The sequence below is a fragment of the Geodermatophilus sp. SYSU D00663 genome (assembly GCF_054050655.1).
The window spans coordinates 114,257-170,463 of the sequence record NZ_JBJGZT010000009.1; the positions used below are offsets into that span (position 1 = coordinate 114,257).

At 76.5% G+C, this 56,207-nt stretch carries 57 protein-coding genes (1 of these 57 cut by a window edge); 33 read left to right on the plus strand and 24 right to left on the minus strand.

The window, feature by feature from the left end:
• The 8 genes from ACI79Z_RS09255 to ACI79Z_RS09290 all read left to right on the plus strand — a co-directional run.
• Positions 1 to 446, plus strand: partial view of a substrate-binding domain-containing protein gene (locus ACI79Z_RS09255; RefSeq protein ID WP_456902433.1) — the end only. It extends 529 nt beyond the left edge of the window; 446 of the gene's 975 nt are visible here — the last part of the coding sequence; its start codon lies off the left edge, out of view; its stop codon occupies positions 444 to 446.
• Between the two features lie 60 nt (positions 447 to 506).
• Positions 507 to 1,568 carry an ABC transporter permease gene (locus ACI79Z_RS09260; protein ID WP_456902434.1) on the plus strand — a complete coding sequence of 354 codons (1,062 nt, stop codon included), beginning with the start codon at positions 507 to 509 and terminating at the stop codon, positions 1,566 to 1,568.
• A gap of 5 nt (positions 1,569 to 1,573) precedes the next feature.
• Entirely contained in the window at positions 1,574 to 2,389 is an 816-nt protein-coding gene (locus ACI79Z_RS09265; RefSeq protein WP_456902435.1) for an ATP-binding cassette domain-containing protein, read from the plus strand.
• Positions 2,390 to 2,540: 151 nt separating this feature from the next.
• Positions 2,541 to 4,814: a cytochrome P450/oxidoreductase gene (locus ACI79Z_RS09270; protein ID WP_456902436.1), complete on the plus strand. Its 2,274-nt coding sequence runs from the start codon at positions 2,541 to 2,543 to the stop codon at positions 4,812 to 4,814.
• Positions 4,811 to 5,830: a Gfo/Idh/MocA family oxidoreductase gene (locus tag ACI79Z_RS09275; RefSeq protein WP_387988138.1), complete on the plus strand. Its 1,020-nt coding sequence runs from the start codon at positions 4,811 to 4,813 to the stop codon at positions 5,828 to 5,830. The genes ACI79Z_RS09270 and ACI79Z_RS09275 overlap by 4 nt, the downstream gene beginning before the upstream one ends.
• Entirely contained in the window at positions 5,827 to 6,603 is a 777-nt protein-coding gene (locus ACI79Z_RS09280; RefSeq protein WP_456902437.1) for a TIM barrel protein, read from the plus strand. Before ACI79Z_RS09275 ends, ACI79Z_RS09280 begins: the two co-directional genes overlap by 4 nt.
• A gap of 138 nt (positions 6,604 to 6,741) precedes the next feature.
• Positions 6,742 to 7,470 (plus strand): GntR family transcriptional regulator, encoded by a 729-nt coding sequence (locus tag ACI79Z_RS09285; RefSeq protein WP_387988140.1) that lies wholly within the window; start codon positions 6,742 to 6,744, stop codon positions 7,468 to 7,470.
• Positions 7,471 to 7,595: 125 nt separating this feature from the next.
• Positions 7,596 to 7,799 (plus strand): hypothetical protein, encoded by a 204-nt coding sequence (locus ACI79Z_RS09290; RefSeq protein ID WP_387988141.1) that lies wholly within the window; start codon positions 7,596 to 7,598, stop codon positions 7,797 to 7,799.
• A gap of 17 nt (positions 7,800 to 7,816) precedes the next feature.
• On the opposite strand, the gene ACI79Z_RS09295 is transcribed toward ACI79Z_RS09290, so the two are convergent.
• On the minus strand, positions 7,817 to 8,407 hold the full coding sequence (locus ACI79Z_RS09295; RefSeq protein ID WP_456902438.1) for a hypothetical protein: 591 nt from the start codon (positions 8,405 to 8,407) through the stop codon (positions 7,817 to 7,819).
• Between the two features lie 73 nt (positions 8,408 to 8,480).
• Positions 8,481 to 8,741 (minus strand): hypothetical protein, encoded by a 261-nt coding sequence (locus ACI79Z_RS09300; protein WP_387988143.1) that lies wholly within the window; start codon positions 8,739 to 8,741, stop codon positions 8,481 to 8,483.
• Positions 8,742 to 8,837: 96 nt separating this feature from the next.
• Here ACI79Z_RS09300 and ACI79Z_RS09305 point away from each other — a divergent pair, with 96 nt between their 5' ends.
• Both ACI79Z_RS09305 and ACI79Z_RS09310 read left to right on the plus strand, forming a co-directional pair.
• Positions 8,838 to 9,569, plus strand: coding sequence for an MBL fold metallo-hydrolase (locus tag ACI79Z_RS09305; protein WP_456902439.1), 732 nt, complete (start codon positions 8,838 to 8,840; stop codon positions 9,567 to 9,569).
• 85 nt (positions 9,570 to 9,654) lie between these two features.
• Positions 9,655 to 10,470, plus strand: a complete 816-nt coding sequence (locus ACI79Z_RS09310) for a DUF899 family protein (RefSeq protein ID WP_456902440.1) — start codon at positions 9,655 to 9,657, stop codon at positions 10,468 to 10,470.
• A 10-nt stretch (positions 10,471 to 10,480) separates the two neighbouring features.
• Here the strand turns inward: ACI79Z_RS09310 and ACI79Z_RS09315 are convergent, their stop codons facing one another.
• The 12 genes from ACI79Z_RS09315 to ACI79Z_RS09370 form a co-directional block, all read right to left on the minus strand.
• On the minus strand, positions 10,481 to 11,974 hold the full coding sequence (locus ACI79Z_RS09315; RefSeq protein WP_456902441.1) for a CoA-acylating methylmalonate-semialdehyde dehydrogenase: 1,494 nt from the start codon (positions 11,972 to 11,974) through the stop codon (positions 10,481 to 10,483).
• A 23-nt stretch (positions 11,975 to 11,997) separates the two neighbouring features.
• Entirely contained in the window at positions 11,998 to 12,951 is a 954-nt protein-coding gene (locus tag ACI79Z_RS09320) for a sugar phosphate isomerase/epimerase family protein (RefSeq protein ID WP_387988147.1), read from the minus strand.
• Entirely contained in the window at positions 12,948 to 14,021 is a 1,074-nt protein-coding gene (locus tag ACI79Z_RS09325) for a Gfo/Idh/MocA family protein (RefSeq protein ID WP_456902442.1), read from the minus strand. Before ACI79Z_RS09325 ends, ACI79Z_RS09320 begins: the two co-directional genes overlap by 4 nt.
• Positions 14,018 to 14,980: a TIM barrel protein gene (locus tag ACI79Z_RS09330; protein WP_387988149.1), complete on the minus strand. Its 963-nt coding sequence runs from the start codon at positions 14,978 to 14,980 to the stop codon at positions 14,018 to 14,020. Before ACI79Z_RS09330 ends, ACI79Z_RS09325 begins: the two co-directional genes overlap by 4 nt.
• Before the next feature lie 21 nt (positions 14,981 to 15,001).
• Positions 15,002 to 16,927 (minus strand): 3D-(3,5/4)-trihydroxycyclohexane-1,2-dione acylhydrolase (decyclizing), encoded by a 1,926-nt coding sequence (gene iolD, locus ACI79Z_RS09335; RefSeq protein WP_387988150.1) that lies wholly within the window; start codon positions 16,925 to 16,927, stop codon positions 15,002 to 15,004.
• A complete protein-coding gene (gene iolB, locus ACI79Z_RS09340) occupies positions 16,924 to 17,871 on the minus strand; it encodes a 5-deoxy-glucuronate isomerase (RefSeq protein WP_456902443.1) in 948 nt (315 codons plus the stop codon). Before iolB ends, iolD begins: the two co-directional genes overlap by 4 nt.
• A complete protein-coding gene (locus tag ACI79Z_RS09345) occupies positions 17,868 to 18,803 on the minus strand; it encodes a class I fructose-bisphosphate aldolase (protein ID WP_387988152.1) in 936 nt (311 codons plus the stop codon). Before ACI79Z_RS09345 ends, iolB begins: the two co-directional genes overlap by 4 nt.
• Complete coding sequence (iolC, locus tag ACI79Z_RS09350) at positions 18,796 to 19,797, minus strand: 5-dehydro-2-deoxygluconokinase (RefSeq protein WP_456902444.1); 1,002 nt, start codon at positions 19,795 to 19,797, stop codon at positions 18,796 to 18,798. The genes ACI79Z_RS09345 and iolC overlap by 8 nt, the downstream gene beginning before the upstream one ends.
• A gap of 129 nt (positions 19,798 to 19,926) precedes the next feature.
• On the minus strand, positions 19,927 to 20,307 hold the full coding sequence (locus ACI79Z_RS09355; protein WP_387988154.1) for a hypothetical protein: 381 nt from the start codon (positions 20,305 to 20,307) through the stop codon (positions 19,927 to 19,929).
• A 191-nt stretch (positions 20,308 to 20,498) separates the two neighbouring features.
• Positions 20,499 to 21,698, minus strand: coding sequence for an MFS transporter (locus tag ACI79Z_RS09360; RefSeq protein ID WP_456902445.1), 1,200 nt, complete (start codon positions 21,696 to 21,698; stop codon positions 20,499 to 20,501).
• Positions 21,699 to 21,756: 58 nt separating this feature from the next.
• The gene (locus tag ACI79Z_RS09365; protein WP_387988156.1) at positions 21,757 to 22,311 is read right to left on the minus strand and encodes a TetR/AcrR family transcriptional regulator; all 555 of its coding nucleotides are present in this window, start codon (positions 22,309 to 22,311) and stop codon (positions 21,757 to 21,759) included.
• Complete coding sequence (locus ACI79Z_RS09370) at positions 22,308 to 22,898, minus strand: sugar O-acetyltransferase (RefSeq protein ID WP_456902446.1); 591 nt, start codon at positions 22,896 to 22,898, stop codon at positions 22,308 to 22,310. The genes ACI79Z_RS09365 and ACI79Z_RS09370 overlap by 4 nt, the downstream gene beginning before the upstream one ends.
• Positions 22,899 to 23,018: 120 nt before the next feature.
• Here ACI79Z_RS09370 and ACI79Z_RS09375 point away from each other — a divergent pair, with 120 nt between their 5' ends.
• Together ACI79Z_RS09375 and ACI79Z_RS09380 are read left to right on the plus strand one after the other, a co-directional pair.
• A complete protein-coding gene (locus ACI79Z_RS09375) occupies positions 23,019 to 23,897 on the plus strand; it encodes an alpha/beta fold hydrolase (RefSeq protein ID WP_456902447.1) in 879 nt (292 codons plus the stop codon).
• Between the two features lie 86 nt (positions 23,898 to 23,983).
• A complete protein-coding gene (locus ACI79Z_RS09380) occupies positions 23,984 to 24,181 on the plus strand; it encodes a DUF1918 domain-containing protein (RefSeq protein WP_387988159.1) in 198 nt (65 codons plus the stop codon).
• 410 nt (positions 24,182 to 24,591) lie between these two features.
• On the opposite strand, the gene ACI79Z_RS09385 is transcribed toward ACI79Z_RS09380, so the two are convergent.
• From ACI79Z_RS09385 to ACI79Z_RS09395, 3 genes are all read right to left on the minus strand, one after another.
• Entirely contained in the window at positions 24,592 to 25,371 is a 780-nt protein-coding gene (locus tag ACI79Z_RS09385; RefSeq protein ID WP_456902448.1) for a PadR family transcriptional regulator, read from the minus strand.
• 59 nt (positions 25,372 to 25,430) lie between these two features.
• Positions 25,431 to 25,886 (minus strand): hypothetical protein, encoded by a 456-nt coding sequence (locus ACI79Z_RS09390; protein ID WP_387988161.1) that lies wholly within the window; start codon positions 25,884 to 25,886, stop codon positions 25,431 to 25,433.
• 64 nt (positions 25,887 to 25,950) lie between these two features.
• Positions 25,951 to 26,940 (minus strand): serine hydrolase, encoded by a 990-nt coding sequence (locus ACI79Z_RS09395; RefSeq protein WP_456902449.1) that lies wholly within the window; start codon positions 26,938 to 26,940, stop codon positions 25,951 to 25,953.
• Positions 26,941 to 27,189: 249 nt separating this feature from the next.
• Between ACI79Z_RS09395 and ACI79Z_RS09400 the strand changes: the two genes are divergently transcribed.
• A complete protein-coding gene (locus ACI79Z_RS09400; protein WP_456902450.1) occupies positions 27,190 to 27,777 on the plus strand; it encodes a hypothetical protein in 588 nt (195 codons plus the stop codon).
• 180 nt (positions 27,778 to 27,957) lie between these two features.
• Positions 27,958 to 28,542 carry an AAA family ATPase gene (locus tag ACI79Z_RS09405; protein ID WP_456902451.1) on the plus strand — a complete coding sequence of 195 codons (585 nt, stop codon included), beginning with the start codon at positions 27,958 to 27,960 and terminating at the stop codon, positions 28,540 to 28,542.
• Here the strand turns inward: ACI79Z_RS09405 and ACI79Z_RS09410 are convergent.
• The gene (locus ACI79Z_RS09410; RefSeq protein WP_456902452.1) at positions 28,490 to 31,048 is read right to left on the minus strand and encodes an HAD-IC family P-type ATPase; all 2,559 of its coding nucleotides are present in this window, start codon (positions 31,046 to 31,048) and stop codon (positions 28,490 to 28,492) included. The genes ACI79Z_RS09405 and ACI79Z_RS09410 overlap by 53 nt on opposite strands.
• Positions 31,049 to 31,162: 114 nt before the next feature.
• On the opposite strand from ACI79Z_RS09410, the gene ACI79Z_RS09415 reads away from it, so the two are divergent.
• On the plus strand, positions 31,163 to 32,683 hold the full coding sequence (locus tag ACI79Z_RS09415; protein ID WP_456902453.1) for a sensor histidine kinase: 1,521 nt from the start codon (positions 31,163 to 31,165) through the stop codon (positions 32,681 to 32,683).
• Between the two features lie 77 nt (positions 32,684 to 32,760).
• Here the strand turns inward: ACI79Z_RS09415 and ACI79Z_RS09420 are convergent, their stop codons facing one another.
• Positions 32,761 to 32,970: a hypothetical protein gene (locus ACI79Z_RS09420; protein ID WP_387988167.1), complete on the minus strand. Its 210-nt coding sequence runs from the start codon at positions 32,968 to 32,970 to the stop codon at positions 32,761 to 32,763.
• 158 nt (positions 32,971 to 33,128) lie between these two features.
• On the opposite strand from ACI79Z_RS09420, the gene ACI79Z_RS09425 reads away from it, so the two are divergent.
• The 12 genes from ACI79Z_RS09425 to gcvP all read left to right on the plus strand — a co-directional run bounded on the left by ACI79Z_RS09425 (position 33,129) and on the right by gcvP (position 45,903).
• Positions 33,129 to 34,028, plus strand: coding sequence for a PP2C family protein-serine/threonine phosphatase (locus ACI79Z_RS09425; RefSeq protein WP_456902454.1), 900 nt, complete (start codon positions 33,129 to 33,131; stop codon positions 34,026 to 34,028).
• A 125-nt stretch (positions 34,029 to 34,153) separates the two neighbouring features.
• Positions 34,154 to 36,223 carry an elongation factor G-like protein EF-G2 gene (locus ACI79Z_RS09430; protein WP_456902455.1) on the plus strand — a complete coding sequence of 690 codons (2,070 nt, stop codon included), beginning with the start codon at positions 34,154 to 34,156 and terminating at the stop codon, positions 36,221 to 36,223.
• A 106-nt stretch (positions 36,224 to 36,329) separates the two neighbouring features.
• Positions 36,330 to 37,064 carry a CDP-alcohol phosphatidyltransferase family protein gene (locus ACI79Z_RS09435; protein ID WP_387988170.1) on the plus strand — a complete coding sequence of 245 codons (735 nt, stop codon included), beginning with the start codon at positions 36,330 to 36,332 and terminating at the stop codon, positions 37,062 to 37,064.
• Positions 37,065 to 37,120: 56 nt separating this feature from the next.
• Positions 37,121 to 38,032, plus strand: coding sequence for a DUF881 domain-containing protein (locus ACI79Z_RS09440; protein ID WP_456902456.1), 912 nt, complete (start codon positions 37,121 to 37,123; stop codon positions 38,030 to 38,032).
• Between the two features lie 3 nt (positions 38,033 to 38,035).
• Complete coding sequence (locus ACI79Z_RS09445) at positions 38,036 to 38,368, plus strand: small basic family protein (protein ID WP_387988172.1); 333 nt, start codon at positions 38,036 to 38,038, stop codon at positions 38,366 to 38,368.
• Positions 38,365 to 39,300: a DUF881 domain-containing protein gene (locus tag ACI79Z_RS09450; RefSeq protein ID WP_456902457.1), complete on the plus strand. Its 936-nt coding sequence runs from the start codon at positions 38,365 to 38,367 to the stop codon at positions 39,298 to 39,300. Before ACI79Z_RS09445 ends, ACI79Z_RS09450 begins: the two co-directional genes overlap by 4 nt.
• Positions 39,301 to 39,384: 84 nt before the next feature.
• A complete protein-coding gene (gcvH, locus tag ACI79Z_RS09455) occupies positions 39,385 to 39,789 on the plus strand; it encodes a glycine cleavage system protein GcvH (protein WP_456902458.1) in 405 nt (134 codons plus the stop codon).
• A 264-nt stretch (positions 39,790 to 40,053) separates the two neighbouring features.
• Complete coding sequence (gene odhI, locus ACI79Z_RS09460; protein WP_387988175.1) at positions 40,054 to 40,572, plus strand: oxoglutarate dehydrogenase inhibitor Odhl; 519 nt, start codon at positions 40,054 to 40,056, stop codon at positions 40,570 to 40,572.
• Between the two features lie 18 nt (positions 40,573 to 40,590).
• On the plus strand, positions 40,591 to 41,328 hold the full coding sequence (gene ftsR / locus ACI79Z_RS09465; protein ID WP_456902459.1) for a transcriptional regulator FtsR: 738 nt from the start codon (positions 40,591 to 40,593) through the stop codon (positions 41,326 to 41,328).
• Between the two features lie 91 nt (positions 41,329 to 41,419).
• On the plus strand, positions 41,420 to 41,905 hold the full coding sequence (locus tag ACI79Z_RS09470; protein WP_387988177.1) for a bifunctional nuclease family protein: 486 nt from the start codon (positions 41,420 to 41,422) through the stop codon (positions 41,903 to 41,905).
• Positions 41,906 to 42,206: 301 nt separating this feature from the next.
• A complete protein-coding gene (locus ACI79Z_RS09475; protein ID WP_456902460.1) occupies positions 42,207 to 42,782 on the plus strand; it encodes a MerR family transcriptional regulator in 576 nt (191 codons plus the stop codon).
• 133 nt (positions 42,783 to 42,915) lie between these two features.
• On the plus strand, positions 42,916 to 45,903 hold the full coding sequence (gene gcvP, locus ACI79Z_RS09480) for an aminomethyl-transferring glycine dehydrogenase (protein WP_456902461.1): 2,988 nt from the start codon (positions 42,916 to 42,918) through the stop codon (positions 45,901 to 45,903).
• A 70-nt stretch (positions 45,904 to 45,973) separates the two neighbouring features.
• Here the strand turns inward: gcvP and ACI79Z_RS09485 are convergent, their stop codons facing one another.
• Complete coding sequence (locus ACI79Z_RS09485) at positions 45,974 to 46,612, minus strand: DUF5701 family protein (protein ID WP_456902462.1); 639 nt, start codon at positions 46,610 to 46,612, stop codon at positions 45,974 to 45,976.
• 104 nt (positions 46,613 to 46,716) lie between these two features.
• Here ACI79Z_RS09485 and ACI79Z_RS09490 point away from each other — a divergent pair, with 104 nt between their 5' ends.
• Complete coding sequence (locus ACI79Z_RS09490; RefSeq protein WP_456902463.1) at positions 46,717 to 47,553, plus strand: hypothetical protein; 837 nt, start codon at positions 46,717 to 46,719, stop codon at positions 47,551 to 47,553.
• Positions 47,554 to 47,620: 67 nt separating this feature from the next.
• On the opposite strand, the gene ACI79Z_RS09495 is transcribed toward ACI79Z_RS09490, so the two are convergent.
• Both ACI79Z_RS09495 and coaA read right to left on the minus strand, forming a co-directional pair.
• Complete coding sequence (locus tag ACI79Z_RS09495; RefSeq protein WP_387988181.1) at positions 47,621 to 47,824, minus strand: DUF5999 family protein; 204 nt, start codon at positions 47,822 to 47,824, stop codon at positions 47,621 to 47,623.
• Positions 47,825 to 48,097: 273 nt separating this feature from the next.
• Positions 48,098 to 49,051: a type I pantothenate kinase gene (gene coaA, locus ACI79Z_RS09500; RefSeq protein ID WP_387988182.1), complete on the minus strand. Its 954-nt coding sequence runs from the start codon at positions 49,049 to 49,051 to the stop codon at positions 48,098 to 48,100.
• A 121-nt stretch (positions 49,052 to 49,172) separates the two neighbouring features.
• On the opposite strand from coaA, the gene ACI79Z_RS09505 reads away from it, so the two are divergent.
• Positions 49,173 to 49,976 carry a GNAT family N-acetyltransferase gene (locus ACI79Z_RS09505; protein ID WP_387988183.1) on the plus strand — a complete coding sequence of 268 codons (804 nt, stop codon included), beginning with the start codon at positions 49,173 to 49,175 and terminating at the stop codon, positions 49,974 to 49,976.
• Between the two features lie 90 nt (positions 49,977 to 50,066).
• Here the strand turns inward: ACI79Z_RS09505 and ACI79Z_RS09510 are convergent, their stop codons facing one another.
• The gene (locus ACI79Z_RS09510) at positions 50,067 to 50,612 is read right to left on the minus strand and encodes a YbhB/YbcL family Raf kinase inhibitor-like protein (RefSeq protein ID WP_456902464.1); all 546 of its coding nucleotides are present in this window, start codon (positions 50,610 to 50,612) and stop codon (positions 50,067 to 50,069) included.
• A 148-nt stretch (positions 50,613 to 50,760) separates the two neighbouring features.
• On the opposite strand from ACI79Z_RS09510, the gene ACI79Z_RS09515 reads away from it, so the two are divergent.
• Positions 50,761 to 51,492 carry an HAD family hydrolase gene (locus ACI79Z_RS09515; protein WP_387988185.1) on the plus strand — a complete coding sequence of 244 codons (732 nt, stop codon included), beginning with the start codon at positions 50,761 to 50,763 and terminating at the stop codon, positions 51,490 to 51,492.
• On the plus strand, positions 51,489 to 53,870 hold the full coding sequence (locus ACI79Z_RS09520; RefSeq protein ID WP_456902465.1) for a glycoside hydrolase family 65 protein: 2,382 nt from the start codon (positions 51,489 to 51,491) through the stop codon (positions 53,868 to 53,870). The genes ACI79Z_RS09515 and ACI79Z_RS09520 overlap by 4 nt, the downstream gene beginning before the upstream one ends.
• Here the strand turns inward: ACI79Z_RS09520 and ACI79Z_RS09525 are convergent.
• The gene (locus ACI79Z_RS09525) at positions 53,867 to 54,568 is read right to left on the minus strand and encodes a M50 family metallopeptidase (protein ID WP_456902466.1); all 702 of its coding nucleotides are present in this window, start codon (positions 54,566 to 54,568) and stop codon (positions 53,867 to 53,869) included. The genes ACI79Z_RS09520 and ACI79Z_RS09525 overlap by 4 nt on opposite strands.
• A 185-nt stretch (positions 54,569 to 54,753) precedes the next feature.
• On the opposite strand from ACI79Z_RS09525, the gene ACI79Z_RS09530 reads away from it, so the two are divergent.
• Together ACI79Z_RS09530 and ACI79Z_RS09535 are read left to right on the plus strand one after the other, a co-directional pair.
• Positions 54,754 to 55,356 (plus strand): antibiotic biosynthesis monooxygenase, encoded by a 603-nt coding sequence (locus ACI79Z_RS09530; protein WP_456902467.1) that lies wholly within the window; start codon positions 54,754 to 54,756, stop codon positions 55,354 to 55,356.
• Between the two features lie 127 nt (positions 55,357 to 55,483).
• Entirely contained in the window at positions 55,484 to 56,131 is a 648-nt protein-coding gene (locus ACI79Z_RS09535; RefSeq protein ID WP_456902468.1) for a LysE family translocator, read from the plus strand.
• Positions 56,132 to 56,207: the final 76 nt, after the last annotated feature.

A 56,207-nucleotide genomic window follows, 5' to 3' on the forward strand; every position in this document is an offset into this window, starting at 1 on the left:
TCGCGCTCGAGACCCGCTGTGCCGGCGTGGCGAGGACCTTCGCCAACACCGAGAACATCAACGTGCCCGGCGCCGACCTGCCCGCGGTGCAGCAGACGATCGGGGCCAAGCTCCAGCAGGACCCCACGATCACGCACATCGTCACGCTGGGTGCGCCGATCGCCCTGGCGGCGCAGCAGGCCAAGAACGACACCGGCAGCCAGGCCGAGGTCGTCACCTTCGACCTCAACTCCGACGTGGCCGAGGCCATCCAGAGCGGGGACATCGCCTTCTCGGTCGACCAGCAGCCCTACGTGCAGGGGTACATGGCCGTCACCGCGCTGTGGCTGAACATCACCAACGGCAACGACATCGGCGGCGGCGGCCCCGTCCTCACCGGCCCGTCGCTCGTCGACGAGACCAACATCGGCCCGATCGTCGAGTACGCGGCCAACAACACCCGGTAACCCGCTCGGGGGGAGCCGGGACAGCCCGGCTCCCCCCGCCCTCCCTCCTGGAGTGCAGACATGAGCTCATCCGTGGCGACACCGCCGTCAGCGCCGGCGTCGTCCGCAGTCGCCGCGCGCACCCAGCGGTCGCTGCTCTCCCGCCTGCTGGCGCGCCCCGAGGTCGGCGCCCTGGCCGCCGCGATCGCGATCTTCGTCTTCTTCTACGCGGTCGCGGCGCCGTTCCGGACGCTGCCCGCCTTCGCCACCGTGCTCTACGCCAGCTCGACCATCGGCATCGTCGCGGTGGGGGTCGCGCTGCTGATGATCGGCGGCGAGTTCGACCTGTCGTCCGGCGTCACGGTGACCACGGCGGCGCTCGCCTCGGCGATGCTCTCCTACCAGTACAGCCTGAACATGTGGGTGGGCGTCGTCTTCAGCCTCGCCGTCGCCCTCGTCATCGGGTTCGTCAACGGCTACCTGGTGGTGCGGACGGGGATCCCCAGCTTCCTCATCACCCTGAGCACCTTCTTCATCCTCCAGGGCGTCAACCTCGGCGTGACCAAGATCGTCACGGGCACCGTGGCGACGCCCAACGTGAGCGACATCGACGGGTTCGACGCGGCGCGGGCGGTGTTCGCCAGCGACGTCGACCTCGGCTTCATGACGGTGAAGATCACGGTGCTGTGGTGGCTGCTGTTCGTGGCCGTGGGCACCTGGCTGCTCCTGCGGACCCGCACCGGCAACTGGATCACCGCCTCGGGCGGCAACCAGGCCAGCGCCCGCGCGGTGGGTGTCCCCGTGCGCAAGGTCAAGATCGGCCTGTTCATGGGCGTCTCGTTCCTGGCCTGGTTCCTGGGGATGCACCTGCTGTTCAACTTCAGCTCGGTCCAGTCCGGCCTCGGCATCGGCAACGAGTTCATCTACATCATCGCCGCGGTCGTCGGCGGGGCCCTGCTCACCGGCGGCTACGGCTCGGCGGTGGGGTCGGCCCTCGGCGCCTTCATCTTCGGCATGACGACGCAGGGGATCGTCTTCGCCGGCTGGGACCCGAACTGGTTCCGGACCTTCCTCGGCGTGATGCTCCTGCTCGCCGTCATGGTCAACCTCTACGTCAAGAACTACGCCGAGCGCAGGAAGTGACGACGATGACCGACACCATCACCGAGCACGCCGCGCCCGACCTGAAGGCCGGCACGCCGCTGGTCGAGATGCAGGGCGTCGGCAAGTCCTACGGCGCCATCCGGGCCCTGGAGGGCATCGACCTGACCGTCAACGCCGGGGAGGTGGCCTGCGTCCTCGGGGACAACGGCGCCGGCAAGTCGACGCTCATCAAGATCATCTCAGGGCTGCACCCGCACACCGAGGGGACGCTGCGGGTCGACGGCCAGGAGCGGCGCTTCAGCTCACCCCGCGAGGCGCTCGACGCCGGCATCGCGACCGTCTACCAGGACCTGGCGGTGGTGAGCCTCATGGAGGTCTGGCGCAACTTCTTCCTCGGCTCGGAGATCCGCAAGGGGAAGTACCCGATGGCACCGCTGGACATCAAGGCCATGCGGGAGATCGCCGACACCGAGCTGCAGAAGATGGGCATCGTCGTCAAGGACATCAACCAGCCGATCGGCACGCTGTCGGGCGGTCAGCGCCAGTGCGTGGCGATCGCCCGGGCGGTCTACTTCGGCGCGCGCGTGCTCATCCTCGACGAGCCGACCGCGGCGCTCGGCGTCAAGCAGTCCGGCGTCGTGCTCAAGTACACGGCGGCAGCCCGGGACGCCGGCCTCGGGGTCGTCTTCATCACCCACAACCCGCACCACGCCTTCATGGTCGGGGACCACTTCGTGATCCTGAAGCTGGGCCGCCGCGTGCTCGACAAGAAGCGCTCCGAGGTCACCCTCGAGGAGCTCACCGGTGAGATGGCCGGCGGCCAGGAGCTCGCCGAGCTCTCGCACGAGCTGAAGCGCTGACCGCACCCGGGTCCCCCCGCGCCGTCCCGCGCGGGGAGGACCCGGCCGTGCCCACCTCCCGCCGCAGCCGGACGGCCGGGCGACGCCGCACGTCCGCGTCGGCCCGGCCGGACCGGCGACGGCACCGCCCGCACCGCGCAGGGAGCCCGCCGTGACGACCACCGCCCCCCGCACCGCCACCGCGATCGAGTACGACCCGTTCCGGCCGGACTTCTACACGTCCGACCCCTTCGCCCTGTACCGCCGGATGCGCGACGAGGCACCGGTGTGGCACAGCGAGCGCTGGGGCTGGTACGTGCTGACCCGCTTCGAGGACGTGCGGGCGGCCGCGCTCGACGCGGACACCTTCCGCAGCTTCGAGGGCATGGACATCGACGACAGCCGCCTCGAGCAGGCGCCGCCGGGGTCGATCGGGAGCATGGACAACCCCCGGCACGACCAGGTCCGCTCGGTCGTCCAGCCGTACTTCGTGCCCCGCCGGATCGCCGACCGGGAGGACGGCATCCGCGCCGTCGTCCGCGGGCTGGTCGGCTCCTGGCGGGACCGCGGCACCGGCGGGCGGGGCACGGTCGACATCGCCCAGGAGCTGGCCTGGCCGATGCCCTTCGACGTGTTCTTCCACCTCATGGGCCTGCCGGGCCGGCACGACCCCGACCCCCTCGAGCAGGCGCGCCGCGAGCAGCTGGAGCACTGGACGCACGAGCTCAAGGACCGCGTGCCCGGCACCCCGCACCTCACCCCCGTGGCGCGGGCGGCCACCGCCGGCGTGCAGCAGTTCTTCATCGACCTGCTCGACGACCGCCGCCGCGCCGCCCGCGACGACCTGGTCACGCGGTTCGTGCAGGCCGACGTCGACGGCGTGCCGTTCGTCCCGGAGCGGGTGACGACGGAGTCCGAGGTCAGCGGCCTGATGATGATCCTGTTCCTCGGCGGCGTGGAGTCCACCGCCGGGCTGACCGGGACGCTGTTCCAGCTGCTGGCCGAGAACCCGGACCAGCGGGCGCTGCTGCGGGCCGACCCCTCGCTGATCCCGGCCGCGGTCGAGGAGGCGATGCGGCTGGTCACCCCGCTGCAGCTCACCGCCCGCACCACCTCCCGCGAGGTGACGCTGCACGGCGTGACGATCCCGGCCGGCGGCCGCGTCGTCCTGGTCATGGGCGCGGCCAACCGCGACGAGCGGCAGTTCCCCGACCCCGACGCGTTCGACGTCACCCGGCCCCGCGGCCGCCACCTCGGCTTCGGCGAGGGCGTGCACGGCTGCCTGGGCGCCCCGCTGGCCCGGCTCGAGGCGCGGATCGCGCTGGAGGAGGCGCTGCCGGTGCTCGGCGACTACGAGCTCGCCGGCCCGCCGGTCTTCTACCCGAGCTCCCCGAACATGTACGTCTGGAAGAACCTGCCGATCAGCTTCGGCGGGGCCGCCCGGCACCGCCCGCACGTCGAGGAGGTCCGGCACCGCACCACCAGCGTCACCCTCGCCGCCACCGAGTTCGAGGCGCCGGCCCGGGTGGCGGCCAAGCGCGAGGTCGCCGACGGCGTGGTGGAGCTGGTGCTGCGCGCGGCCGACGGCTCACCGCTGCCGGCGTGGGAGCCGGGCGCGCACGTCGACCTGGTCCTCGACGGGGCGCCCACCCGGCAGTACTCCCTGTGCGGCGACCCCGCCGACCACTCCGCGTACCGGCTCGGCGTGCTGCGCGACCCCGACGGGCGCGGCAGCTCCCGGTACGTGCACGACACCCTCCGGGAGGGCGACCCCGTGCGGGTGCGCGGCCCGCGCAACAACTTCCCGCTCGCGCCCTCGCCGCGGTACCTGTTCATCGCCGGCGGCATCGGCATCACGCCGGTCCTGCCGATGGTCCGGGCGGCCGAGGCGGCCGGCGCCGACTGGCGGCTGGTCTACGGCGGCCGGCGCCGCGCCTCCATGGCCTTCCTCGACGAGCTGGCCCCCCACGGCGACCGGGTGTCGGTCCGCCCGCAGGACGAGACCGGCCTGCTCGACCTGCCCGCGCTGCTCGGCACCCCGCAGCCGGACACCCTCGTCTACTGCTGCGGCCCCGAGCCGCTGCTCGCGGCGGTCGAGCGCGCGGTCGCCGGCTGGCCCCCGCGGTCGCTGCGCGTGGAGCGCTTCGCGCCGCGCCCGCGGACCGGGCCGGTGCGCGACGAGCCGTTCGAGGTGGTGCTGCGGCGCAGCGAGCTGACCCTGCCCGTGCCGGTGGACCGCTCGATCCTGGAGGTGGTGGAGGCGGCCGGGGTCGGGGTGCTGTCCTCCTGCGCGGAGGGCACCTGCGGCACCTGCGAGACGGCGGTGCTGGCCGGCACCCCCGACCACCGCGACTCCGTGCTCAGCGACGACGAGCGGCAGGCCGGCGACTGCATGATGATCTGCGTCTCCCGCGCCGCGGGCCCGCGTCTGGTGCTGGACCTGTGACCGCCGGCCCGCTGGGCGTCGCCCTCCTGGGGTCGGGGCGGATGGGCGCCTTCCACGCGCAGACCCTGGCCCGGCGGCTGCCGTCCGCGCGGCTGGTGGCCGTGGCCGACCCCGCGCAGGGCGCCGCCGAGTACCTGACCGGGGTGCTCGGCGCGGGCCGGGCCTACACCGACGCGGCGCAGGTGTGGGACGACCCGGAGGTCGACGCCGTCGTGGTGGCCGCGCCGGCCCGCGCGCACGCCGACCTCGTGGTCGCCGCCGCGGCCGCCGGCCGGCACGTGTTCTGCGAGAAGCCGATGGCGGTGACGCTGCCCGACGCCGACCGCGCCATCGACGCCGCCCGCGCCGCCGGCGTGGTGCTGCAGGTGGGCTTCAACCGCCGCTTCGCCCCGGACTGGGCCGCCGCCCGGGCCCTCCTGGACGACGGCATGCTGGGCACGCCGCGGCTGCTGCGCTCGCTGACCCGCGACCCGGGCGGCTTCGTCCCGGCGCGGGTGCGGCCGGACACCGTCTTCCTGGAGACGCTGATCCACGACTTCGACACGCTGCGGTTCCTGCACCCGGGCGCGGAGGCGGTGGAGGTGCACGCCGTCGCCGACGCGCTGGTCGAGCCGGCCTGGCGGGACCGGGGGCTGCTGGACACCGCGGTCGTCGTCGTCCGCTTCGCCGACGGCGCGATGGGGGTCGCCGAGGCCTGCTTCGAGGCGTCCTACGGCTACGACGTCCGCGGCGAGGTGCTCGGCTCCGGCGGCATGGCCACCATGGGCGACGGCCGCCGCACCGGCATGGTGTTCTCCGGCCCCGGCGGCCGGGTGGCGGAGACCGTCCGCAGCGACCAGGAGCTGTTCGCCGGCGCCTACACCGCCGAGCTCGCGGCGTTCGTCGACGCCGTCCGCGGCCGGACGCCGCCCCCGGTCACCGGGGAGGACGCCCGCGCGGCGCTGGCGATCGCGCTGGCCGCCGCGGAGTCGGTCCGGGCGGGCCGGCCGGTGCGGACCGACGAGGTGGAGAAGTGAGCCGGTACCGGCTCGCGGCGTCGGCGGAGATGCTGTTCCTCGACCTGCCGTTCCCCGAGCGGGTGCGGCGGATCGCCGCCGCCGGTCTCGAGGTCGAGCTCTGGGACTGGACGGCGAAGGACCTCGACGCGCTCGCCGGCACCGGCGCCACGTTCTCCTCGATGACCGGCTACGTCACCGGCACACTCGCCGACGACGACGGCGCGGCCGAGCTGCTGCGCACCGCCGAGCTGTCGCTGGCGGCCGCCGAGCGGCTGGACTGCCCCCGGCTCAACGTGCACGGCACCGGGCTGGACGCCCGCGGGCTGCCCGTCGTCCCCGCGGTCGTCGTGACCCCGGCGATGTGGCTGACCGCCGCCCGCACGCTGACCCGGCTGGCGGGGCTCGGCGAGCGGGCCGGGCGGGTGTTCACCCTGGAGAACCTCAACACCGCCGTGGACCACCCGGGCACCCCGTTCGCCCGGGCCGCGGACACCATCGCGCTGGTCGAGGCCGTGGGCAGCCCGCACCTGCGGCTCAACCTCGACCTCTACCACGCGCAGATCGGCGAGGGGAACCTGGTCGCGCTGGTGGAGCGGGCGCTGCCGCTGGTCGGCGAGGTGCAGGTGGCCGACGTCCCGGGGCGGTGCGAGCCGGGCACCGGCGAGATCCGCCACGAGGCGGTCGCGGCCGCGCTCGACCGGCTCGGTTACGACGGCGTCGTCGCGCTGGAGGGCTGGGCGTCCGGCGACCCGGACGACGCGCTGAAGGCGTTCCGCGCCGCCTACGGCTGACGTGTTTGTCCGGACGTCCTGATGTCCGGCTGCCCCGATGTGGGGACGACAGGAGGTGCCCGCCCGGGTGCGATCATCGGGGACGCGGGAAGCGGGTCTCCGGACCGACCCGCGGTGCTCGCTTCCCGGGAGGCAGACGTGCTCACCTTCGACATCGACCGCTCCAGTCCCACGCCGCTGTACTTCCAGCTGGCGCAGGCCATCGAGGGGGCGATCACCGGCGGCTCGCTGCCCCCGGGCTCGCGGCTGGAGAACGAGCTGCTGCTGGCCCAGCGCTACGGGCTGTCCCGGCCGACGGTCCGCCGCGCGGTGCAGGAGCTGGTGGACAAGGGCCTGCTGGTCCGCAAGCGCGGCGTGGGCACCCAGGTGATCCAGCCGCACGTCCGCCGGTCGGTGGAGCTCACCAGCCTCTACGACGACCTGTCCCGCGCCGGCGAGGCGCCGACGACCGAGGTGCTGTCCCTGGAACGGCGGCCCGCGCCGGCCGACGTCGCCGGGGAGCTCGACCTCGCGCCGGGGGAGGAGATCGTGGTGGTCCGCCGGCTGCGCCGCTCGCACGGCGAGCCGCTGGCGCTGATGACCAACCACCTGCCCGGCCGGTTCGACCCGTCGGTGGAGGACCTCACCGAGCGGGGGCTCTACCAGTACCTGCGCGCGCAGGGGGTGCACCTGCGGGTGGCCCACCAGCGGATCGGCGCGCGCCTGGCCCGGGCCGACGAGGCGCGGCTGCTGCAGGAGCCGCCGCGGGCGGCGCTGCTGACCATGGAGCGGACGGCGTTCGACGACAAGGGCGGCGCGGTGGAGCTCGGCCGGCACGTCTACCGCGCGTCCCGCTACGACTTCGAGACGACGCTCGTCGGCCGCTGACGGCGGCCGGTGTGCCCGGTCACGGTGCGCACACTCACAGGCCGGATGCCGCACCGCCGCGCCGCGCGCGAGGACGATGGAGTCGGTACAGAGAAGACGACGCAGACGCAGCTCGGAGAACCGCCATGTCCACCCTCCTCACCCCCTCCCGCCGCGGCTCGGTGTGGCAGCGGTCCCGCCGCGCCCTCGAGCGCGAGCTGGCCGACTACGCCACGACCGCCGACCGCGACGACCTCACCGCCCTGCTCGAGGGCCGCGGCTCCGGCGAGAGCCTCGCCGCCGAGATCCTGGGCCGCCAGGCGCACCGGGCGCTGTTCGCCCGCGCCTGACCCGTCCGGCGGGCGGGCTAGGGCAGCCGCTCGAGCTCCCCGCCGTCCCACTCCCAGCGGACGGTCATCCGCCCGGACGGCCCGCCGGCGTGGGTGTCGCCCGGCTCGTACACCCGCATGACCGCCACCACCCGGCCGTCCTCGACCGAGAGCCCGTCCGGGTCGTAGACCGGCGGCAGGACGTCGGCCCGCGGCAGCGTGCGCGGGCTCGGCAGCACGGCCAGCCGGCGGCCGCCGGCGTCGAGGACGTGCACCTCCTCGACGATCCCGTTCGACGGCTGCGGGGAGCACCGCAGCAGGACGACGGTGTCCGGCCGGCCGTCGCCGTCGACGTCCCCGCTCACCGCGGCGCCGAGGGAGACGTCGAACCAGTCGTAGGGACCCGCGGCGGCCGGCACCCGCGCCGACCCGTCCCGCAGGGTCGCCGCGAACCCGTCCGGGACGACGCCGTCGCAGGTCACGGTGTAGGTGGTGTTCCGCCAGTCGGGGACGCGCGTCGCCGGAGCCGCCGGGGCGGGGGAGGCGCCCGGGTCACCGGCGCAGCCGGCCAGCAGGAGGCACGCCCCCACACCGGCCGCGCTCAGCCGGCGGATCGCCGCGTTGGACATCGGGCCTTCCCTCGGCCGGGGCGGAGGAACGGGGGAGCACCCCTCCGGACCGAGCGTCCCACCGTCCGGGCCCTCAGGCGAACGGGTTCTCGCCGGCCTCGACCTGCGCCGCGAGCTCCCGCAGCGCCGCCCGGTCCGGCGTGCCGCCGGCCTCCCGCACCGCGGCCCCCAGCGCGGCGGCCACCTCGTCCGCCGGCCGTCCCGCCATGCGGTCGGCGACCGCGGCCAGCGTGGGCGCGACCCGCTCGCTGAGCAGCTGCTCCCGCCGCGGGTCCGGCGGGCGCAGCAGCCGCAGCAGCTCCTCCTGCAGCCCGCTCCGGGGTCGGCGTCCCACCGGCTCCCTCCCTCCGACGGCCCGGCCAGTCGACACCCCGCCGGGCGGCCGGGCAAGCCCCGCGGCGCTACCGTCCGGGCGAGGGAGGGAGCGCCGGTGCACGAGGTCACCGAGGACGTCTCCTGCGTGCCGGGCACCGCGGTCAACCGGGTGCTGGTCCGCGACGGCCGCGACCTGACCCTGGTCGACGCCGGGTACCCGGGCGACGCCGCGGGCCTCGCCGACGCCGTCCGCGCCCTGGGCTCCCGGCCGGAGGACGTGCGCGCCGTCCTGGTCACGCACGCCCACGTCGACCACGTCGGCGGGCTGTCCGCCCTCACGCCGGGCACCCCCGTCCTCGTGCACCCGGACGAGCTGCCGAACGCCCGCGGGGAGCGCCGCGAGCAGGCCACGCCGCTCGACGTCGCCGTCCGGGCCTGGCGGCCGCGGGTCGCCCGGTGGGCGCTGTCGATCGTGCGGGCCGGGGCGACCGGGCACCCCCTCGTCGCCGGCGCGCTGCCGCTCCCGGACGGCGGCCCGGACGGCGGCGCGCTGGACCTCCCGGGCGGGCCGGTCCCCGTGCCCACGCCCGGCCACACCTCGGGGCACACCGCCTACCTGTTCCCGCGGGACGGGGTGGTGGCGACCGGCGACGCGCTGGTCACCGGGCACCCGACGTCGCGGGTGCGCGGACCGCAGCTGCTGCCGGGGTTCTTCTCCGCCTCGCCGGACCGCGCCCGGGACGCCCTCGGCGCGCTCGCCGCGCTGCCGGCCGACCTGCTCGTCCCCGGCCACGGCGACCCGTGGCGCGGCGACCTCGCCGCCGCGGTGGCCCTGGCCCGTCGGTGACGGGGGCTCCCGCCGCGATGAGTTCCGGCCGGGGCGGGGGTCCTCCCTGGGAACCGCCGGCGACGAGATCCCCCCGGAGGACGCCATGACGACCGTCCCGGACCGCCCCGCCCCCGCGCCCACCGGCCGCCCGCCCGTCGTCGACCGGGCCACCTGGCAGGCCGCCCGGGACGAGCTCCTGGTCCGCGAGAAGGCGCACACCCGCGAGGGCGACGCCATCGCCGCGGCCCGCCGCCGGCTGCCGATGGTGGAGGTCGACGGCGCGGCCGAGGTCGTCGGACCCGGTGGCCCGGTCCCGTTCCCCGACCTGTTCCAGGGCCGCGACGAGCTCCTCGTGTACCACTCCATGTGGTACGACGGCGCGCCGCACCAGGGGCAGTGCGAGGGCTGCACCTTCAACCTCTGGCACCTGCGGGACGCCGTCTACCTCGACGCCCGCGGCGTCTCCTCCGCCGTCGTGACCTCGGGCCCCTGGGACGAGGTGGCGCCCTTCGTGGAGTTCATGGGGTACGCCCAGCCCTGGTACTCGGTGCGGGGCGCGGAGGAGCGGATCGCCACGGAGGAGGGGCACCTGTCCTGCTACCTGCGCGACGGCGACCGCGTCTTCCTCACCTACTCCACGACCGGCCGGGGCAACGAGCCGGCCGACGGGACTCTCGGCCTGCTCGACATGACGCCCTACGGCCGCCGCGAGGCGTGGGAGGACGTCCCCGAGGGCTGGCCCGCGGCCCCGCAGGTCGGCTCACCGGTCGGCGGGCACGGCGCGCCGATCTGCTGGTACTGGCGCTCGGACGCCGACGGGAACGCCGCCTGGGGCCCGACCAGCCGCCCCGTGCCCCAGTGGACCCGCCCCGGCGCGACCCCCGTGGACACCCTCGGCCGGCACGCCCACCACCACTGACCGGGCGCGCTCAGGCGTTCTGCGGGAAGCCCAGGTTCAGGCCGCCGTGACTCGGGTCGAGCCAGCGGGAGGTGATGACCTTGCCGCGGGTGAAGAAGTGCACGCCCTCGGCGCCGTGGGCGTGGGAGTCGCCGAAGAGGCTGTTCTTCCACCCGCCGAAGGAGTAGTAGGCCATCGGCACCGGGATCGGCACGTTGATGCCGATCATCCCGACCTCGACCTCGTGCTGGAACCGCCGGGCGGCGCCGCCGTCGTTGGTGAAGATCGCGGTGCCGTTGCCGTACTCGTTGCGGTTGACCAGCTCGACGGCGTGCTCGTAGCTGTCCACCCGCAGCACCGACAGCACCGGGCCGAAGATCTCGTCGGTGTAGACGCTCATGCCCGGCTCGACGTGGTCGACCAGCGTCGGGCCGAGCCAGAAGCCGTCCTCGGCGCCGTCGGGCTGCACCTGCCGGCCGTCGACGACCAGCTTCGCGCCCTCCTCCTCACCGGCCTCGACGTAGGACTCGACCCGGTCGCGGTGCCGCTTGCTGATCAGCGGGCCCATGTCGCAGCCCTTGCGCCCGTCGCCGGTGCGCAGCGTCCGGGTGCGCTCGGCGATCCGGGCGACCAGGTCGTCGCCGATCCCCCCGACGGCGAGCACGGCGCTGATGGCCATGCAGCGCTCGCCGGCCGAGCCGAACCCGGAGTTGACCGCGGCGTCGGCGGCCAGGTCCAGGTCGGCGTCGGGGAGGACGACCATGTGGTTCTTGGCTCCGCCCAGGGCCTGCACCCGCTTGCCGTGCCGGGTGCCGGTCTCGTACACGTACCGGGCGATCGGGGTGGATCCGACGAAGGACACCGACCTGATCCCGGGGTGCTCGAGCAGCCGGTCGACCGCGACCTTGTCGCCCTGCAGCACGTTGAAGACGCCGTCGGGCAGCCCCGCCTCCTGCCACAGCTCGGCCATCCACAGCGACGCGGAGGGGTCCTGCTCGCTGGGCTTGAGGACGACGGTGTTGCCGGTGGCGATCGCGATGGGGAAGAACCACATCGGGACCATCGCCGGGAAGTTGAACGGGCTGATGACCGCCACCGGGCCGAGCGGCTGGCGGACGGAGTGGACGTCGACGTTGGTCGAGGCGTTCTCGGTGAACCCGCCGCGCACGAGCGAGGGCACGCCGCAGGCGTACTCCACGACCTCCTGGCCGCGGGAGACCTCGCCGAGCGCGTCGTCGAGCACCTTGCCGTGCTCGGCGGTGATGATCGCGGCCAGCTCGGGCTTGCGGGCGTTGAGCAGCTCGCGGAAGCGGAACAGGACCGCGGTGCGCCTGGCCAGCGAGGTGTCGCGCCAGGCGGGGAAGGCCGCGGTCGCCGCGGCGACGGCCGCGTCGACCTCCTCGGTCGAGGCCAGGGCGACCTCGCCGAGGACCTCACCGGTCGCCGAGTCGGTCACCTCTGCGGTGCGGCCGCCGGCGCCCTCGCGGCGGGCGCCGTCGATCCAGTGGGGGATGGAGGTGGGCATGGCTGCTACTCCCGGGGTGGGTGTCACGGAGCGGTGTCGTCGGGGAGCGGTGTCTGCGGGAAGTTCGGCCGTTCCGACGCGCCGGTGTCGGGTCGGGCGGCGCCGCGGCCGGCGTCGTCGGGGAAGTGCTTGGCGACCAGCTCGCGGATGGCCTCGAGCATGCGCGTCCCGGACTCGCGGGCCTGGTCGTCCCAGCCGAACACGCAGGTGGTGAGGACCCCGTCGAAGCCGGTGCCGGCCAGCGCGGCGAAGGCCTCGTCGAAGTCGACGTCGCCACGGCCGATCTCCATGTGCTGGTGGACGCGGGTGGTGTTACCGGGCGGGTTGGTGATGTAGCGCAGCCCGTCGGAGGCACGGTGGTCCATCGAGTCGGCGACGTGCACGTGGGTGAGCAGGTCGCCGGCGTGCGCGATGATCCCGGCGGCGTCGTCGCCCTGGTGGAAGGTGTGCGGCGTGCAGTAGAGGAACGACACGCACGGCGAGTCGATGCCGCGGACCATGTCGACCGCGGGGTGGCCGAGCTCGATGAAGTCGTCCGGGTGCGGCTCGAGGGCCAGCCGGAGCCCCTCCCGCTCGAGGACGGGCAGCAGCTCCTCCATCGACCGCCAGAACATCGCCTCGGCGAGCTCCGGCGCCTCGGGGCGGCCGTTGAACTCCGAGTTCACCGTGTCCACGCCGAGCTCGACGGTGATCTCGATCGCCCGCCTCCAGTAGCGCACCGCCGCCTGCCGCTCGTCCTCGCCGGGCCCGGACCAGCGCATGACCGGCAGCACCGAGGTGACGCCGACGCCGGCGTCGGCGAGCCGCGACCGGAACGCGCGGACGGTGGCCAGGTCCACGCGGGGGTGCTTGAAGAACGGGACGAAGTCCTCCCGCGGGGACAGCTCGATCCACTCGTAGCCCATCGCGGCGACGACGTCGGGCAACTCCAGCAGCGGCGTGGTCCGCAGCATCTGCGGGTCCAGGGCGATCCTCACCGCTGTTCCAGCCGGACCTCGGTGCGCCGTCCGGTGCGCAGCGCCTCGACGCCGGCCGCGCACACCGCCTGGGCCGCGTAGCCGTCCCACGCGCCGGGGCCGTCGATCCCGCCGCGGCGGGCGGCGTCGGTCCACCGCTGCAGCTCGACGTCGTAGGCCCGGCCGAAGCGCACGCGGAAGTCCGGCGCGATGCCGGCCGACCGGGACGGGCCCGCCGCCCCGCCGGACGTGCGCAGCAGCCCGGCGTCGAGGCCGATCACGGCGCTGCCGTCCTCGCCGACCACCTCGGTGCGGACCTCGTAGCCCACCCCGGTGCTGACGAAGACCTCGACGTCGACCAGCCGGCCGCCGGTGGTCTCGAACAGGACCAGCAGCGGGTCGGACTGGCCCGCGACCGCGTGCCGGGTCGCCCGCGGCCGCAGCACGGTGACCGCGGCGATCTCCTCGTCCAGGAGGAACCGGGCGACGTCGACCTCGTGGACCACCGAGTCGTTGACCATCATCTCGCTGGTGAAGTGCGGCGGGACCGCGGCGTTGCGGTGGGCGCAGTGCACGATCAGCGGCTCGCCCAGCCCGCCCTCGGCGACCAGGGCCCGCAGCTGGGCGTACTCGGGGTCGAAGCGGCGCATGAAGCCGACCTGCACCAGCCGCCGGCCCGTGCGGGCGGTGTACGCGTCCTCCGCGCGCACGACGGCGATGGAGCTGTCGGCGTCCATCGTGAGCGGCTTCTCGCACAGCACCGGCTTGCCGTGCTCGATGCAGGCGAGCACCTGCTCCTCGTGGAACTGCCCGGGGGTGGCGACGAGGACGGCGTCGACGCCGTCGTCGGCGATCGCGGCGAGCGGGTCGCCGACCACCCGGCAGCCGGGCACGCCGGCGGCCACCTGCTCGGCCTTCTCGGCGGAGGCGTCGCTGACCGTGACCACCTCCGCGCCGGAGATGCGGCTGTGGAGGCGGGCGACGTGGTCGGCGCCCATCATGCCGACCCCGAGCACGGCGACCCGGAGCCCGCGTGCCGGGACGTCGGCCATCGCCGGGAGGACACCGGCCTGCGTCTCCGTGGTGGTCACGCCCGGGCCTCCGATCCGGGTGCGGGGGTCCTCGGGGCGCCGATCTGCAGCGACGGCAGTCGGCATCCGGCGATGTGCCGGTGGGTGCGCCGGGCGATGGGGAGGGGCCGGTCGGGCGGGCAGGGGTACATGTCCTGCTCGACGATCGCGAAGACGTCCAGACCGAGCTCCTCGATCGCCTCGAACAGCGGCGGGTAGGCGGGCACGCCGTGGGGCGGTTCCACGAAGGCGTCCATCCTGACCGCGTCCGGCCAGGTCACGTCCTTCTCCAGCACCTCGTCGATCACCTGCGGGTCGACCTGCTTGAGGTGCAGGTAGCCGATCCGCTCCGGGTAGCGGTGGATCAGGTCGAGGTTGTCGCCGCGGTAGTAGCTGACGTGCCCGGTGTCCAGGCACAGCGGCACGTACCCGGGATCGGTGTCGGCGAGGAACCGCTCGATGTCGCGCTGCCAGCCGACGTGGCTCTCGGCGTGGGGGTGGTAGGCGATCGTGAGCCCGTACTCCTCCCGGATCGCGCGGGCCAGCCGGTCCACCCCGCTGGTCTTCGCCCGCCACGCCTCGGGGGTGAGCTCGCGCGGCTCGACGTCGGCGCCGGTCTTCTGGTCGCGGAAGGTGTCGGGGATGACCACCACGTGGGTGCCTCCGGTGGCCCGGGTCAGCGCGGCGACGTCCTTGACCTGGCTCCACACCGCGTCCCAGGAGTCGGGCCGGTGCAGGTGCTCGAAGACGGTGCCGGCGGACACCTGCAGGCCCCGCGCGGAGAGCTCGTCGGAGAGCCGCGCCGGGTCGGTGGGCAGGTAGCCGTAGGGACCCAGCTCGATCCACTCGTAGCCGCAGGCGCTGACCTCGTCGAGGAAGCGCTGCCACGGCACCTGTTCCGGGTCGTCGGGGAACCAGACGCCCCACGAGTCGGGAGCCGAGCCCACCCGGATCCGCGCGCGGCCGTGCTGCTCTGTCATGGGTGCTCCTCCTGGCGGGGATCAGGGCTGGGCAGGAGTGAGGTACGGGCGCTGGCGCGCCTTCTCCTCGGCGTAGACGGCGCGGGCGCGCCGGGTGCTCTCGAGCGTGGAGACCTCGCTGACCGGCACGTCCCACCACGACTCGCTGGAGGGCGCGTCGACGAGCGGGTCGGTCTCGACGTGCACGACCGTCGTCCGGTCGCTCGCCTTGGCCTTGCGGAGGGCGGCCTCCAGGCTCGGTCCGTCCTGGGCGGAGAGGACGTCGACGCCGAGGCTGGCGGCGTTGGCGGCCAGGTCGACCGGCAGCACGTCCCCGTCGAGCCGGCCGGAGCCCGACCGGTACCGGTAGCGGGTGCCGAACCGCTGCGACCCGAGGGACTCCGAGAGCGCGCCGATCGAGGCGAAGCCGTGGTTCTGCACCAGGACGACGACCACCTTCACGCCCTCCTGGACGGCGGTGACCAGCTCAGTCGGCATCATCAGGTAGGAGCCGTCGCCGATCATGACGAACACATCACGGTCCGGGCTGGCCATGCGGACGCCGATGCCGCCGGGGATCTCGTAGCCCATGCACGAGTAGCCGTACTCGACGTGGTAGCCCTTGGGGTCCCGGACCCGCCACATCTTGTGCAGGTCCCCGGGCATCGACCCGGCCGCGCACACCACCACGTCGCGCGGCGCGGACACCTCGTTGACCAGCCCGATGACCTCGTTCTGGGTGAGCCGGCCCCCGCTGCCGGGTGCGGCCGGGTGGTAGGCGGCCTCGACCGTGGCCTCCCACGCGGCGGCGAGCTCGGCGGTGCGGGCGCGGTACGCGTCGTCGACCGACCAGCCGGCCAGCGCCCCGGTCAGCGCGGTGAGCGCCTCGCGGGCGTCGGCCTGCACCGTCACGCCGGCGTGCTTGGCGGCGTCCACCGCCGCGACGTTGACGTTGACGAACCGCACGCCCGGGTCGGCGAAGGCGGTGCGCGAGGCGGTGGTGAAGTCCTGCCAGCGGGTGCCGACCCCGATGACGACGTCGGCCTCGCGGGCCAGCGCGTTGGCCGCCGTGGTGCCGGTGGAGCCGATCGCGCCGACCGACCGGGGGTGGTCGAAGGGCAGCGCGCCCTTGCCGGCCTGGGTCTGCGCGACCGGGATGCCGGTGGCCGTGGCGAACGCGTCCAGCGCCGCGGTGGCGGAGGAGTAGACGACGCCGCCCCCGGCGACGAGCAGCGGCCGGCGGGCCGTCCGGACCACCTCGACGGCGCGCTGCAGGGCGGCCGGCTCGGGCTGCGGGCGCCCGACGTGCCAGGTGCGCGGGGCGAACAGCTCCACCGGCCAGTCGAACGCCTCGGCCTGCACGTCCTGCGGGAGGCAGACGGTGGCCGCGCCGGTCTCGGCGGGGTCGGTGAGCACCCGCATCGCACCGAGCAGCGCGGCGGGCAGCTGCTCGGGCCGCTCCACCCGGTCGAACCACCGCGACACGGGGCGGAGGGCGTCGTTGACCGAGACGTCGCCGCTGTCGGGGCGCTCGAGCTCCTGCAGCAGCGCGCCGGCGGCGCGGGTGGCGAAGGTGTCGGCGGGCAGCAGCAGCACCGGCAGCCGGTTGACCGTGGCCAGCGCCGCGCCGGTGACCAGGTTGGTCGCCCCGGGCCCGATGCTGGTGGTCACCGCCCAGGTCTGCAGCCGGTCCTTCGCGCGCGCGTAGCCGACGGCGGTGTGCACCATCGCCTGCTCGTTGCGGCCGAGCACGTAGGGCAGCGCCCGCGGGGACTCCAGCTCGGCCTGCAGCAGCGCCTGGCCGAGGCCGGCGACGTTGCCGTGGCCGAAGATGCCCAGGCAGCCGGCGAACAGCCGCTGCCGGTGCCCGTCGCGCTCGGTGGACTGCTGGGCGAGGAAGCGCACCACGGCCTGGGCGACGGTCATCCGGGCGGTCCCGGGACGGGCCTGCGGCGGGGTCTGGCTCACGAGGGGGACGCTCCCTCCGGGTCGGGGCGGTGGGTGGGCAGCGGCAGCCGGGGGTCGACGTCCTCGTCGGCCCACGTGCCGCGGACCCAGGCGTGCGCGGGGTCGTCGACGATCCGCCACGCCCGCTCGGGGCCGGGGCCGGCCATGACGTTGAGGTAGTAGAGGTCGTGGCCGGGCGCGGCGATCGAGGGTCCGTGCCAGCCGTGCGGCACCAGGACGACGTCGCGGTCGCGGACCTCGGCGAGCACGTCGACCGGCCGCTCGGGGGTGCCGTACACGCGGTGGTAGGCCAGGCCGGGCTGGCCCTGCGGGCCGGTGGCGACCTCGAAGTAGTAGACCTCCTCGAGCTCGGTCTCCACCGCGGAGGTCTCGTCGTGCTTGTGCGGCGGCCAGCTCGACCAGTTGCCGCCGGGGGTGAGCACCTCGCAGGCGATGACCGAGTCGGCCTCGAGGACGTCGGCGGTGGCGAAGTTGTGCACCTGCCGGCTGCTCCGGCCGGCGCCGCGCAGCTCGACCGGCACCGCGGCGGCCGGGCCGTAGCGGACGGGGTACCGGCGCCGCGCGCGGGCGCCGCACAGGGCGAACCGGCCGCCGTTGCGGCTGGTCAGCTCGGCGGTGGCCCCCAGCGGGAGGTAGGCGAAGTCCGTCGGCCCGGCGAAGACGCAGCTGCGGCCGGCCAGGGGGAGCACCTCCCCGTCGCAGGCGACGGTGACCCCGCCCTCCAGCGGGACGACGACGACCTCGTCGGGCCCGGTGTCCAGGACGTGCCGGCCGCCGGCGGGCAGCTCGAGGACGCGGAGCCCGGTGTGGCCCCAGCCGGCCGACTCGGGCGTGACCTCCAGCGCGTACGGGCCGGCGGCGGCGGACCCGGCGGGCAGGTGCAGGGAGCGGGAGCCGGGGGCGGTGGTCCGCGGGGCGGTGGTGCGCGGGGCGGTGGCGGTCACGGCCGGCTCCCTCCGTGGACGAGGGCGACGGCGGTGTCCACCGCGGCCTCCACGTCGTCGTCGGGCGGGTAGAGCAGCGTGCGGCCGACCACCAGGCCGCGCACCGGCGGCAGCGCGAGCGCGTCGCGCCACTGCGCGTAGGTCTCCTCCGGCCGGCGCGAGGGGTCCCCGCCGAGCAGCAGCGTGGGCAGCGTGGTCGCGTCCGCCACCCGCTCCATCTCCGCGACCACCGGCAGCTTCAGCCAGGTGTAGGCGGAGGTGGCGCCCAGGCCCTGCACGACGTGCACGCTCTTGATCACCGCGTCGGGGGACAGGTCGTTGACCACCCGCCCGTCGACCCGCCGGGACAGGAACGGCTCCAGGATCGCGACCAGCCCGGCGCGGGCCAGCGCGGTGACCGCGCGGCCGGCGGTCTCCAGCGAGACGACCGTGGCGGGGTCGTCGAGGTCGACGCGGTTGAGCATCTTGGCCGCGTCGAACCGGGCGTCGACCACGCCCTGCACGTCGTAGCCGGTCATCCGGTCGTCGATCTCGAACACCGAGCCGGCCAGGCCGCCGCGGTTCATCGAGGCGACGACCACCTTGTCCTCCAGCGCGCCGAGCAGCAGCAGGTCCTCGGCGACGTCGGCGGTGGCCAGCAGCCCGTCGACCCCGGGTCGGGCGAGCGCGGCGCGCAGCCGGTCGAGCATCTCCGTGCGGCTGTGCATCGCGGTGGGCCGGCCCTGCGCCGACAGCGCGCCGCGGGCGGGGTGGTCGGCGGCGATCAGCATCAGCCGGCCGTCGTCGGGGAGGAAGGCCGGTCGCCGGCGGCGGGTGGCCAGGGCCTGCGCGACCGCCTGCGGGGAGCGGCTGCGCAGCTCGGTGACCTCGGCGTAGGTGGCGCACACCGGCGCGGTCCCGACGGCGGGCAGGTGCACGGCGGTGTCAGACACGGGTGCCCTCCAGGCGGGGGGTGGGGACGGCCGGGCGGGCGGCGGCGACGTGGGCAGCCACCTCCGCCGCGGTGGGCATCGCGGTCGAGCACTCCAGCCGGGAGGCGACGATCGCGCCGGCGGCGTTGGCCTCGCGCAGCAGCTGCTCCAGCGGCAGGCCGGTGAGCAGCCCGTGGATCAGCGAGCCGCCGAAGGCGTCCCCGGCGCCGAGGCCGTTGACGACCTCGACCGGGGTCGGCGGGACGACGACCCGCTCGTCGCGGGTCGCGCCGAGGACCCCCTCCGGGCCCTGCTTGACGACCGCCAGCTCGACGCCGGCGTCCAGCAGCGCGTCGGCGGCCCGGTCCGGGTCGGTCTCACCGACGGCGACCTCGCACTCCTCGCGGTTGCCGACCGCCACGGTGACCGAGGGGAGCGCGGCGCTGACCTGCTCGGCGGCCGCCTCCCGGGAGGGCCAGAACACCGCCCGGTAGTCGAGGTCGAGGACGGTGTGCCGGCGGCGCCCGCGGGCCGCCCAGGCGGCGTGGTGGGCCGAGCGGCTCGGCTCCTCGGACAGGCCGGTGACCGTCGCCCACAGCAGCCGCGCGCCGCGGACCGCGTCGAGGTCGAGGTCCTCCGGCCGGATCTGCAGGTCCGGCGCGGTCGGGCGGCGGTAGAAGTAGATCGGGAAGTGGTCGGGCGGGAAGACCTCGCAGAAGGTGACCGGCGTGGCGTGGTGGGGGTCGACGACGACGAACCGGTCGTCGACCCCGAGCTCGCGCAGCGCCCGGCGCACGAAGCGGCCGAACGGGTCGTCGCCGACACCGCTGACCAGCGCGGGGGAGTGCCCGAGGCGGGCGGCGGCGACGGCGACGTTGGCCGCGCTGCCGCCGAGGTACTTGCCGAAGGACTCGACGTCCTCGAGCCCCACGCCGATCTGCAGGGGGTAGACGTCGACGCCGCTGCGCCCCATCACCACGACGTCGGGGGCGACTGCGTCGGGGGTGTCGTCCACGGTCCGCTCCGTCCTGTGCGTCGTGCCCCGTGGGACCCGACTGTGCGCCGCGACACCTTCCGGCGTCAAGGCTTTGTCAGGACATAGCGACATCTTGTCGTGAGCGCGGCACCCCGGTGGCCGCCCGGCTCAGCGGGGGTCGAACAGGACCACCTCGCCGGGCGTGACCGGGAACGGGTTGGCCCACCCCGAGGCGGTGCCGGTGATCGGCTGGGCGTCGGTGACCACGTGGTACGGCGTCCCCGGGTAGACGGCGAGCACGCGGGCGGGGTCGGTGAGCTCCTCGGTGTGCTCGAGCAGCTCGCCGCGGCGCAGCAGCCGCGTCGTCCGCCGCCCGCGCAGCTCGCGGCCCACCTCGGCCACCCACCGGGCGCCGTCCTGGTCGAAGGCGACCGAGCGCACCCGCGCGCCCGGCGGCGCGGGCTCGCAGCCGGCGAACTCGGCGAGGGCCTCGTAGAGCCGCTCGGCCTGGTCGTCGTCGGTGGCGCGGGGGAGGAAGAAGGCGGTCACCGGCCGATCCTGACCCCCGGTACCGACAGCCCGGGATGCGGACCGTGCACCGGGCGTGCACCCTGGGTGCACGTGCTCCGCCCCGGCCGAGTAGAGGGGGACTCCTCGCCGGGGCACCGGGCCAGGTTCCGAGCTCCGCTCCCTGGCCCGGCCGCCGGGACCCCGGTGGTGCACCACCGGATGCCGCGCCCTCAGGTCGTGCGGCTCACCGACGCCTTCAGCACCCGGCCGCACAGCACCGTGGCCACCCCGGCGACGACGGCGGTCAGGAGCCCGACCCGCAGGCTGGTCGCGTCGGCGAGCGCGCCCACCAGCGGCGGGGACACCAGGAAGCCGATCCGCAGCAGCCAGTTGACCAGCGTGAGCCCCACGCCGTGCCGCAGCCCCGGGAGGTCGTCGGCCGCGGCGTAGACGGCGGGGACCAGCGTCGCGACGCCCAGCCCGGCCAGGGCGAACCCGGCCAGCGTCGTGGCCAGCGACGGCACCGCCAGCGCCAGCCCCATGCCGGCGGCCACCATCGCGCCGCCGACACGGGCCACCCGGCGCTGCCCGAACCGGTCGACGACGCGGTCACCGGTCAGCCGGCCGACTGTCATCGCCAGCGACAGCGCGACGAACCCCAGCCCCGCGGCCGCCGCGCCCGTCCCCACCTCGGTGCGCAGCCACAGCGCGCTCCACGAGGAGCCGGCGTCCTCGACGAACGCCCCGCACGCGGCGAGCACGCCGAGCGCGGCCAGCGGCAGCGCGACCGCCCGCAGCGTCCCCCGCCCGCCCGCGGGCACGGCGTCGCCGGGCACCTCCTCCTGGTCGGGACCGGGCAGCATCGACCGGTGCGCCACCAGCGCGACGACGGCGAAGACGGCCGCGACCACGCCCAGGTGCACCCCGAGCGGGACGCGCAGGCCCGCCGCGGCGGAGCCCAGCAGCCCGCCCGCCACCGCGCCGATGCTCCAGAGGCCGTGGAAGGAGTTGAGGATCGACCGGTCGTAGGCCCGCTGCACCCGCAGGCCGTGCGCGTTCTGGGCGACGTCGACGACCGCGTCCAGCGCGCCGGCGACGAACAGCGCCCCGGCGAACAGCCACCACGAGGGCGCGACGGCGGCCCCCCAGACGGCGGCGGCCAGCGCCACCAGGCCCCAGGAGGCCACCCGCGCCGAGCCGAACCGGCGCATGAGCGCGGCCGAGGCCAGCGCGGACACCAGCGCGCCGAGCGGCAGGGCGGCCAGCGCCGCGCCGAGCTCGGCGTTGGAGACGCCCAGCCGGTCCTTGACCTCGGGCAGCCGGGGCACGAGGTCGGCGAAGAGCACCGCGTTGACGAAGAAGCAGGCGGCGACGGCGGCGCGGGCGGCGCGCAGCCGGGGCGGGGCGGTGACCGGGAGGGTGTCCGACACGGGTGTCCTGTCTGGAGGGGCGGGCGGTCAGGGCGGGTGGTCAGGGGTCGGGGGCGGGTCAGGCGGCGAAGCGGAGGATGGCGGCACGGATCTGGGCGCGGTCCATCGGGTCGGTGGACAGGGCGCTGTGCAGCACCAGCCCCTCGACCAGGGCGTCGAGCTCGCGGGCGGTCACCGGGTCGAAGTGGCGCTCCAGGCTCGCCCGGCTGCGCTGCATCCAGTCCTGGGTGACCGCGCGCAGCGCCGGCCGGCGGGCGGCGGCGACGTAGAGCTCGACGGCGAGCACGAGGTCCCGGCCGGAGCCGAGCAGGTCGCCGGTGAGGTGCTCGACCAGCGCGTCCAGGGCGGCGGCCCGGTCGGGAGCGGCGCACATGCGCGCGTCGAACCGGGCGGCCACCTCCTCGACGTGCCGGGTGAACGCCGCGGCGTGCAGCTCGTCCAGGCTCGCGAAGTGGTAGGTCATCGACCCCAGGGGCACGTCGGCGGCGCGGGCGATGGCCCGGTGCGTGGCGCCGGTGACGCCGGCGTCGGCGATGACGTCCAGCGCCGTGGCCACCAGCCGGTCGCGGCGGCCGGGGTCGTGCCGCCGCGGCCGCCGGACGGGGGTGCTCACCCCCGGTCCAGCTCGCGGACCACCCGGGCCGGGTTGCCGACGGCGACCACGCCGGCCGGCAGGTCCCGCGTCACGACCGACCCGGCGCCGACGACGGTGTCCGCGCCGATGCTGACGCCGGGCAGCACGATCACCCCGCCGCCGAGCCACACGTTGTCGCCGATGGTGATCGGCCGCGCGGCCTCCCACTTGTCCCGCCGGGGCCCGGGCTCCACCGGGTGGGTGGGGGTGAGCAGCTGGACGTTCGGCCCGATCTGCACGTCGTCGCCGATGGTGATCGCCGCGACGTCGAGGGCGACCAGGCCGACGTTGGCGAAGCAGCGGGCGCCGACGCGGATCCGGCTGCCGTAGTCGACGTACAGCGGCGGGCGGATCTCGGTGCCCTCGCCGACCGAGCCGAACAGCCGCCCGAGCAGCTCCCGGCGCAGCGGCCGCTGGCGGACCGAGGTGGCGTTGTAGGCGGCCACCAGGTCCAGGGCGGTGGCGCTCTCCTCGCCGATCTCGGGGTCGTCGGCGACGTAGAGGTCGCCGGCGAGCATCCGCTCGCGCATGGTCCGGCCGTCGTCCGGGGCGGGCAGCGAGGTCATGCGGACGAGCGTACACATCCATGCGGACGCCCGTACGCATCGCCGGGGGGCGGCGCGCCGATGACTTCCGTCCGCCGCGACGGTCCACCCCTCGACACCACCGCTCCCGGGAGGCCCCAGATGACCAGCACCGCCCCCGCGCTCGAGACCCGCACCCTCGAGGTGCCCGGCGCCGTCCTCGCCTACGACGTCCGCCCCGGCCCGGCCGGCGCGCCGGTGCTGCTGCTGGTCGGCTCGCCCATGGCCGCGGCCGGCTTCGGCACGCTGGCCGGGTACTTCGCCGACCGCACGGTGGTCACCTACGACCCGCGCGGCTCCGAGCGCAGCCGCCGCACCGACGGCGCCGCGACGAGCACGCCCGAGGAGCACGCCGACGACCTGTCCCGCGTCGTCGCCGCGGTCGGCGGCGGTCCGGTCGACGTCTTCGCCAGCAGCGGCGGCGCGGTCAACGCGCTGACCCTCGTCGCCCGCCACCCCGGGCGGGTGCGCACGCTGGTCGCGCACGAGCCGCCGTCGGTGCGGTACGTGCCCGACGCCGCGGAGGCCTCGGCCGCCACCCACGCCGTGGGGGAGGCCTACCGGCGGTCCGGCTTCGGCGCCGGCATGGCGGCCTTCGTCCGGCTGGTCGCCCACCGCGGCCCGGTGACGCCCGACCTCGCCGGCCCCGCCCCCGACCCCGCCCTGTTCGGCCTGCCCACCGAGGACGACGGCTCGCGCGACGACGTCCTGCTCGGGCAGAACCTCGTCTCGTGCACCCATCACGAGCACGACGTCGCGGCGCTGCGGGCCGCGCCCACCCGGGTCGTGGTCGCCGTCGGCGCCGGGTCCGAGGGAGAGCTCGCGCACCGCGGCGGCGTGGGCGTCGCCGAGGCGCTGGGGACCGCCCCGGTCGTCTTCCCCGGCGGGCACGCCGGCTTCCTCGGCGGCGAGTACGGCCAGACCGGGGAGCCCGCGGCGTTCGCGGCCCGGCTGCGCGAGGTGCTCGACGGGACGGCCTGAGGGCCTTGTCCCGTCCCGGCGGCAGCGGGAGGCTGGGTCCGCCAGGACGAGCTGTGAACAGGGCCAGCCACCGCCGGGAGGTCGCCGTGGAAGCGCGCGTGGGGGACAGGATCGTCGTCCGCTCGACCCACCAGGGGGAGCCGGACCGCACCGGACGGGTGCTCGAGGTCCGCGGACAGGGCGGGGCGCCGCCGTACGTCGTCCAGTGGGACGCCGACGGGCACACCGGCGTCTTCTACCCGGCGGGCACCTGCGCCGTCGTCCCCGAGCCGGCCGAGGCGTAGGAGCGGGGGCCGTCCCCTCGCGGGACGGCCTCCCCGCAGGTCGGCAGCGGACGCCCGTCCGGCGTGCCCGCCCGGCGCCGCCCACCCCTCCGGCGGCCGCGGGTGGCCCCGCGCGCCTGCCCGGTCGCGTCCGGGCTCGAGCACGGCCGGACCGGCCGCGGCAGGCGCGCGGCAGGCGCGCGGCAGGCGTGCCGCCACTCGTGGAGCCGGCGGGCGCCCGCGCCGTCCCCATGACCGTTATCCCCAACTTCCGTCACGATCGGGCGGGACCGGCACAGAAGCGCACGGCGAGACGGGCCCCGGCCACGCCTCGTGCACGTCCCGACGTCCCGGGGCAGGACGAGGCGACCCCCGGCGCGCCGGTGCTCCCGCCGCGGGACGCCGCGACGGGAGCACCGGAGGTGGGGAGGTCAGGCGTGCGGGGTCTCCGGCGTGCCGGCGTGCGGCGTGCCGTCGGGCCCCTCGGCGAGCAGCAGGTACAGCGCGCGGCGGGCCTCGGCGAGGACGCCGGCCGCGGCGGTGAGCTGGGCCTCGGTGCCGGTGCGCGCCACCTGGCGGACCGCGCCGTGCAGCTGGTCGAGCAGGCCGCGCAGGTCCGCGGTGGGGGCGCCCGCGGTGCCGCCGCCGAACGGGTCGTTCCCGGTGCCGCGCAGCTCCTCGACGGCGCTGCGGCCGGCGTCGGTGAGGGTGGCGAGCTTGCGGCCGGCGTCGGCGGTCACCGTGACCAGGCCCTCGTCCTCGAGTTGGCTGAGGGTCGGGTAGATCGCACCGGGGCTGGGCGTCCACCGCCCGCCGCTGCGCTCGGCGACCGCCTGCATGAGCTGGTAGCCGTGCATGGGCTGCTCGGCCAGCAGCAGCAGGACGGCGGCGCGGACGTCGCCGCGCGGGGCCCGCCCGCGGCCGCCGCGGCGCCGCCACCCGGCCGCCGGGTCGGAACCCGGGCCGAAGCCGGGGCCACCGGGTCCTCCCGGGCCGCCGAAGCCGGGACCGAAGCCGGGGCCGGGGCCGAAACCGGGGCCACCGGGGCCGCTCGGGCCGCCGAAGCCGGGGCCACCCGGGCCGCCGAAGCCGAAGCCGGAGGGCCCGGAGCCCCCGCCGCCGGGCCCGCCCGGGCCGAACCCGCGCGGCCGCTGGCCGCGCCCGTGCCCGCGGCCGCCGGGCCGCCATCCCTCGGATCGTGAGTCGTGCACCGTGACCGCCTCCTGACGTATCGGATGACAGTAACGATATATCGTGATGCGACGGTCGTCTAGGAGCCGAAGGAGTGCGCCGCGATCGCCTGGACGGCCGCCTCGCCGAGTGCGTCGACCTCGGCGGCGAGCACGCGCAGGGGGACGGGCTCCCCGGAGCGGAGCCGGTCGGTGAGCCGGCGGGCGACCTGGCCGATCCGCCCGGCCGGGTCGACGCCGGGCTCGGCGGGCGCGGGCGGGACCACCGACCAGGGCTGGTCGATCTCCGCGCTCAGCGCCGGCAGCCGGCGCAGGAGGGCCGCGCTCTCGGCGGCCAGCCGCCACCAGGTGCCCGGCCGCAGCTCCGGGGGCCCGGACCCGCCGGCGGCCGCCCAGCGCAGCAGGCGCACCACCTCGCCCCAGACCACGTCGGAGACGACGTCGCCGACCGGCCCGCCGCCGGGGGAGCGCCGGGCGAGCACGAGGGCGCGGGTCGCTGCGGGGTCGAACAGCCAGGGCGCGGTGTCGCGGTCCATGACGGCACGCTGCCCCCGCACCCTCCGCAGGGGCTGGGGCCGGCCTGTGAGCTCCCTGGGGACCTCAGCCCAACGCGGCCAGCACCGCCGCGGCGGCGGAGTCGAGGGCGGCGCGGGCCCGTCCCCACGACGTCGCGGCGGGGAAGTCGCCGAGCAGGACGACGGCGGTGCCCGAGGGCAGCACCCCGGCAGAGTGCAGCTGCCGCCGGCCGTCGACGCAGCACATCCAGCCCTGCTTGGCCGCGATCCCGGGGCCGCCGGCCAGCAGGCCGAAGGTCTGGGAGAACCCGTCGGCCGCGGTCGGCGCGGTCTCCCGCATCCAGCCGAGCAGGGTCGCGGCCGGCCCCTCGCCGAGCGTGTCGGCCAGCCCGGCGAGCAGGGCGGCGACGTCGGCTGCGCTGAGCCTGGCCTCGCCCCACTGGCCGGCGACCCGCGGCGGGGCGGTGGCGGTCAGGCCGGCGTCGGCGGCGGTGGCGGTGACCAGCGCGGCGCCGTCGTAGCGGTCCCACAGGGTGCTCATCGCGCCGTCGTCGGAGGTCACGATCGCCCGCTCCATCAGCGCGAGGTCGTCCTCGCCGAGGTCGAGCGCGCCGGCCGCGTCGAGGGCCAGCAGCCGGCCGACGACGTGCAGCTTGACCACCGACGCCGACAGGAGGGCGTCCCCGGCGGCGGGACCGGTGACCAGCGGCCGGCCGAACGCGTCGAGCACCGCCACCGCGACCGTGCCGTCCGCCGCGCCCGCGGCCGCGTCGACGGCGGCCAGCACCGCGGTGTCGTCGACGGCGACCGGCGGCGGGACGGGGGCGGCGGCCTCCCCGACGACGCCCATGCCGCGGATCTCGGCCGGCGTCCCCGGGTCCGGCGCGACCGTGGCCCGCTGCGCGTCCGGTACCTCCGGACGCGAGGCGCCCTCCGGGGCCCAGAGGACCACCGCCAGCAGTCCCGCCGTGGTCACCACCAGCACCGACGCGAGCACGATCGTGAGCGCGCCGAGGACCAGCCGCTCCAGCGGGCCCCGGCGCGGGCGTCCGGGTGAGGGGCGGACGGCGCGCACGGGCACAGGGTGGACCCGATCGGGGTCGTGCGGGGAACGTCCGTGTTTCCCCTGCCGGACCGGCCGGCGACGCGGTGCAGGTCAGACGGGTCCGGACCCCGCCTCGACCGGCCCGTCGGGCCCGGCGGCGGACCCGGACGCAGCGGTCCACAGTCGCGGCACGGGCGGTTGACAGCCGGGTCACAGCTTCGTGCCCGATCCTCGGGACCAGGGCCGGATCGACCGGTCACCCGAGCGAGGAGTGTGCCCGTGCGGAAGAAGATCCTGCTCGCCACCGCGGCCGGTGCCCTGGCCGTGGGCGGCCTGGCCTTCGCCGTCCCGGCCATGGCCGACGACGACACGACCACCACGGACTTGGTCACCTCGGCCGAGGAGCGCATCCGCGACGCCCTGTCCGGCCTGGTCGACGACGGGTCGATCACCCAGGAACAGGCCGACGAGGTCGCCGCCACCCTTGGCGACGCCGGGGTCTGGCACGGTGGCCGGGGTGGCTGGCACGGTGGCTGGGGCGGTGGCTGGGGCGGCGGCTTCCCGGTCGTCGCCGAGACCCTGGGCCTGTCCGAGGAGGAGCTGCGCACCGCCCTGGAGGCCGACGGCGCCACCCTCGCCTCGGTCGCCGAGGACCGCGGCGTCGCCGTCGAGGACCTCGTCGCCGCGCTCGTCGCGGCGGCGGAGGAGCGCATCGCCACCGCCGTCGAGGAGGGCCACCTCACCCAGGAGGAGGCCGACGAGCGGCTGGCCGACCTGGAGGCGAGGGTCACCGAGTTCGTGCAGTCCGCCGACGGGGACGGACCCTGGTGGGGCGGCCGCGGCGGCCCCGACGACGAGGGCGACTGACCGTCCCGGCACCTCGCGGCGCCGTCCTCCGTTGGGGAGGGCGGCGCCGCACTGCACCCCGGTCCCCGCGCACCCCGGTCCCCGCGCACGCGGGCCGCTCCGCGGCACGCCGCGCCGGTACCGTCCGCCGCTCTGCCGGAGTGCACACCCCGCGACGGCGGCGCCCCGAGGAGGAGACCCGTGACCACCACGCTGCCGTCGGCGCGGCCCGACGGCCGCCCCCCGGCGCCGGCCCGCACGCTCGTCGTCGTCGGCGGCCTGCCCGGCAGCGGCAAGACCACGCTGGTGCGGCGCGTGCTCGGCGACGGCGTCCCGGGCGTCGCCGCGGTGGACTCCGAGGACGTCGCCGCCCGGTGGCGCACCGGCTCCCGGGTGCCCTACCGCCTGGTGCGCCCGCTGGTGCACACCGCGCACCGGCTGCGCGTCCTCCGCGTGCTCGCCGGTCCGGCGCCGGTCGTCGTCCTCACCGACCCGTGGACCAGCCGCTGGTGGCGCCCGGTGGTGCTGCGGGCGGCCCGCCGGGCCGGGCGCGCGGTCCGGCTGGTGCTCCTCGACGTCTCCGCCGACGACGCCGCCGAGGGCCAGCGCACCCGCGGCCGCCGCATCCCCGAGGGCCGGATGCGCCGGCACGCCGGCCGCTGGGACCGCTACCGCGCCGCGGACCCGGCGCCCGGCGAGGTCCTCGTCGTCGACCGGCCGCGGGCCGCCGCGCTCACCCTCGCCGGGCTCCTGGGTCCCGTGACCCCGGCGGCTGCAGCGGGCTGACCACCCCGGTCAGGCCCAGCGCCCGCTCGAGCAGCCGGAACCGGTAGGCCGCGGTCAGCGCCGCGAACCAGAGCAGCAGCGCCGGCACCACGGTCTCGAAGACCGGGTCGGCGGCCTCGGTGAGCCCGAAGTAGGTGGTGAACGCCGGCCAGAACAGCCCGGCGGAGAACACGACCACCAGCGCGAGGACCAGCCACGCGGGGCGGCGGTCGCCGTCGGGACGGGTCCAGGCGGCGAACCACCGGGTGGGCGGCTTGAGGAACAGGATCAGCAGGAACGCCGCGTAGGAGACGAACGTCGACAGCGCCGTCTGCGCGCCGATGGTCGCGGCGGCCTCGGCGAAGCCGACGTCGTCGGAGGACACCCCGGTGTAGTCCTCGAAGGCGTCGACGACGAACGAGGGGACGGCGTCGTCGGTGAACCCCTGCAGCAGGTCGGTGTAGTGCCGGGCGTAGACGGCGACCCCGCCGGCCGCGGTCACCAGCACCGCCGGCACGACGAACCGCCACAGCGTGGTGAGCAGGTGCGGGTCGGGCGGGGTCGGGCGGGCCCACGCGGTGAGGAACAGCGTCGGGACGCCGACGGTGAGCAGGGTCAGCCCCACGTTGGCCGGGGAGTAGGGGAAGCCGAGCCCGAGCATGGTGACGGCGAGGATGACCAGCCCCTGGGTGCCGACGCGGGCCAGGAACACCTGCATCGACGTGCTGATCCCGGTGATGATCCGGCGGCCCTCGTGCGCCGCCGGCAGCAGCGCGGCCAGCGAGTCGCCGGTCAGCACGATGTCGGCGACGTCGCGGGTGACCGCGCTGCCGCCGGCCATCGCCACGCCGACGTGCGCCCGCTTCAGCGCGCGGGCGTCGTTGACGCCGTCGCCGACCATCGCCACGTGGTGCCCGGCCCGGCGCAGCGCGTCGACCAGCCGCTCCTTCTGCTCCGGGGCGATCCGCCCGAACACCGTCGTCCGCGCGACGACCTCGTCGAGCTGCGCCTCCGACAGGCCCTCCAGTGCCGGGCCGGCCACCGGCTCGCCGGGCTCCAGGCCGGCCTGCCGCGCCAGCGCCGCCACCGTGGCCGGGTCGTCGCCGGAGACCACCTTGACCGTGATGCCGTCCGCGGTGAGCCGGGCGAGGGTGTCGACGACGCCGGGGCGCAGCTCGTCGGCCAGCGCGACGACGGCCAGCGGCTCCAGGGCGGGCAGCCGCAACCGGCCGGCGCCGTCGCGCAGCGGTGCGTCCCGGTCGGCGCGGGCGAGCACCAGCACCCGCAGCCCGCGCCCGGTCAGCTCCCGCACGGGGACGCCCAGCGGCTCGCCGGTCAGCCGCGGCGCCAGCGTGTCCGGGGCGCCGAGCACCAGCACGCCGTCGGCGGTGCGCAGCGCGCTCCACCGCAGCGCGGAGGAGAACGGCACCTCCTCGGCGACGGGCACCGGGTCGCCGGGCAGCGCCTGAGCCAGTGCCGCCGTCGTCAGGTTGCCCGCGGCGGTGCTGCGGGCCATCGACCCCAGCAGCCGCTCCACCTCGCCGGCCGGCAGCGGCCCGACCGGCCGCACCCCGGCCAGCGACAGCCGGCCGGTGGTGAGCGTGCCGGTCTTGTCGGTGCAGACGACGTCGACGTTGCTCACCGACTCCACGGCGTTCACCTGCTGCACCAGCGCGCCGCGGCCGGCGCTCCTGGCCGCGCCGACGGTGTAGGCGACCGCGACGAGGAAGAACAGCCCGTAGGGCACCAGCCCGGACAGCACCGCGGTGGTCTGCACGGTCCGCACCAGGGTGAAGCCCTCCAGCGCGGCCTGCGCCAGGATCGTCACGCTCATCAGCAGCACCAGGAGCATGACCAGCCGGACGACGAAGTCGATCCGCCGCTGCAGCGGCGTCCGGTCGGTGGAGACCCGGCGCGCCTCGGCGGTCAGCCGGCCGGCGTAGGACGCCGCGCCGACCTCGCGGGCCAGCTGCGCGCCCTCGCCGCCGACGACGAACGAGCCCGACAGCAGGTCGTCCCCGGGCTCCTTCGGCAGCGCCTCGGACTCGCCGGTCAGCAGCGACTCGTCCACCTCCAGCCGCCCGGCGAGCACCGGCCCGTCGACGACGACCTGCCCGCCCGGGCGCAGCCGCAGCACGTCGCCGAGCACGACCTCCTCCGGCGGCACCTCGGTGTCGGCGCCGTCGCGGACCACCGTCACCGTGCCCCGCGCGAGCAGCTGCAGCCGGTCGAGCTTGCGCTTGGCGCGGATCTCCTGCACCGCGCTGATCGCGGCGTTGACCAGCCCGAGGCCGACGCTGGTGAACGCGTCGCTGTACCGGCCCAGCGCCAGCAGCGCCGCGCCGATGGTGAACAGGATGACGTTGAAGAAGGAGAAGACGTTGGTGCGCAGGATGACCGCGTAGCTGCGCGAGGACGCGCTGACCGCGACGTTGCCCTCACCGCGCCGGTGCCGGGCGCGGGCCTCGGCGGCGGTCAGGCCCGCCGGCGCCGCGGGAGGGGTCAGGCCCGTGGTCCCCGTCGTCATCGCCCCCGACTGTGACAGGCGGGACGGCGGGCGGCACGGCGTGGCGCGCCGGGCACAGCCGACTCCCGCCCGGCGTCCAGGCAACGCGCAGCCGCGGCGCGGACCGTGGTCGCCGTGACGACGCGTGCCCTCCCCGGGCGAGCCCGGCCCCGCTCGCTGCGGGCGCGGCTGCTGTGGGTCTTCCTCGTCCCGCTGGCCCTCGTGCTCGTCGTGGTGGGGGTGGCGGCGACCGCCGCGGTCCGCGGTGAGCTGCTCGGTCAGGTCGACGACCGGCTGGCCGCCGCCGTGACCCGCTCGGCGCACGCGGACGGCGGCCCGGGCGCGCCCGGGTACGGCGATCCGGGGGGCGGGCCGGACTTCCTGCTCGTCCCCGGCCAGGGCGACGGCACGCTCGGCGCGCGCGTCGTCGACGGCGCGGTGACCGAGGCCGCCGTCATCGGCAGGGAGGGCGACGGCGAGGCGCTGACCGCCGCGGAGGCCGCCGCGCTGGCCGGCGTCCCGGCCGACGGGGCCGCGCGCACCGTCGGCCTCGGCCCGCTGGGGGACTACCGGGTGGTCGCCTCGCCCGCCGGCGACGGCGAGGTGCTGGTCACCGGCCTGCCGCTGGCCTCGGCCGAGGCCGCGCTGGTCCGGCTGGTCGCCGTCGAGGTGGTCGCCGGGCTGCTGGGTCTGCTCGCCGCCGGCGTCGCCGGGGCGCTGGTGGTGGGCCGCACGCTGCGCCCCCTGCACCGGGTCGCCGCCACCGCCGGGCGGGTCGCCGCGCTGCCGCTGTCCAGCGGCGAGGTGCGGCTGCCCGACCGGGTGCCGGCCGCCGACACCGACCCGCGCACCGAGGTCGGCCGGGTGGGCGCGGCGCTCAACCGGCTGCTGGACTCGGTGGAGTCGGGCATCGCCGCGCGGCAGGCGTCGGAGACCCGGCTGCGCCGGTTCGTCGCCGACGCCGGCCACGAGCTGCGCACCCCGGTCACCTCCATCCGCGGCTACACCGAGCTGGTGCGCCGCCGCGGCGGGCTGCCCGAGGACGCCGACGCCTCGCTGCGCCGGGTGGAGGCCGAGGCGGTGCGCATGTCCGGCCTGGTCGACGACCTGCTGCTGCTCGCCCGCCTCGACGCCGGCCGCGAGCTCACCGTCGGCACCGTGGACCTCACCGGGCTGGTCGTGGACGCCGTCAGCGACGCGCACGCCGCCGGCCCCGGGCACCGCTGGCGGGTGGACCTGCCCGGCGCGGCCGTGCTCGTCCCCGGCGACGCCGCCCGGCTGCACCAGGTGCTGGCCAACCTGCTGGCCAACGTCCGCACGCACACCCCGGCCGGGACGACGGCGACCACCCGGCTGCGCGCCGAGGACGGCACCGCGGTGCTCGAGGTCGCCGACGACGGCCCGGGCGTGCCCGCCGACCTGCGGGCCGGGGTCTTCGAGCGGTTCGCCCGCGGCGACTCCGCGCGCTCGCGGGCCTCCGGCAGCACCGGCCTCGGGCTGGCGATCGTCGCGGCCGTGGTGGCCGGGCACGGCGGCACCGTCGGCGTGGCCGGCCGGCCCGGGCGGACGGTGTTCACCGTGCGGCTGCCCGGCGCCACCGTCACCGAGTTCGAGGACGACGACGCGCTCGAGGGAGCCGGCGGCGTCCGCGCATGACCAGCCGGCCTGATCGTGCTGCGTCCTGGCTCGGCGCCGACCGTGAGCCGGGACGCGCGGCGGTGAGCCAGGACGCCTCAGGCGGGGACCAGCCGGCGGCACTCCGGGCAGACGTCGTCGGAGCCGAGCCCGCGCCGGCCGTCCCACGCCCCCTGGACGACGGCGACCGGCGTCCCGCACGCGGCCACCCACGGCGGCGGCCCGTCGGCGGCCTCCCGCGGCACCGCGTGCGCCCGGCTGCTCTCCTGGTCCCGCCCGGCCGCGTGCCCGCCCGTCGCGCTCGTCACCGCCCCAGTCTCCCGGCCCGGCCCCGCCTCGCGGTGCCCGGCCTCGCGCTGCGGGGTGGGGCCGGGCACCGCGGGACGGGGTCGGGGCCGGCCGGCACCGGGGGCGGCGCGCGCCGTTCCCCTCCGGAAACCGGGCACGGCAGTCCATGCTGTCGCCCGTGACCGCCCCCTCGACGCCGCTGCCGTGGTTCCCCGCGGCCGAGGCGCCGGGCGGGCGCCGGGTCCCGCCGCCGGACGGGGCCGGGCAGGACCGGCTGGTCCTCGACCCCGCCGCGGTCTCCCTGGCCGGCCCCCGCGGCGCCGACCAGGACGCCGGGTCCGCCGGTCCCGCGCTGCTCGTGGTCGCCGACGGCGTGGGCGGCGGGCGGGGCGGGGCCACCGCGGCCCGCCTGGTCGTCGAGGAGGTGGTCGCCCGCGCGGCCGCCGCCCGCGCCGACGGCACCGAGGCCGACCAGGACGCCGGCCTGGCCGACGCGCTCGCCGCCGCCGACGCCGCCGTGCGCGCGGCCGCCGCGGCCGACCCCGCGCTGACCGGCATGGCCACCACCTGCACCGCGGCCGTGCTCACCCGCGACGGCCGGCTGGTGGTCGCGCACGTCGGCGACAGCCGCGCCCACCTGATGCGCGCCGGCGTCCTCACCCGCCTCACCACCGACCACTCGCTGGTGCAGGCGCTGGTCGACTCCGGCGACATGACCCCCGAGGAGGCCGCCGCCTCGCCGATGCGCTCGGTGCTGCTGCGCGCCCTCGGCGGCTCGGCCGACCCCGGCCGGGCCGACCTGATCGCCGTCCGCGCCGAGCCCGGCGACCGGCTGCTGCTGTGCTCCGACGGGCTGTCCGGCGTCGTCCCGGCCGCCACCCTGCAGCGCGTCCTCGCCGCCGAGCGGCGCCCCGCGGCCGCCGCCTCCCGGCTGGTCATGGCCGCGCTGGCGGCGGGCACCCGCGACGACGTGACCGCCGCCGTCGCCGACGTCACCCCCGCCGGGTGGGCCGGGTGCACTGTCCAGGTCACCGTCGGTGCGGCCGCCGGGACCGCGACCGGGACCGCCGCCGACTGAGGCCCGGCAGGGGCTTGCCCGGCCCGCGCGTCCGGGGGCAGGGTGTGGTGCACACCACATCCCGTGAGCCCGGGAGGTCCCCGTGCGCATCCCCCTCCAGGACAACGACCGGCCCGGCGGCCGCCGTGGGTAGGGACGTCGTCCCGGCGCCGGAGCCGCGCGAGGCGGCCCGGGTGCGCAACGTGGCCCTCGTCGGCCACGCCGGCGCCGGCAAGACGACCCTCGCCGAGGCGCTGCTCGTGGCCACCGGCGCCCTAGTGCGCGCCGGCCGGGTCGAGGACGGCACCACCTGCCTCGACAGCGACGACGTCGAGGTCCGCCAGCAGCGCTCGGTGACCCTCGGCGTGGCCACCGTCGAGCACGACGGCACCCGGATCACCCTGCTCGACACCCCCGGCAGCCCCGACTTCGTCGGCGAGCTGCGCGCCGGGCTGCGCGCCGCGGATGCCGCGCTGTTCGTCGTCTCCGCCGTCGGCGGCGTCGACGCGACCACCGTGCAGCTGTGGGAGGAGTGCGCCGCGGTCGGCATGCCGCGCGCCGTCGTCGTCACCCAGCTCGACCGCGCCCGGGCCGACGTCGAGGAGACCGTGCGGCTGTGCCGGGCGGCGCTCGGGGAGGGGGTGTACCCGGTCCACCTCGTCGACCGGGCGCCCGACGGGACCGTGCGCGGCGTGGTCAACCTGCTCGAACCCGGCGCGCAGGCCCCCGACGCCGAGCGGCTCCGCAGCGAGCTGATCGAGGGGATCATCGGCGAGAGCGAGGACGAGGCGCTCATGGAGCGCTACCTCGCCGGTGACGAGCTGGTCCAGGGCGACCTGATGGCCGACCTCGGCACCGCGGTCGCCCGCGGCCACTTCCACCCGGTGCTCTGCGCCGCCCCGCTGCAGGGCATCGGCCTCGACGCCCTGCTCTACCTGATCGTGCGCGGCTTCCCGAGCCCCGCGGAGCACGGCTGCCCGCCGGTCACCCGCCCCGACGGCTCGAAGGCCCCGGCGCTGGCCTGCGACCCCGACGGCCCGCTGGTCGCCGAGGTGGTCAAGACGACGACCGACCCCTACCTCGGCCGGGTCTCCCTGCTGCGGGTCTTCTCCGGCACCCTCACCCCGGACACCCCGGTGCACGTCTCCGGGCACGGCGGCGCCGACCGCGGCCACCCCGACCACGACGCCGACGAGCGCATCGGCGCGGTGTCCTCCCCGCTCGGGTCGGCGCTGCGCCCGGTCGCCGCCTGCCCGGCCGGCGACGTCTGCGCCGTCGCCCGGCTGAGCACCGCCGAGACCGGCGACACCCTGTCCGCGCCCGGCGACCCGCGGCTGGTGCCGCCCTGGGACCTGCCGGTTCCGCAGCACCCGGTCGCGGTCGAGGCCGCCTCCCGCGCCGACGAGGACCGGCTCGGGCCCGCGCTGGCCCGGCTGGCCGCCGAGGACCCGACGGTGCGCGTCGAGCGCTCCCGCGACACCGGGCAGCTGCTGCTGTGGTGCGTGGGGGAGGCCCACGGCGAGGTGCTGCTGGAGCGGCTGCGCACCCGGCACGGCGTCGCGGTGACCACCGTCCCGGTGCGGGTGCCGATGGTCGAGACCCTCGCCGCGCCGGCGAAGGCCACCGGGCGGCTGGTCAAGCAGTCCGGCGGCCACGGCCAGTACGCCGTCGTCGTGGTGGAGGCCGAGCCCGGGCCGCCGGGGTCGGGCATCACCTTCGAGCAGCGGGTGGTCGGCGGGGCGGTGCCCAGCCAGTACCACGGCAGCGTCGAGAAGGGCATCCGCGCGCAGTGCGCCAAGGGCGTCCACGACGACCGGCCGCTGGTCGACGTCGCCTTCGTCCTCGTCGACGGCAAGGCGCACTCGGTCGACTCCTCCGACGCGGCCTTCCAGTCCGCCGGGGCGCTGGCGGTCCGCGAGCTCACGGCCGCCGCGGGCACCAAGGTGCTCGAGCCGTGGTGCGAGGTCGAGGTGGTCGTGCCCGGCGAGCACGTCGGCGCGGTGATGAGCGACCTGTCCTCCCGCCGGGCCCGGGTCACCGGCAGCGACGCCGACCCCGACCGGGACCGCACCACCGTCCGCGCCGAGGTGCCCGAGGTGGAGCTGCTCGGCTACGCCGGCGCGCTGCGCTCGGTCAGCCACGGCACCGGCTCCTTCAGCCGGCGCCCGCTGGGCCACGAACCGGCTCCCGCCTCGCTGGTCGCCGTCCCGGCGTAGCCGCCGGCCCCCGGCCGGACGTCCCCGCCACGAGCCTGCGCGTGGCGGGGACGAGCGGGGTCCGTCGACTAGCCTCGGGCACGGTGTGCAGCGGGGTGGAGGAGCAGTGACGTCGTCGCAGGGGTCGTCGGCCGTCCCGGCGTCCCCGGGACCGGGGTCGATGGCGGGCGCGGTCGTGGGGCCGGACGCGGGTGTGGGCCGGGTGCCCGACCGCAACGAGCTGCCCGACCGGGTGTGGACCGTCCCCAACGCCCTGTCGGTGCTGCGGCTGCTCGGCGTGCCGCTGTTCCTCTGGCTGCTGCTGGGCCCGCACGAGGACGGCTGGGCCGTGGTCGTGCTCATGGTCTCCGGCGTCACCGACTGGGCCGACGGCAAGCTCGCCCGGGTGCTCGGCCAGTCCAGCCGCCTCGGCGCGCTGCTCGACCCGGCCGCCGACCGGCTCTACATCGTCGCCACGCTCGTCGCCTTCGTGTTCCGCGACGTCGTCCCGCTGTGGGTGGTCGCCGTGCTCGTCGGCCGCGAGGTGGTGCTCGGGCTGATGCTGCTGGTCCTGCGCTCCCACGGCTACGAGCCGCTGCAGGTGCACTACCTGGGCAAGGCGGCCACGTTCAACCTGCTCTACGCCTTCCCGCTGCTGCTGCTGGCCGACGACGCCACCGGCGCCTGGCTGGCCTGGGTCCAGCCGTTCGCCTACGCGTTCACCATCTGGGGCGGCGTGCTCTACGTGCTGGCCGGGGTGCTCTACGTCGTCCAGGTGGCCGGGATCGTCCGCGCCGAGCGGGCGCTGTCGCGGGGGACGGCCCGGTCCGGGGCGGGCGCGCCGGCCCACCCGGCGCCGTGACCGCGACCCGACCGACTCCCCGGCCGGCCCCGCCGGCCCGCGGCGGGGTGCGCTCCATGGGCGCCTCGCTGCTGGACCAGGTGCTCGCCGAGACCCTCGACCCCGCCTACGCCCGCGCTGCCGAGGCCCGTGCTGCCCGTGCTGCCGAGGCCCGCGCTGCGGGGGCCCGCGCCGCCGGCCCGGGGGACGCGCCGCCGCGCCGCCGCCGGCTGGGCGCGCTGGCGGTCGCGGTGACGATGGCGCTGGCCGGGCTGCTGTTCTCGGTGACCTACCACCAGGCCGCCGCGCGGGCCGCCGGGCAGGACGAGGTCCGCGCCCGGCTGGTCGAGGAGATCGGCACCCAGTCCGCCAGCACCGACGACCTCGTCGCCGAGCTGGAGGACCTGCGCGGCCGGGTCGCCGACGCCCGCGACGACGCGCTGGCCGCCAGCACCGTCGGCCGGCGGGCCATCGACGCCCTCGAGGCCGCCGAGCTCGCCGCCGGCCTCGACGCGGTGACCGGCCCCGGCCTGCTGGTCACCCTGGCCGACGCCGAGCCCGACGCCGACGCCGACCCGGTCGGCGGCACCGACGACGACGGCAGCGGCGACGTCCGCGACGGCGACCTGCAGCTGGTGGTCAACGCCCTGTGGTCCGCCGGCGCCGAGGCGGTGTCGATCAACGGCCAGCGGCTGGGCCCGACCACCGCCATCCGCTTCGCCGGGGAGGCGGTCCTCGTGGACTTCCGCCCGGTCACCAACCCCTACCGCGTCAGCGCCATCGGGAACCCGGACGAGCTCCGGGCCCGGTTCCTGGCCAGTCCCGAGGTCAACGCCCTGGCGGTCATCTCGGAGACCTACGGCCTGCGTTTCGAGTTCGCCCAGGAGGACGAGCTGTCCGTTCCCGCCGGGGGAGTCCCCGAGCTGCGTTCCGCCGTGCCCTTCGCCGGCACCCCGGCCGAGGCCGCCGCCGGCGGCACGGGGGACTGAGCGGTGATCCCCGTCATCGGCCTGGCCGTCGGCATCGCGCTCGGCCTCGTCCTCGACCCCACCGTCCCGCTGTGGCTGCAGCCCTACCTGCCGATCGCGGTGGTCGCCGCGCTCGACGCGGTGTTCGGCGGCGCCCGCGCCCGCCTCGACGGCATCTTCGACGCCAAGGTGTTCGTCATCTCGTTCGTGTCGAACGTCGTCGTCGCCGGGCTGATCGTCTTCCTCGGCGACCAGCTCGGCGTCGGCGCCCAGCTGTCCACGGCGGTCGTCGTCGTCCTCGGCATCCGCATCTTCGGCAACGCCGCGGCCATCCGCCGGCACCTGTTCCGGGCATGAGCGGCACCCCGCGTCCCGCCGGGGACGACCCCCGCCCGCCCGGCCCGGCCGACGCCGGGCCGGAGGTCGCCGACGCCGGCCCCGCCGAGGCCCCGGCCGCGGGGACCGCCCCGGCCGTCGAGGTCCCCGGGCCCGCCGACGACCTCCCCGAGCCCGCCGCGCGGCCCGCCGGGGAGCCGACCGCGGGGGAGCCGCCTGCGGGGGAGGACGCCGCCACCCCGGAGCGGGCCCCGGCCGCCCCGCGGCGCCCCCGGCAGCGCCTGGTCGCCGGCCTGCTGATCGGCGTCCTCACCCTGCTGCTCGGCTTCGCGATCGCGGTGCAGGTGCGCAGCACCGACACCGGCCAGGCGCTGGAGGGCGCCCGCGAGGAGGAGCTCGTCGCGATCCTCGACGACCTCGACCTCGAGGAGGAGCGGCTGCGCGCCCAGATCGCCGACCAGCGCAGCGCGCTGCGCGACCTGTCCGACACCGACAGCCGCTCGGCCGCCGCCCTCGAGGACGCCAACGAGCGCGCCGACGCCCTGGCCGTCCTCAACGGCACCGTCGCCGCCGAGGGGCCGGGCCTGGTCATGACCATCCGCGACCCCGAGGCGCAGGTGCGGGTCGCCGACCTGCTCGACGCGATCCAGGAGCTGCGCGGCGCCGGGGCGGAGACCATGCAGATCGACGGCGTGCGGGTCGGCGTCTCCACCGCCGTCACCGGCGTGCCGGGCGCCCTCCAGGTCGACGGGCGGGCGGTGAGCGCCCCCTACGAGGTCGTCGTCATCGGCTCCCCGCAGGACCTGCAGACGGCGATGAGCATCCCCGGCGGCGTCGTGGACCGGGTCGGCCGGCAGGGCGGCAGCGTCGACATCGAGCAGCGCGACCGCGTCGTGGTGGACGCGTTGCGGCCGCTCGACGAGCCTCAATACGCTCAGCCCGACACCGACTGAGGACCCTCCTGCCCCCCACGCCTCGCTGACGCTCGGCGCGGGCCCCTGCAGGAGGGCCACGGACCGACCTGGAGACGACACCGCATGAGCACGCCCGACGACCGCCGCTACACCGACCAGCACGAGTGGGCGCTCGTGCAGGGCAGCGGGGAGGCGGGCACGGTCGTCCGGGTCGGCATCACCGACCACGCGCAGGACGCGCTCGGCGACATCGTGTTCGTGCAGCTGCCCGAGGTGGGGGAGGAGGTCGGCCCCGGCCACCCGATCGGCGAGGTCGAGTCGACCAAGTCGGTGTCCGACGTCTACTCGCCCGTGGCCGGGACCGTCTCGGCGGTCAACGAGGCCCTCGGCGACGCCCCGGAGACCATCAACGCCGACCCCTACGGCACCGGCTGGCTGGTCGAGATCACCGTGGCCGGCGACGGCGGCGACCCCACCGCCGACCTGCTCGACGCGGCCGCCTACCAGGCGCTGGTCGACGCGTCCTGACCACCCCCCGGGCCGCCCGGGCGCCCGGGGACGATCACTATGCTGCCCCTGGGAACGGGCCCTCGACGGCCCCGTGGGACAGTTGTGACACCTCCCCGGCGTCCGGTTGACCCTCGGGACCACCGCTGGTTCCATGACCAACGGCCCGCCGTGCCCCGCACGGCGGCCGACCCGCGACGACACCGTCCGGTGCCGTCGTCCGCCGGCCGCCCGCGGCAGGACCTCATGCCCGCGGCGGTGCCCCCTGCACCGGAGGAGACAGACGTGCACTGCACTCGTTGTGGCCACGACAACCCCGAGGGCAGTCGCTTCTGCGCGCAGTGCGGCGCCGCCCTCTCCCAGGAGCGCGTCGGGGAGTCGACGAGCGTCATCCCCAAGGTCGGCGGCGAGGACACCGGCGACGTCCCGGAGGCCGCGGAGCCCTCGGCCGACGCGCACGCCGGGGCGGTCGAGTCCCTGCCCGCCGGGTCGGCGCTGCTCGTGGTCAAGCGCGGTCCGAACGCCGGCAGCCGCTTCCTGCTCGACCAGGACGTCACCACCGCCGGCCGGCACCCCGACAGCGACATCTTCCTCGACGACGTGACCGTCAGCCGCCGGCACGTGGAGTTCCACCGCGAGGGCGGCGGCTTCTCGGTGCACGACGTCGGCAGCCTCAACGGCACCTACGTCAACCGGGAGCCGGTCGACGTCGCGACCCTGTCCGGCGGCGACGAGGTGCAGATCGGCAAGTTCCGCCTCGTCTACCTGACCGGCCCGCGCACCGGCGAGCCCGCCGCCCGCTGACAGCGGGGCGCTGATCCCTTGCGTTCCGCGCCCGCCGGCGCGTCCGGGGACGGCGCGCCCGACGCCCGCACCCCCCGCCTGACCATCGGGGCGGTGCTGGGCGCCCTGCGCGACGACTTCCCCGACGTGACCATCAGCAAGATCCGGTTCCTCGAGGCCGAGGGCCTGGTCTCCCCGCAGCGGACGCCGTCGGGGTACCGGAAGTTCTCCCGGGCCGACGTCGACCGGCTGCGGTACGTGCTCACCGCCCAGCGGGACCACTACCTCCCGCTGCGGGTCATCAAGGAGCACCTGGACGCGCTCGACCGCGGGGAGCCGGTGCCGGACCCGGCCGCCCCGGCCGTGCCGGAGGAGCTCCGGCCGGACGGGGACGCCGCGGCGGCGTCCGGGCCGATGGCGGCCGCCGCGTTCGCCGCGGCGGCCGGGCTGACACCGGCCCAGCTGGGCGACTGCGTCCAGTTCGGGCTGCTCGTCCCCGACGCCGACGGGCGGCACCCGGCCGGCGACCTGCCGGTCGCGCGGGCGGCCGCGGGGCTGGCCCGGCACGGCATCGAGCCGCGCCACCTGCGGGTGTTCCGCACCGGCGCGGAACGGGAGGCCGCCCTGGTCGAGCAGCTGCTCGCGCCGGTGCTGCGCTCCCGCTCGGAGGACGCGCGGGCCCGCGCCACCGAGCAGCTGGCCGAGCTCGCGGCGCTGTCGGCGCAGTTGCACCGGGCGCTGCTGGAGGCGCGACTGCGCGACCTGTTGCGCCCGTGAGTCCGGCGTACGGTGGACCCAGCCGCCGGACCGGCCGTCCGTCACCGCGCACCGGCGCCTCCCCGTACCGCCGCAGCTGAGGAGCAACACCGTGCAGGAACTCAGAGTCGTCGGGGTCCGGGTCGAGCTGCCCGGCAACCAGCCGATCCTGCTGCTGAAGGAGACGCAGGGGGAGCGGTACCTGCCGATCTGGATCGGCGCGGTCGAGGCCGCCGCCATCGCGTTCGAGCAGCAGGGCGTGCGGCCGGCGCGGCCGATGACCCACGACCTGCTCCGCGAGGTCGTGCGCACCCTCGGCGCCACCCTCGAGGCGGTCAACATCACCGAGATGCGCGACGGCATCTACATCGCCGAGCTGGACTTCGGTGACGACCGGGTGGTCAGCGCCCGCCCGTCGGACGCCGTCGCCCTGGCCGTGCGCACCGGCGCCCCCATCTACGGCGCCGAGGAGCTGCTCGACGAGGTCGGGATCGAGATCCCCGACGAGCAGGAGGACGAGGTCGAGAAGTTCCGCGAGTTCCTCGACCAGATCTCGCCCGAGGACTTCGGCGCCGGTTCCGGCTCCGGCGGCGCCTGACGCCCGGTGGGCGCGGGACGCCGCCGGGGAGCGGCGTCCCGGCTGCCGCGCGTGCACCCACGGGACGGGTGGGACCCCGTGTGCCTCGCTCGTCACACCAGTCACAGAACGCTGGAGTCCGGCGCGGAGCTGCCGATACCACTCTCTCGGGGTGAGTGGGGCGACACGCCGCCCGCGTCAGTTGACCGCCCTGGGGGCCCGGCTTACGGTCGCGGACAACACCGGTGTGACCCGTGGGGAAGCGGGAGCACTCCGGGACGCTCCGCCGCGCCCGTGGCGGGACTCGAAGGAGGACGCTGACGTGAGCGACCAGAGCGAGGGCTCCCAGGGTCAGCTCTTCAGCGACGCCGCCGTGGGGGCGACGGACTACGACGAGGTCGACACCGACCTCGTCGGGTACCGCGGCCCGACGGCGTGTGCCGCCGCCGGGATCACCTACCGCCAGCTGGACTACTGGGCCCGTACCGGTCTGGTCGCCCCCTCGGTGCGCAGCGCCACCGGGTCGGGGACACAGCGGCTGTACTCGTTCCGCGACATCCTGGTGCTGAAGGTGGTCAAGCGGCTGCTCGACACGGGGGTGTCGCTGCAGAACATCCGCAAGGCCGTCGACCACCTGCGCAACCGCGGGATCAAGGACCTCGCCAACGTCACGCTGTTCTCCGACGGGGCGACGGTCTACGAGTGCACCTCGGCCGAGGAGGTCGTCGACCTGCTCGCCGGCGGGCAGGGCGTCTTCGGCATCGCGGTGTCCGGCGCGCTGCGCGAGCTGTCCGGCGAGCTGGCCGAGCTGCCCGCGGAGCGGCTGGACGGCGCGCCGCTGCACGCGGCCGACGACGAGCTGGCCCTGCGCCGCCGTCGCCGCGCCCAGACCGCGTAGCCGACCCGCACGTCCGGGAGGGGCGTCCCGCACCCCGCGGGACGCCCCTCCCGCGCGTCCGGGGGAACGCCCCGCCCGGCGGCCGTGGGCGGTCCGCCGTTCCCGCGCGGGAGGCGCTGGTAGCGTCGTGGCAGTGGCGGACGCTGCTCACTCCCTCCCGTCGTTGCGCTCCCTGAGCCCCGCGGGTTCCTTCGCCGGCCGGCACATCGGCCCCCGGGCGGACGAGACCGCCGCGATGCTCGAGGCCGTCGGCCACGACTCGCTGCAGTCGCTGGTCGACGCCACCGTCCCCGAGGCGGTGCGCGACCGCGACGAGCTCTCGCTGCCCCCGGCCGCCGACGAGGCCACCGTGCTCGCCGAGCTGCGCGAGCGGGCCGCGGCCAACCAGGTCACCGTCCCGATGATCGGGCTGGGCTACTCCGGCACGGTCACCCCGGCGGTCATCCAGCGCAACGTGCTGGAGAACCCCGCCTGGTACACCGCCTACACGCCCTACCAGCCCGAGATCAGCCAGGGCCGGCTCGAGGCGCTGCTGAACTTCCAGACGATGGTCGCCGACCTCACCGGCCTGCCCGTCGCCGGCGCGTCGATGTTGGACGAGGCCACCGCCGCGGCCGAGGCGATGACGCTGGTGCGCCGCGCCGGGCGCGCGAAGCCCGACGCGGTGTTCGTCGTCGACGCCGACACGTTGCCGCAGACCCTCGCGGTGCTGCAGACCCGCGCCGAGCCGCTGGGCATCCGGCTGCACGTCGCCGACCTGTCCGCCGGCTGGCCGGCCGACCTGCCCGAGGCCGGCGCGTTCGGCGTGCTGGTGTCCTACCCGGGCGCCAGCGGCGCGGTCCGCGACCACCGGGCGCTGGCCGACGCCGCGCACGCCGCCGGCGCGGCCGTCGTCGTCGCCGCCGACGTCCTGGCGCTCACCCTGCTCGAGGCGCCGGGCGAGTGGGGTGCCGACGTCGCCTGCGGCAGCACGCAGCGCTTCGGGGTCCCGCTGGGCTACGGCGGCCCGCACGCCGGCTACCTGTCGGTGCGCGAGGGCCTGGCCCGGCAGCTGCCCGGGCGGCTGGTCGGGGTGTCGGTCGACGCCGACGGCGACGTCGCCTACCGGCTGGCGCTGCAGACCCGCGAGCAGCACATCCGCCGGGAGAAGGCGACCAGCAACATCTGCACCGCGCAGGTGCTGCTCGCCGTCATGGCCGGCGCCTACGCCGTCTACCACGGGGCCGAGGGGCTGACCGCGATCGCCGCCCGGGTGCACCGCAGCGCGCTGGCGCTGGCCGGGTGGTTGCGCGCCGGCGGCGTCGAGGTCGTCCACGACGCGTTCTTCGACACCGTGCAGGCCCGCGTCCCCGGCCGGGCCGACGAGGTGGTCGCCGCCGCCGCGGCCCGGCGGATCGACCTGCGCCGGGTCGACGCCGACACCGTCGCCGTCGCCTGCGACGAGACGACGACGCCGGAGGTGCTGCGCCGGGTGGCCGAGGCGTTCGGCGTCGCCGCGGACGGGTCCGCCCTCGACGACGACGGCCCGGACGCGCTGCCCGCCGCCCTGCGCCGGCGCACCCCGTTCCTCACCCACCCGGTCTTCTCCGCGCACCGCTCGGAGACGGCGATGATGCGCTACCTGCGCTCGCTGTCGGACAAGGACCTGGCGCTGGACCGCACGATGATCCCGCTGGGCTCGTGCACCATGAAGCTCAACTCCGCCGTCGAGATGGCCGCGATCACCTGGCCGGAGTTCGCCGGGCTGCACCCCTTCGCCCCGGCCGAGCGGGCGCGCGGCTACCGGCAGCTGATCGACGAGCTGTGCACCTGGCTGGCCGAGATCACCGGGTACGCCGCGGTGAGCGTGCAGCCCAACGCCGGCTCGCAGGGCGAGTTCGCCGGGCTGCTGGCGATCCGCGGCTACCACGCCTCCCGCGGCGAGTCGCACCGCGACGTCTGCCTGATCCCCAGCTCCGCGCACGGCACCAACGCCGCCAGCGCGGTGATGGCCGGGATGCGGGTGGTCGTGGTGGCCTGCGACGAGGCCGGCAACGTCGACGTCGCCGACCTGCGCGCCAAGATCGACCAGCACGCCGAGCGGCTGGCCGCCATCATGATCACCTACCCGTCGACGCACGGGGTGTTCGAGACCGAGGTCCGCGAGATCTGCGCCGCGGTGCACGACGCCGGCGGGCAGGTGTACGTCGACGGCGCCAACCTCAACGCGATGGTCGGGCTGGCGCGGCCGGGCCGGTTCGGCTCCGACGTCAGCCACCTCAACCTCCACAAGACCTTCTGCATCCCGCACGGCGGCGGCGGGCCCGGCGTCGGGCCGATCGGCGTCCGGGAGCACCTGGTGCCGTTCCTGCCGGGCCACCCGCTGGCCGACACCGGCGGCTCCGGCCCGGCCGTGTCGGCCGCGCCGTGGGGGTCGGCCGGGATCCTGCCGATCTCGTGGGCCTACCTGCGGCTGATGGGCCCCGACGGGCTGCGGCGGGCCACCGAGCACGCGGTGCTGGGCGCCAACTACCTCGCCGCCCGGCTGCGCGAGCACTTCCCGGTGCTCTACACCGGCGCGGGCGGGCTGGTCGCCCACGAGTGCATCCTCGACATCCGGCCGCTGACCCGGGCCACCGGCATCACCAACGACGACATCGCCAAGCGGCTGGTCGACTTCGGCTTCCACGCGCCGACGATGAGCTTCCCGGTGGCCGGCACGCTGATGGTCGAGCCGACCGAGAGCGAGGACAAGGCCGAGCTCGACCGGTTCGTCGAGGCGATGGTGACCATCCGCGGGGAGATCGAGCGGGTCGCGTCGGGGGAGTACGACAAGGCGGACAACCCGCTGCGCAACGCCCCGCACACGCTGAAGATGCTCGCCGGGGACTGGGACCGGCCCTATCCGCGCGGCGCGGCGGTGTTCCCGGTGCCCTCGCTGGTCACCCGCGGCTACCTGTCGCCGGTGCGCCGGATCGACCAGGCCTTCGGCGACCGCAACCTGGTCTGCTCCTGCCCGCCGCCGGAGGCCTTCGCCGAGCCGGAGCCGGCGCACACGCCGCGGACGCACGTGCCCGACCGCGGCGAGGGCGCCCCCGACGACCTGGGCACCACCGCCGACGTGGTGGGCGCCCAGGCCTAGTCGGAGGACCCCGCCGCAGGGTCCCGGGCCTCGCACGCCCGGCCCGGGACCCGGCAGCGGGGCCGTCCCCTCACGTCACCGGGGTGCGGCCGGCGGCGGAGGCGATGCCCAGCCAGGTGTGCCGGTTGCCCGCCCAGCACCAGCCGACCTTCGCCGTGCCCCGCCGCTCGGGGCCGTCGCGGCCGGTGCCGTTGCTGATCCACAGCGCCGGGGTGCGGGCGTCCAGCGACCCGTCGGCCCGCCGCAGCCGGGAGCCGACGGTCATCGTGCAGGCGTTGCGCTCCAGCAGGTCGGGGCACTGCAGCAGCCAGGTCAGCCCCTCGGTCACCGTCAGCGGGGTCCGGCCGGCGGCGCGGATGCGGGGCAGCGACTCGTCCGGCGTGCAGTTGCGGAACCCGTCGCCGCGCTCGGGGGCGGAGAGGGCGTAGACGTCGGCGGGCGGGGCGGCGTCCTCCAGCGGGGCGAAGGCGTCGAGGTCGGTCAGGTCCACGACGACGAACACCGGCCGGTCCCGCCAGGACACCAGCTCCACCAGGGCGCCGGCCGGCAGCAGCGACGGCGCGAGGACGAGCAGGCCGTCGTCCGGGACGCCCGCCGCCGGCGCGCGCAGCTCGGTCGCCGACAGGCCCGCGCGCTCGTGGGCGCCGGCGGCGACCAGCCGCTCGGCCTGCTCGGCGGGGGCGGGGAGGGAGAGCAGGGCGGTCGGCACGGGGGCACCTCCGGCGACGGTGACGGACGGCGGACCAACGGCTCGGGGCGCGGTCCGGTTCCGACCCCTCGACGCCGCTCCCCGGCGAGGGGGACCATCACCGCATGGCGGGAAGGACGCGACGGGTGCGGCGGACGGCGTGCGCGGGGGTGCTGGCCTGCGGGGCGGCGCTGCTCGCGGCGTGCGGGGGGACCGGGGAGCAGACGGCCGGGCCCGAGGACGTGAGCCCGGCGGCGGCCACCGAGGAGGCCCCCGACCCCATCCCCGCCGAGGATCCCGGCACGCCCGGGGAGACGCCGGCCGCCGGCGACCTCGGGGACCGGCTGCTGCCCGCCGAGGCGTTCGGCCCGGACGCGTCCGTCGTCCGGCTCGACGACGGCGACGGCGACGACGACGGCGACGGCGACGGCTGGGGCTGGGGCCGGGGCTGGGGCGGCTGGCACGACCGCGACGACGACGGCGAGCACGACGGCCCGCCCGAGGGGGTGAGGGTGGAGCCCGCGGCGTGCGCCGACGTGCTGGAGGCGCTGCCGCAGCCCGCCGACGACGCGGCCGACCCGGTGGTCGCGGCGCAGGTCGCCCGCAGCGACGAGGTGCGCACCTACCAGGTGCTGGCCGAGTCGCCGGAGCTCACCGGCCTGACGCTGCCGGTTGACGAGCTGCTGGGCGCCTGCTCGTCGGTGACGGTCAGTGCTCCGTGGGGCCTCGACGCCACGGTGCGGCTCGCGCCCCTGGACCTGCCCGCGGTCGGCGGCGAGAGCGCCGGCCTGCAGGTCACGGTCGAGGGGTGGGGCGACACGGTCACCAAGCTGGTCGGTGTCGCCGTCGACGGGTCGCGCGGGCTGCTCCTCGCGCAGTCCGCGGGGCCCGGGGACCCGGCGCCCGACACCGCGGCCTTCGCCGGCCTGTTCGGCGACGCCGGGGCGGCGGCCTTCGACTGAGCCCGGTAACGACCGGGCGCCCGTCCCCGCGAGAGGGACGGGCGCCCGGTCGTTCCGGCGGCTCCCGCTACGCGCGGACCAGCCCGGCGGTCCGCCACTGGTGGTGGTCGGCGACGGCGCTGCCGTCGGGGAGCAGCTCGCCGTCGTCGTCGAAGAGGACGACGCCGTTGCACAGCAGGCTCCAGCCCTGCTCCGGGTGGCTGCTCACGACGACCGCGAGGTCACGCGCGTCGGTGGCGGCGTCGGGGCAGGGGGTGGGGTGTACGCACATCGGGAGGACTCCGGATCGGGGCGGCGGCGGGACCGCCGACATCACTGACGGTGAGTGTCCGATGACCGGACGCCTCCGAGTGTGCGCCGACCCGGGGGCGGTGTCAGGTGACGAACCTCACCACCTGACCCGATCGGGTCGTCAGTCCTCGCCATGGCGACAACCGCGGCGGTGGGCGGACCATGCGCGCCGCCCCGCCGGCCGTTCGACCGTTATCCCCAACTTAACCGCCGCGTGAGCGGCTCGGGACGGGCAACCACGAGGGGGAGGATGTCAGAGCTTGCGCAGCAGCACCCGGCGCACCGAGTGGTCGGCCGCCTTCTGCAGCACCAGCCGGGCGCGCGAGCGGGTGGGGGCGATGTTCTGCCGCAGGTTGGGGCCGTTGACCGCGGCCCAGATCGACAGCGCGGTGGCGCGGGCGTCGTCGTCGCTGAGGTCGGCGTAGCGGTGGAAGTAGGCGGAGGTGTCGGCGAAGGCGGTGCGCCGCAGGGCGAGGAACCGCTCGACGTACCACTGCTGGATGTCGGCCTCGGCGGCGTCGACGTAGACGGAGAAGTCGAAGAAGTCCGAGAGGAACACCTCCGGCACCCGGCCGTCGTCGCGGCGGCCGGCCTGCAGCACGTTGAGCCCCTCGAGCACGAGGACGTCGGGCCGGTCGACCACCTGCCGCCGGCCGGGCAGCACGTCGTAGGACTGGTGGGAGTAGACCGGCGCGCTGACCTCGCCGCGGCCGGACTTCACGTCGGACAGGAAGCGGATGAGCGCGCGCCGGTCGTAGCTCTCGGGGAAGCCCTTGCGGGCCATGAGGCCGCGGGCCTCGAGGACGGAGTTGGGCCACAGGAAGCCGTCGGTGGTGACCAGGTCGACCCGTGGGGAGCCGGGGGCGGCGGCCAGCAGGGTCTGCAGCAGCCGGGCGGTGGTGCTCTTGCCGACGGCGACGCTGCCGGCGACCGCGATGACGTAGGGGACCTTGGCGGTGGTGTCGCCGAGGAACCGGTTGCGCGCCGCCCACAGCCGTTGGCTGGCGGTGACGTGCAGGTTGAGCAGCTCGGCCAGGGGCAGGTAGACGGTGGCGACCTCGTCGAGGTCGATGCGGTCGCCCAGGCTGCGCAGCGCGCGCAGGTCGGCCTCGTCCAGGGGCAGCGTGCGGGTGGCGGCCAGCGACCGCCACGTGTCGCGGTCGAACGCCGCGTAGGGCGAGATCGAGGGGCGGGTCCCGGCCGTCACGGGTCCATCGTGCCGCCCGGGTGCGCGGCCCCTCGCCGCCGGGTCACCCGCCGGGGTGGGGGACGGGCCCCGGGCGGCCTCGGGCGGCGCCGTCCCGGGTGTCCGCGTCTAGGGTGCCGGTGTGCCGACGCGTCCCGGGCTGCTCGACCGCGTCGAGCAGTACGCCGTCGCCGCGTCCCTGCCCGACGCCCCGCCGGTCGCCGCCGGCCCGCTCGAGGTCCCGATCGGCCCGCCCGCCTGGCCGTTTCCGGCCCGCCCGCGCCCGGGCACCCGCGAGGTCACCGGGGACGACGTCCGCGCCGCGGTCGCGCTGCAGGAGGAGGCGGGGCTGCCGGCCGCCGTCGAGTGGGTGGTCGAGCGGACGCCGACGCTGGGCGCCGCCGCCCGCGAGGCCGGGCTGCTGGTCACCGAGTTCCCGCTGCTGGTCGCCGACGAGCCGGTCGAGCTGCTGCTCCCGCACGGGGTGCGGCTGTACCTGGTCGGCGGCGAGGACCCGCGGCTGCCGCACTACCAGCACCTGCTGGAGAGCGGCTTCGCCCCCCACGTGGAGGGCGGCGCGGGGCTGCTGGACGACCCCGGCCCGCCGGACGAGGCGCGCACCGCCGTCCTGCGCGAGCGGGTGGCCACCGGGCGCACCGTGGTGATGGTCGCCGTCGAGGACGGCGAGCCGGTCGCCGTGGGCGCGCACCAGCCGGTCGACGTCGACGGCGCCGAGATCAGCGAGGTGGTCGGCGTGGCCAGCTCACCGCGCCGCCGCGGCCGCGGGGTGGGCGCGGCGCTGGCCTCGGCGCTGGTCGCGCAGGCCCGGGAGACCGCGGAGCTGGTGTTCCTCACCGCCGGGGACGACGACGTCGCCCGGGTGTACGAGCGGGTGGGCTTCGCCTGGCTCGGCTCGACCGGCGTCGCCGCCCGCCCGCCGGCCTGAGCCGCCGCGGGGCGCCCGGGGCGACTCCGGCCGGCCGAGATCCCCCGGGCCCCGGACGCCCCCGCGGGCGGCCGGCCGGTCCCGGACCGGTCAGTCCTGGACGTAGACGGGCACCAGCACGGCGCGCGCCAGCGTGTGGCCGAAGAGGTTGAAGCCGTGGAAGGCGGGGCTGGCGTCGTCGGGCACGCCCATGTCCTCGACGTCGAGGGCGTGCACCACGGTGAAGTAGCGGTGCGGGCCGTGACCGGCCGGGGGAGCGGCGCCGACGTAGCCGCGGAAGCCGGCGTCGTTGCGCAGCTGCCGGGCGCCCGCCGGCAGCTGCGCGCCGTCCCGGCTGCCGGCCCCGGCGGGCAGCTCGGTGACGTCGGCGGGGATGCCGGTGACGACCCAGTGCCAGAAACCGGAGGCGGTGGGCGCGTCGGGGTCGTAGACGGTGACCGCGAACCCCTTGGTCTCCTCGGGGAAGCCGGACCAGGACAGCTGCGGGGAGTGGTCCTCGCCGCCGGCGCCCATGACGCCGCTGACGTGCGGCATCGGCAGCACCTCGCCGTCGGTGACGTCGGTGCTGGTGACGGTGAACGACGGGACGGGCGGCAGGAAGTCGTAGGGGCTCGGGGGCTGGGGCCGGTCGGCCATCGGGGTCCTCTCGTCGGGCGGACGGGGCGGCCGCTGCCGTCCCGGCGCCGACCCTAGGCAGCGGGTCCGCGCCGCGCGCCCCGGACGGGACGGGCCCCCGCGTGATCTCGACGGGTCGCCGGGGACCGGCCTGGGTAGCGTCCGCAACGTGCTCGGACTCCCCGACGGCATCCGTGCCTGCCTCTTCGACATGGACGGCGTGCTCACCCGCACCGCCACCGTGCACATGGCCGCCTGGAAGCGGACCTTCGACGAGTTCCTCCGCGCACGGGAGCCGCAGGCGCCGGAGTTCACCCAGCTCGACTACAACCGCTACGTCGACGGCAAGCCGCGCGCCGACGGCGTCCGCGACTTCCTCGCCAGCCGCGGCGTCACGCTGCCCGAGGGCTCCCCGCAGGACCCGCCGGACGCGCCGACGGTGCACGGCATCGGCCGGCGCAAGAACGAGCTGCTGCTCGCCGAGCTCGAGGAGCACGGCGTCGAGGTCTACCCCGGGTCGATCGCCTACCTGCGCGCGGCCAAGGAGGCGGGCCTGCGCACCGCGGTGGTCACCGCCTCGGCCAACGGCGAGCAGGTCATCGCCGCCGGCGGCTTCGCCGACCTCATAGACGCCCGCGTCGACGGCGTGGTGACCGCGCGGGAGGGGCTGCGCGGCAAGCCCGCCCCCGACACGTTCCTGGCCGGCGCCCGCGCGCTGGGCGTCGAACCGTCGGCCGCCGCGGTGTTCGAGGACGCGCTGGCCGGCGTCGCGGCCGGGCGGGCGGGGCACTTCGGCTTCGTCGTCGGCGTCGACCGGGTCGGGCAGGCCGACGGGCTCAAGGAGAACGGCGCCGACGTCGTCGTGACCGACCTCGACCAGCTGCTGGAGGACCGCACGTGACCGAGGGGAGAGCGACCTTCCCGGTCGAGCCGTGGTCGCTGACCGAGATCGGCCTGGACCACTCGTCGCTGGGCGTGCACGAGTCGGTGTTCGCGCTCGCCAACGGGCACATCGGGCTGCGCGGCTCGTTCGAGGAGGGCGAGCCGGTCGTCGTCCCCGGCACCTACCTCAACGGCTTCTTCGAGGAGCGGCCGCTGCCCTACGCCGAGGCCGGCTACGGCTTCCCCGAGCAGGGGCAGACCGTCGTCAACGTGACCGACGGCAAGCTGGTCCGGCTGCTGGTCGGCGACACCCCGCTGGACCTGGACTACGGCGAGATCGTCGAGCACCGCCGGAGCCTGGACCTGCGCCGCGGCGTGCTGCGCCGGGTCACCGAGTGGCGCTCGCCCAACGGCCGCACGGTGCGGGTGACCAGCACCCGGCTGGTCTCGCTGCGCCGCCGCTCGATCGCCGCGATCGAGTACCAGGTCGAGTGCACCGACGACCGGGGCGACCTCTACATCGCGCTGCAGTCGGACCTGCTGGCCAACGAGCCGGTCGACAGCGGCAGCGAGGGCGACGACCCGCGCGCGGCGGCGGCGCTGCGCCGGCCGCTGGTCAACGAGTTCAGCGTCGCCCGGGGGCGGCGCGCGGTCATGGTGCACGCCACCCGGCGCAGCAGGCTGCGGATGGCCGCGGGGATGGACCACGTCGTCGACGTGCCCGACACCGCCACCGAGGACATGGAGGCCGGCGAGGACCTGGCCCGCTACACGCTGGCCGCGCGGCTGCCCGGCCGCGGGTCGGGCGTGAAGCTGGTCAAGTACCTCGCCTACGGCTGGTCCTCGCGGCGGTCCGCGGCGGCGCTGCGCGACCAGGTGGAGGGCGCGCTGGCCACGGCCAAGCTGGCCGGCTTCGCCCGGCTGGCCGACGAGCAGCGGCAGGTCCTCGACGAGTTCTGGGCGGGGGCCGACGTCGAGGTCGAGGGCGACGACGAGCTGCAGCAGGCCGTCCGGGTCGGTGTCTTCCACCTGCTGCAGGCGGGCCTGCGCGCCGAGCGGCAGCCCATCCCGGCCAAGGGGCTGACCGGCCCCGGCTACGACGGGCACACCTTCTGGGACACCGAGACCTACGTGCTGCCGGTGCTCACCTACATCGCCCCGCACGCCGCCCGCGACGCGCTGCACTGGCGGTACTCGACCCTGGACAAGGCCCGGGCGCGGGCCCGCGTGCTGGGCCTGCACGGCGCGGCCTTCCCGTGGCGGACGATCCGCGGCGAGGAGACCTCCGGGTACTGGCCGGCCGGGACGGCGGCCTTCCACATCAACGCCGACATCGCCGACGCCGTCGTCCGGTACCTGCACGCCACCGGGGACGAGGAGTTCGACCGCGACTTCGGCGCGGAGCTGCTGATCGAGACCGCCCGGCTGTGGGCGTCGCTCGGCCACTTCGACGAGGAGCACGGCTTCCGCATCGACGGCGTCACCGGGCCCGACGAGTACACCGCCGTGGTGGACAACAACGTCTACACGAACCTCATGGCGCAGCGGAACCTGCGCGAGGCGGCCGCGGCGGTCGACCGGCAGCCCGACGTCGCCGGCCGGCTGGAGGTCACCGAGGACGAGGTGGAGACCTGGCGGCGGGCCGCGCGGCTGATGGCCGTGCCCTACGACACCCGGCTGGGCGTGCACATGCAGTCCGACGCCTTCACCCACCACGAGGAGTGGGACTTCGCGAACACGCCGCCGCAGTGCTACCCGCTGCTGCTGCACTACCCGTACTTCGACATCTACCGCAAGCAGGTGGTCAAGCAGGCCGACCTGGTGATGGCCCTGCACCTGCGCGGGGACGCGTTCACCTTCGAGGAGAAGGTCGCCGACTTCGCCTACTACGAGGCCCGCACGGTGCGGGACTCCTCGCTGTCGGCCGCGCAGCAGGCGGTGGTGGCCGCCGAGACCGGGCACCTGGAGCTGGCCTACGACTACTGGGCGGAGGCCGCGCTCACCGACCTGCAGAACCTGCACGGCAACTCCGGGCACGGCCTGCACATCGCCTCGATGGCCGGCGGGTGGACGGTCGCCGTCGCCGGGTTCGGCGGCATGCGCGACCACGACGGGCACCTGCTGTTCGCGCCGCGGCTGCCCGAGCGGATCACCCGGCTGCGCTTCCGGCTGGCCTACCAGGGCCGCGTCCTGCAGGTCACCGTGACCAAGGAGCAGGCCACCTACCGGCTGCTCGACGGCGACCCGCTCGACGTGCACCACCACGGCCGCCGGGTGACCGTCGACCACGAGGACCTGGTGGTCGACGTCCCGCCGGCGCCCGACACCGGGAAGGTCGTCCAGCCGCACGGCGCCGAGCCGCGGCGGCGCAGCCCGTACTCCTCCCAGGGGCGCTAGAGGAGCAGCCACCGGACGGCGAGGCCGATCGCGGCCAGGTCGACCAGCAGGAACACGCCCACCCACAGCAGCGCGGGCAGCCGGGTGAGGCGGGCCAGCTGGTCGGCGTCGGAGTCCGGCGCGGCCCGCCGCCGGCGCGCGCCCTGCAGCTCGAGCACGGTGCGCGGCGCGGCCAGCAGCAGGAACCAGGTGACCGCGGCGGCGACGGCGGCCTGCCCGGCCGGTGGCAGCCACGCGGTGACGGCGGCCAGGCCCGCGCCGGTGACCAGCACCGCCCACAGGCCGTAGAGGTTGCGGATCTGCAGCAGCAGGAGCGCGAGCAGGGCCAGCAGCGCCCACAGCACCCCGACGGCGTGCCCGGCCGCGAGCAGCGCGGCGGCGCCCAGCCCGAACAGCCCCGGCCCGACGTAGCCGGCCGCGCAGGTGAGCACCATCCCCGCGCCGGTGGGCCGCCCTCGGGACACGGTGAGCCCCGAGGTGTCCGAGTGCAGCCGGATGCCGGCCAGCCGGCGGCCGGTGGCCAGCGCGGCCAGGCCGTGCGCGCCCTCGTGGGCGATGGTGACGACGGTCCGCGCCGGCCGCCACAGCGCGGGGGCGGCCACGACGAGCAGCGCGACGGCGGCGGCCCCGGCCAGGACCGTGGGCGGCAGGGGCGCCTCGGCCGTCACGCGGGTCCACAGGCGGTCGACGGCGTCCATCCCGGCGAGTCAACCGCACGCGGCCGGCAGGACCCGGGAGGCCGCCGGACCGCCGTGTCGTCCGTTATCCCCAACTAATCGGCGCACCAGGTGGTGGTCCGGCCGGGGGAGGGGAGCGGCGAGGGCGGGACAGATCACGCCCGGACGGCCTGCGCGGCCCGCCGGTGGCCGCCGATCCTGGCGGTATGACGACGTCGCTCCCGGTCGCCGCCGCACGCCTCCCGGTCACCGTCTCCTTCACCCGCCGGGCCGATCCGTCGCACACCCGGGAGATGACGGCGTGGATCCGGGCCGGCATGACGATGGCCGAGTCCTTCCCGGGCTTCCTCGGCGCCGGGTGGGTGCGACCGCGCGGCGGCTCGGACGAGTGGCACATGCTCTGCCGCTTCGCCGACCAGGAGGCGCTCGACGCCTGGGAGGCCTCGGCGGAGCGCGCCTGGTGGCTGCGCTCGGCGGAGGGGCTGGCCGAGGTGACCCGCACCGAGCGCCGCACCGGTATCGAGGGCTGGTTCGACCAGCCGGTCAGCACGGAGGTCGCCACTCCTGCCGGGCCGCCGGCGCCGCCGCGGTGGAAGCAGGCGACGACGATCTGGCTGGTCTTCTACCCGCTCAACCTGCTGGCCACGGTGACCCTCGGGGCGCTGCTGGCCGACGTGCCCGTGGCGCTGCGGGTGCTGGTCGTGACGCTGGCGCTCACCCCGGTGATGACCTACCTGCTGCTGCCGTGGATCACCCGCCGGCTCGAGTGGTGGCTGCACGGCCGGCTCTGGCGCGACCGCCGGCGCTGAGCGGCCGGAGGCCCGCGCCGTCCTCCAGTTGCCCGTTATCCCCAATTACCCGCGTCTCGGACGGCTGGGCACGACCGGACGGGGAAAAACCAGCGACGCCGGGAGGGGCCCCTGCCACGCTGGCCGGGTGGACGTCCCGGCGCTGCTGCTCGCGCTGCCCGCCTTCCTGGGTGCGGTGCTGCTGATCGCCGCGACCCCGGGACCGGCCGTCGCGCTCGTCGTGCGCCGGGCGGCCCTGCGGGGGAGCGCCGCCGCGGTGCCGACGGTGCTGGGGCTCGAGGCCGGGCTGTTCGTCTGGGCGCTGCTGGCCGGGGCGGGGGTCGCGGCCGCGGTCGCCGCGTCCGAGGCCGGCTTCCTCGTCCTGCGGGCCGTCGGGGCGGCGGTGCTGCTGTGGCTGGGCGGCCGGGCGCTGTGGCGGGCGCTGCGCGCCGGTCCCGTGGAGGAGCCCGGCGCCGCGGCGGGGCCGGTGCGCCGGCGCTGGGGTGGCGCCTTCGCCGAGGGGCTGCTGGTGCAGCTGGCCAACCCGAAGCTGGCCGTCTTCATGATCGCCTTCTACCCGCAGTTCGTCCCGGCCGGCAGCTCCCCGCTGGTGACCGCCGCGCTGCTGGGGTTGCTGCAGGTCGCCGTCGAGACGGCGCTGTACCTGGGGCTGGCGGCCGGCGTCGGCCGGGCCGGCAGCTGGTTCCGGCGTCCCCGGGTGCGCCGTGGGCTGGACGCCACCTCCGGCGCGGTGCTCGTGGGTCTGGGCGTGCGGGTGGCGGCCGCCTCCCGCTGAGGGCGGGACGGGCCGGGGACGACGGCGGGGGGGGGGGGGGGGGGGGGGGGGGGGGGGGGGGGGGGGGGGGGGGGGG

Coding starts and splice junctions, on each gene's coding strand:
- ACI79Z_RS09260 (WP_456902434.1), top strand. CDS start 507: ATGAGCTCATCCGTGGCGACACCGCCGTCAGCGCCGGCGTCGTCCGCA.
- ACI79Z_RS09265 (WP_456902435.1), top strand. CDS start 1,574: ATGACCGACACCATCACCGAGCACGCCGCGCCCGACCTGAAGGCCGGC.
- ACI79Z_RS09290 (WP_387988141.1), top strand. CDS start 7,596: ATGTCCACCCTCCTCACCCCCTCCCGCCGCGGCTCGGTGTGGCAGCGG.
- ACI79Z_RS09295 (WP_456902438.1), bottom strand. CDS start 8,407: ATGTCCAACGCGGCGATCCGCCGGCTGAGCGCGGCCGGTGTGGGGGCG.
- ACI79Z_RS09310 (WP_456902440.1), top strand. CDS start 9,655: ATGACGACCGTCCCGGACCGCCCCGCCCCCGCGCCCACCGGCCGCCCG.
- ACI79Z_RS09315 (WP_456902441.1), bottom strand. CDS start 11,974: ATGCCCACCTCCATCCCCCACTGGATCGACGGCGCCCGCCGCGAGGGC.
- ACI79Z_RS09330 (WP_387988149.1), bottom strand. CDS start 14,980: ATGACAGAGCAGCACGGCCGCGCGCGGATCCGGGTGGGCTCGGCTCCC.
- ACI79Z_RS09370 (WP_456902446.1), bottom strand. CDS start 22,898: ATGACCTCGCTGCCCGCCCCGGACGACGGCCGGACCATGCGCGAGCGG.
- ACI79Z_RS09375 (WP_456902447.1), top strand. CDS start 23,019: ATGACCAGCACCGCCCCCGCGCTCGAGACCCGCACCCTCGAGGTGCCC.
- ACI79Z_RS09390 (WP_387988161.1), bottom strand. CDS start 25,886: ATGGACCGCGACACCGCGCCCTGGCTGTTCGACCCCGCAGCGACCCGC.
- ACI79Z_RS09410 (WP_456902452.1), bottom strand. CDS start 31,048: ATGACGACGGGGACCACGGGCCTGACCCCTCCCGCGGCGCCGGCGGGC.
- ACI79Z_RS09440 (WP_456902456.1), top strand. CDS start 37,121: ATGGGCGCCTCGCTGCTGGACCAGGTGCTCGCCGAGACCCTCGACCCC.
- ACI79Z_RS09450 (WP_456902457.1), top strand. CDS start 38,365: ATGAGCGGCACCCCGCGTCCCGCCGGGGACGACCCCCGCCCGCCCGGC.
- gcvH (WP_456902458.1), top strand. CDS start 39,385: ATGAGCACGCCCGACGACCGCCGCTACACCGACCAGCACGAGTGGGCG.
- ACI79Z_RS09490 (WP_456902463.1), top strand. CDS start 46,717: ATGGCGGGAAGGACGCGACGGGTGCGGCGGACGGCGTGCGCGGGGGTG.
- ACI79Z_RS09495 (WP_387988181.1), bottom strand. CDS start 47,824: ATGTGCGTACACCCCACCCCCTGCCCCGACGCCGCCACCGACGCGCGT.
- ACI79Z_RS09510 (WP_456902464.1), bottom strand. CDS start 50,612: ATGGCCGACCGGCCCCAGCCCCCGAGCCCCTACGACTTCCTGCCGCCC.
- ACI79Z_RS09525 (WP_456902466.1), bottom strand. CDS start 54,568: ATGGACGCCGTCGACCGCCTGTGGACCCGCGTGACGGCCGAGGCGCCC.
- ACI79Z_RS09530 (WP_456902467.1), top strand. CDS start 54,754: ATGACGACGTCGCTCCCGGTCGCCGCCGCACGCCTCCCGGTCACCGTC.